This window comes from Streptomyces sp. NPDC088194 (assembly GCF_040702025.1).
Classification (GTDB): domain Bacteria; phylum Actinomycetota; class Actinomycetes; order Streptomycetales; family Streptomycetaceae; genus Actinacidiphila.
Window position 1 is genome coordinate 114,299 of sequence record NZ_JBFBIV010000002.1, and the last position, 57,671, is coordinate 171,969.

The 57,671-nt window shown below is 72.5% G+C and carries 46 protein-coding genes and 1 pseudogene (2 of these 47 running past the window's edge); 21 read left to right on the forward strand and 26 right to left on the reverse strand.

What is annotated here, in order from left to right; all coding sequences use genetic code 11:
* Window positions 1-1,205: the end of a PQQ-binding-like beta-propeller repeat protein gene (locus tag AB0399_RS01420; RefSeq protein ID WP_366409871.1), read on the forward strand. Its footprint begins 1,228 nt before the window's first position; 1,205 of the gene's 2,433 nt are visible here — the last part of the coding sequence; its start codon lies beyond the left edge, outside the window; its stop codon occupies window positions 1,203-1,205.
* A gap of 78 nt (window positions 1,206-1,283) precedes the next feature.
* On the opposite strand, the gene AB0399_RS01425 is transcribed toward AB0399_RS01420, so the two are convergent.
* The 3 genes from AB0399_RS01425 to AB0399_RS01435 form a co-directional block, all read right to left on the reverse strand.
* The gene (locus tag AB0399_RS01425; RefSeq protein ID WP_366409872.1) at window positions 1,284-1,841 is read right to left on the reverse strand and encodes a hypothetical protein; all 558 of its coding nucleotides are present in this window, start codon (window positions 1,839-1,841) and stop codon (window positions 1,284-1,286) included.
* Between the two features lie 528 nt (window positions 1,842-2,369).
* Complete coding sequence (locus AB0399_RS01430; protein WP_328465051.1) at window positions 2,370-2,594, reverse strand: hypothetical protein; 225 nt, start codon at window positions 2,592-2,594, stop codon at window positions 2,370-2,372.
* Between the two features lie 323 nt (window positions 2,595-2,917).
* Window positions 2,918-5,866, reverse strand: a complete 2,949-nt coding sequence (locus AB0399_RS01435) for a BTAD domain-containing putative transcriptional regulator (protein WP_329368337.1) — start codon at window positions 5,864-5,866, stop codon at window positions 2,918-2,920.
* A gap of 477 nt (window positions 5,867-6,343) precedes the next feature.
* On the opposite strand from AB0399_RS01435, the gene AB0399_RS01440 reads away from it, so the two are divergent.
* Window positions 6,344-7,111 (forward strand): AMP-binding protein, encoded by a 768-nt coding sequence (locus tag AB0399_RS01440; protein ID WP_329368338.1) that lies wholly within the window; start codon window positions 6,344-6,346, stop codon window positions 7,109-7,111.
* A gap of 139 nt (window positions 7,112-7,250) precedes the next feature.
* Here the strand turns inward: AB0399_RS01440 and AB0399_RS01445 are convergent, their stop codons facing one another.
* Window positions 7,251-8,813: a CehA/McbA family metallohydrolase gene (locus AB0399_RS01445; protein WP_366409874.1), complete on the reverse strand. Its 1,563-nt coding sequence runs from the start codon at window positions 8,811-8,813 to the stop codon at window positions 7,251-7,253.
* 552 nt (window positions 8,814-9,365) lie between these two features.
* Here AB0399_RS01445 and AB0399_RS01450 point away from each other — a divergent pair.
* The 4 genes from AB0399_RS01450 to AB0399_RS01465 all read left to right on the forward strand — a co-directional run bounded on the left by AB0399_RS01450 (window position 9,366) and on the right by AB0399_RS01465 (window position 15,486).
* Window positions 9,366-10,568: a phosphodiester glycosidase family protein gene (locus tag AB0399_RS01450; protein ID WP_366409875.1), complete on the forward strand. Its 1,203-nt coding sequence runs from the start codon at window positions 9,366-9,368 to the stop codon at window positions 10,566-10,568.
* Window positions 10,569-11,043: 475 nt separating this feature from the next.
* Entirely contained in the window at window positions 11,044-12,147 is a 1,104-nt protein-coding gene (locus AB0399_RS01455) for an ADP-ribosylglycohydrolase family protein (RefSeq protein ID WP_328465042.1), read from the forward strand.
* Between the two features lie 167 nt (window positions 12,148-12,314).
* Window positions 12,315-13,511, forward strand: a complete 1,197-nt coding sequence (locus AB0399_RS01460; RefSeq protein ID WP_329368341.1) for a PLP-dependent aminotransferase family protein — start codon at window positions 12,315-12,317, stop codon at window positions 13,509-13,511.
* Window positions 13,512-13,878: 367 nt separating this feature from the next.
* A complete protein-coding gene (locus AB0399_RS01465; protein WP_366409876.1) occupies window positions 13,879-15,486 on the forward strand; it encodes a sodium:solute symporter family protein in 1,608 nt (535 codons plus the stop codon).
* Window positions 15,487-15,588: 102 nt separating this feature from the next.
* On the opposite strand, the gene AB0399_RS01470 is transcribed toward AB0399_RS01465, so the two are convergent.
* From AB0399_RS01470 to AB0399_RS01480, 3 genes are all read right to left on the reverse strand, one after another.
* Window positions 15,589-15,798: a DUF397 domain-containing protein gene (locus AB0399_RS01470; protein WP_328465036.1), complete on the reverse strand. Its 210-nt coding sequence runs from the start codon at window positions 15,796-15,798 to the stop codon at window positions 15,589-15,591.
* A gap of 200 nt (window positions 15,799-15,998) precedes the next feature.
* Window positions 15,999-16,853 carry a helix-turn-helix transcriptional regulator gene (locus tag AB0399_RS01475; protein WP_328465034.1) on the reverse strand — a complete coding sequence of 285 codons (855 nt, stop codon included), beginning with the start codon at window positions 16,851-16,853 and terminating at the stop codon, window positions 15,999-16,001.
* A gap of 373 nt (window positions 16,854-17,226) precedes the next feature.
* Complete coding sequence (locus tag AB0399_RS01480) at window positions 17,227-17,928, reverse strand: GPP34 family phosphoprotein (RefSeq protein WP_328465032.1); 702 nt, start codon at window positions 17,926-17,928, stop codon at window positions 17,227-17,229.
* 252 nt (window positions 17,929-18,180) lie between these two features.
* Here AB0399_RS01480 and AB0399_RS01485 point away from each other — a divergent pair, with 252 nt between their 5' ends.
* Window positions 18,181-20,763 (forward strand): D-alanyl-D-alanine carboxypeptidase, encoded by a 2,583-nt coding sequence (locus tag AB0399_RS01485; protein ID WP_366409877.1) that lies wholly within the window; start codon window positions 18,181-18,183, stop codon window positions 20,761-20,763.
* A 149-nt stretch (window positions 20,764-20,912) separates the two neighbouring features.
* Here AB0399_RS01485 and AB0399_RS01490 read toward each other — a convergent pair whose 3' ends face one another.
* The 3 genes from AB0399_RS01490 to AB0399_RS01500 all read right to left on the reverse strand — a co-directional run bounded on the left by AB0399_RS01490 (window position 20,913) and on the right by AB0399_RS01500 (window position 24,253).
* The gene (locus AB0399_RS01490; RefSeq protein WP_366409878.1) at window positions 20,913-23,228 is read right to left on the reverse strand and encodes a heavy metal translocating P-type ATPase; all 2,316 of its coding nucleotides are present in this window, start codon (window positions 23,226-23,228) and stop codon (window positions 20,913-20,915) included.
* A gap of 174 nt (window positions 23,229-23,402) precedes the next feature.
* Window positions 23,403-23,633, reverse strand: a complete 231-nt coding sequence (locus tag AB0399_RS01495) for a heavy-metal-associated domain-containing protein (RefSeq protein WP_328465026.1) — start codon at window positions 23,631-23,633, stop codon at window positions 23,403-23,405.
* 179 nt (window positions 23,634-23,812) lie between these two features.
* Window positions 23,813-24,253 carry a MarR family transcriptional regulator gene (locus AB0399_RS01500; protein WP_328465024.1) on the reverse strand — a complete coding sequence of 147 codons (441 nt, stop codon included), beginning with the start codon at window positions 24,251-24,253 and terminating at the stop codon, window positions 23,813-23,815.
* Between the two features lie 184 nt (window positions 24,254-24,437).
* Here AB0399_RS01500 and AB0399_RS01505 point away from each other — a divergent pair, with 184 nt between their 5' ends.
* Together AB0399_RS01505 and panD are read left to right on the forward strand one after the other, a co-directional pair.
* Entirely contained in the window at window positions 24,438-26,603 is a 2,166-nt protein-coding gene (locus tag AB0399_RS01505; protein ID WP_366409879.1) for an FUSC family protein, read from the forward strand.
* A gap of 220 nt (window positions 26,604-26,823) precedes the next feature.
* Window positions 26,824-27,246: an aspartate 1-decarboxylase gene (gene panD / locus AB0399_RS01510; RefSeq protein ID WP_366409880.1), complete on the forward strand. Its 423-nt coding sequence runs from the start codon at window positions 26,824-26,826 to the stop codon at window positions 27,244-27,246.
* Window positions 27,247-27,267: 21 nt separating this feature from the next.
* On the opposite strand, the gene AB0399_RS01515 is transcribed toward panD, so the two are convergent.
* Window positions 27,268-27,471: a hypothetical protein gene (locus AB0399_RS01515; protein ID WP_329368359.1), complete on the reverse strand. Its 204-nt coding sequence runs from the start codon at window positions 27,469-27,471 to the stop codon at window positions 27,268-27,270.
* Window positions 27,472-27,742: 271 nt separating this feature from the next.
* Here AB0399_RS01515 and AB0399_RS01520 point away from each other — a divergent pair, with 271 nt between their 5' ends.
* A complete protein-coding gene (locus tag AB0399_RS01520; RefSeq protein ID WP_366409881.1) occupies window positions 27,743-28,534 on the forward strand; it encodes a VOC family protein in 792 nt (263 codons plus the stop codon).
* Between the two features lie 55 nt (window positions 28,535-28,589).
* Here the strand turns inward: AB0399_RS01520 and AB0399_RS01525 are convergent, their stop codons facing one another.
* Together AB0399_RS01525 and AB0399_RS01530 are read right to left on the reverse strand one after the other, a co-directional pair.
* Complete coding sequence (locus AB0399_RS01525; RefSeq protein WP_366409882.1) at window positions 28,590-29,621, reverse strand: pseudouridine synthase; 1,032 nt, start codon at window positions 29,619-29,621, stop codon at window positions 28,590-28,592.
* Between the two features lie 145 nt (window positions 29,622-29,766).
* A complete protein-coding gene (locus tag AB0399_RS01530; protein WP_329368365.1) occupies window positions 29,767-30,270 on the reverse strand; it encodes a helix-turn-helix domain-containing protein in 504 nt (167 codons plus the stop codon).
* Between the two features lie 234 nt (window positions 30,271-30,504).
* Here AB0399_RS01530 and AB0399_RS01535 point away from each other — a divergent pair, with 234 nt between their 5' ends.
* Window positions 30,505-30,687 carry a helix-turn-helix transcriptional regulator gene (locus AB0399_RS01535; protein WP_366409883.1) on the forward strand — a complete coding sequence of 61 codons (183 nt, stop codon included), beginning with the start codon at window positions 30,505-30,507 and terminating at the stop codon, window positions 30,685-30,687.
* A gap of 81 nt (window positions 30,688-30,768) precedes the next feature.
* Here AB0399_RS01535 and AB0399_RS01540 read toward each other — a convergent pair whose 3' ends face one another.
* On the reverse strand, window positions 30,769-31,440 hold the full coding sequence (locus AB0399_RS01540) for a hypothetical protein (protein ID WP_329368369.1): 672 nt from the start codon (window positions 31,438-31,440) through the stop codon (window positions 30,769-30,771).
* A 173-nt stretch (window positions 31,441-31,613) separates the two neighbouring features.
* On the opposite strand from AB0399_RS01540, the gene AB0399_RS01545 reads away from it, so the two are divergent.
* The 3 genes from AB0399_RS01545 to AB0399_RS01555 all read left to right on the forward strand — a co-directional run bounded on the left by AB0399_RS01545 (window position 31,614) and on the right by AB0399_RS01555 (window position 36,099).
* A complete protein-coding gene (locus tag AB0399_RS01545; protein ID WP_366409884.1) occupies window positions 31,614-32,846 on the forward strand; it encodes a HupE/UreJ family protein in 1,233 nt (410 codons plus the stop codon).
* A gap of 123 nt (window positions 32,847-32,969) precedes the next feature.
* Window positions 32,970-34,946 carry an FN3 domain-containing metallophosphoesterase family protein gene (locus AB0399_RS01550; RefSeq protein ID WP_329368373.1) on the forward strand — a complete coding sequence of 659 codons (1,977 nt, stop codon included), beginning with the start codon at window positions 32,970-32,972 and terminating at the stop codon, window positions 34,944-34,946.
* Window positions 34,947-35,040: 94 nt separating this feature from the next.
* The gene (locus AB0399_RS01555) at window positions 35,041-36,099 is read left to right on the forward strand and encodes a DUF916 domain-containing protein (RefSeq protein WP_366409885.1); all 1,059 of its coding nucleotides are present in this window, start codon (window positions 35,041-35,043) and stop codon (window positions 36,097-36,099) included.
* A gap of 83 nt (window positions 36,100-36,182) precedes the next feature.
* On the opposite strand, the gene AB0399_RS01560 is transcribed toward AB0399_RS01555, so the two are convergent.
* The 7 genes from AB0399_RS01560 to AB0399_RS01590 form a co-directional block, all read right to left on the reverse strand.
* On the reverse strand, window positions 36,183-36,998 hold the full coding sequence (locus tag AB0399_RS01560) for a DeoR/GlpR family DNA-binding transcription regulator (protein WP_328464999.1): 816 nt from the start codon (window positions 36,996-36,998) through the stop codon (window positions 36,183-36,185).
* Entirely contained in the window at window positions 36,995-38,308 is a 1,314-nt protein-coding gene (locus AB0399_RS01565; RefSeq protein WP_329368378.1) for an alpha-glucosidase/alpha-galactosidase, read from the reverse strand. The genes AB0399_RS01560 and AB0399_RS01565 overlap by 4 nt, the downstream gene beginning before the upstream one ends.
* A 245-nt stretch (window positions 38,309-38,553) precedes the next feature.
* Window positions 38,554-40,497: a carbohydrate-binding protein gene (locus tag AB0399_RS01570; RefSeq protein WP_366409887.1), complete on the reverse strand. Its 1,944-nt coding sequence runs from the start codon at window positions 40,495-40,497 to the stop codon at window positions 38,554-38,556.
* A gap of 226 nt (window positions 40,498-40,723) precedes the next feature.
* The gene (locus AB0399_RS01575; RefSeq protein WP_366409888.1) at window positions 40,724-42,199 is read right to left on the reverse strand and encodes a glycoside hydrolase family 36 protein; all 1,476 of its coding nucleotides are present in this window, start codon (window positions 42,197-42,199) and stop codon (window positions 40,724-40,726) included.
* Between the two features lie 150 nt (window positions 42,200-42,349).
* Complete coding sequence (locus AB0399_RS01580; protein ID WP_329368384.1) at window positions 42,350-43,702, reverse strand: sugar ABC transporter substrate-binding protein; 1,353 nt, start codon at window positions 43,700-43,702, stop codon at window positions 42,350-42,352.
* A gap of 200 nt (window positions 43,703-43,902) precedes the next feature.
* Window positions 43,903-44,799 carry a carbohydrate ABC transporter permease gene (locus AB0399_RS01585; protein WP_329368386.1) on the reverse strand — a complete coding sequence of 299 codons (897 nt, stop codon included), beginning with the start codon at window positions 44,797-44,799 and terminating at the stop codon, window positions 43,903-43,905.
* A gap of 11 nt (window positions 44,800-44,810) precedes the next feature.
* Complete coding sequence (locus AB0399_RS01590) at window positions 44,811-45,785, reverse strand: sugar ABC transporter permease (protein WP_328464992.1); 975 nt, start codon at window positions 45,783-45,785, stop codon at window positions 44,811-44,813.
* 466 nt (window positions 45,786-46,251) lie between these two features.
* Here AB0399_RS01590 and AB0399_RS01595 point away from each other — a divergent pair, with 466 nt between their 5' ends.
* The 4 genes from AB0399_RS01595 (at window position 46,252) to AB0399_RS01610 (ending at window position 48,945) form a co-directional block, all read left to right on the forward strand.
* Window positions 46,252-46,512, forward strand: coding sequence for a DeoR family transcriptional regulator (locus AB0399_RS01595; protein ID WP_366409889.1), 261 nt, complete (start codon window positions 46,252-46,254; stop codon window positions 46,510-46,512).
* A gap of 216 nt (window positions 46,513-46,728) precedes the next feature.
* Window positions 46,729-47,139, forward strand: a complete 411-nt coding sequence (locus tag AB0399_RS01600) for a GntR family transcriptional regulator (RefSeq protein ID WP_329374223.1) — start codon at window positions 46,729-46,731, stop codon at window positions 47,137-47,139.
* A complete protein-coding gene (locus tag AB0399_RS01605) occupies window positions 47,117-48,031 on the forward strand; it encodes an ABC transporter ATP-binding protein (protein ID WP_366409890.1) in 915 nt (304 codons plus the stop codon). The genes AB0399_RS01600 and AB0399_RS01605 overlap by 23 nt, the downstream gene beginning before the upstream one ends.
* Entirely contained in the window at window positions 48,028-48,945 is a 918-nt protein-coding gene (locus AB0399_RS01610) for a hypothetical protein (protein WP_366409891.1), read from the forward strand. Before AB0399_RS01605 ends, AB0399_RS01610 begins: the two co-directional genes overlap by 4 nt.
* 72 nt (window positions 48,946-49,017) lie before the next feature.
* On the opposite strand, the gene AB0399_RS01615 is transcribed toward AB0399_RS01610, so the two are convergent.
* Together AB0399_RS01615 and AB0399_RS01620 are read right to left on the reverse strand one after the other, a co-directional pair.
* A complete protein-coding gene (locus AB0399_RS01615) occupies window positions 49,018-49,743 on the reverse strand; it encodes a GPR1/FUN34/YaaH family transporter (RefSeq protein WP_366409893.1) in 726 nt (241 codons plus the stop codon).
* A gap of 330 nt (window positions 49,744-50,073) precedes the next feature.
* Window positions 50,074-51,060, reverse strand: a complete 987-nt coding sequence (locus tag AB0399_RS01620) for a 2-deoxy-5-keto-D-gluconate 6-phosphate aldolase domain-containing protein (protein WP_366409894.1) — start codon at window positions 51,058-51,060, stop codon at window positions 50,074-50,076.
* Window positions 51,061-51,380: 320 nt separating this feature from the next.
* Between AB0399_RS01620 and AB0399_RS01625 the strand changes: the two genes are divergently transcribed.
* From AB0399_RS01625 to AB0399_RS01635, 3 genes are all read left to right on the forward strand, one after another.
* Entirely contained in the window at window positions 51,381-52,664 is a 1,284-nt protein-coding gene (locus AB0399_RS01625) for an MFS transporter (RefSeq protein ID WP_366409895.1), read from the forward strand.
* Between the two features lie 99 nt (window positions 52,665-52,763).
* Window positions 52,764-53,078 (forward strand): hypothetical protein, encoded by a 315-nt coding sequence (locus tag AB0399_RS01630; RefSeq protein WP_366409896.1) that lies wholly within the window; start codon window positions 52,764-52,766, stop codon window positions 53,076-53,078.
* A 136-nt stretch (window positions 53,079-53,214) separates the two neighbouring features.
* The gene (locus AB0399_RS01635) at window positions 53,215-54,366 is read left to right on the forward strand and encodes an oxalate decarboxylase family bicupin (RefSeq protein ID WP_329368401.1); all 1,152 of its coding nucleotides are present in this window, start codon (window positions 53,215-53,217) and stop codon (window positions 54,364-54,366) included.
* A gap of 119 nt (window positions 54,367-54,485) precedes the next feature.
* On the opposite strand, the gene AB0399_RS01640 is transcribed toward AB0399_RS01635, so the two are convergent.
* The 3 genes and pseudogenes from AB0399_RS01640 to AB0399_RS01650 form a co-directional block, all read right to left on the reverse strand.
* Complete coding sequence (locus tag AB0399_RS01640; protein WP_329368403.1) at window positions 54,486-54,824, reverse strand: hypothetical protein; 339 nt, start codon at window positions 54,822-54,824, stop codon at window positions 54,486-54,488.
* Between the two features lie 27 nt (window positions 54,825-54,851).
* Complete coding sequence (gene ctaD, locus AB0399_RS01645; protein ID WP_366409897.1) at window positions 54,852-56,582, reverse strand: cytochrome c oxidase subunit I; 1,731 nt, start codon at window positions 56,580-56,582, stop codon at window positions 54,852-54,854.
* A 570-nt stretch (window positions 56,583-57,152) separates the two neighbouring features.
* Window positions 57,153-57,671, reverse strand: a pseudogene (locus AB0399_RS01650) (PIG-L deacetylase family protein); it runs 223 nt beyond the window's last position.

Sequence of the window (57,671 nt, forward strand, 5' to 3'; positions counted from 1 at the left end):
GGGGCGGCGCCCATCGGGCCGCGGAGGCCCCGCCGCCGTCCGTGGCCGCGGTACCGCGTCCGTCCGGCCCGCCGGGGGAGTGGCGGCCCTGGCGGTTCCGGATGTCGAACGACGTGTGGGGCACACCCGTGGTGGACAGCGGACTGCTGTACGTCACGTCCTTCGAGGTACACGCACTCGATGTGGCCAGCGGGCGGCGGCAGTTCAAGACCAGGGACGTGGCCTGGACGATGGCGGTGGCCGGCGGCCGTATCCACGCGTCGGACGGGCCCAGCCTGTTCGCGTTGGGCGCGACCGACGGCGGCGAGCGGTGGCGTACCCCGATCGACGGCTGGGTGTACGCCGTGCAGGCCGACGCGAGCACCGTCGTCACCGGCACCCGTGGCGGCGTGGTGCAGGCGTGGGATGCCGAGCGGGGGACGCTGCGGTGGGAGCGGGCCGGAGCGCAGACGGAGTTCGAGTCGCCGGACGCCGGACCCGCCATCGAGAACCGGACGGTGTTCTACCAGGGCGGCGGCCTGCTGCACGCGGTGGACGCGCTCAACGGATCGGAGCTGTGGTCGTATCCGGTGGGGGAGCCCGGCGCGGCCGGGTCGGTGGTGACCCGGCCGGTGGTCGCCGACGGCGTCGTCCACCTGACCGCCGGCACCCGGGTGCTGGCCCTCGACGCGCGCACCGGCGCGGAGCGATGGCACTTCGAGGCGCCCGCCGTGATGTTCGCGCCCCCCGCGCATGTACCCGGCCTGGGCGCGTCCGGCGGCGGGATCTACGTCACCGACCACCTCGGCACGGTGTACGCGCTGGACCCGGCGGACGGCCGGGACCGCTGGCGGGTCGCCACCGAGCCGCGGCAGTCGCTGGAGCCGGTGGTGGTCGCCGCCGGCGGGGTCCACCTCGGGGCGGGCAGCGCGCTGTACACGCTGGACGCCGTGAGCGGGACGCCGCGCTGGCGGTTCGCCGCGCAGGGCGAGATCGTCGGGTCGCCCGCGGTGGCGGACGGGCGGGTGCACTTCGGTTCGAAGGACCACTGCCTGTACACGGTGGACGCGCAGGGTGGCCAGTTGCGGTGGCGGCTGGAGACCGGTGGCGAGATCACCGGATCACCGGTCACCGCCGACGGTGTGGTCTACGCCTGCTCCAAGGATCGTTGCGTCTACGCCCTGGACGCGGCGAAGGGCACCGGCTCGACCTCGCGCCGGGCCTGAGCGGGAAGCAGGGAGCGGGGAGCGGGGAGCAGGGCCCTGCGGGGCGGGCCCGGACGGTAGGCCCCGGGCACCGGTGGTTCAGGGCTCCGCCGGACCGTCGGGGGAGAGCGGCTCGGAGCGCTTCGAGTACGGCGGCGGCGACGGCGGGTAGGGCGGAGGAGACTCCTGCGGCGGTTCGTCGACGTCGTCCGACGGCAGGGGTTCGGGTCGGCCGTAGCGCGGGCGGCGCAGCCCCGAGAGCAGGAAAGCCCCCGCGAACAGCAGCAGCCCGCTCGCGACCGCGACACCTACGCCCGTGTCGAGCCCGTCGCCGCCCGCGGTCAGCGACCCGGAGAACTGCGCCTGCCGGACCATCCACAGCACCGTGACGCCCAGCACCAGGCAGCCGGCCAGCGCCACCGCCGCCCATGACCGCGCCAGCACGCCCAGCAGCGTGAGCAGCGCGGCGAAGCCCATCGGCAGGAAGAGGGAGCCGAGCAGAGCCGCGTCATGATCGGTGACGCCGACGCCCGTGAAGAGGTCGTTGACCCGGATGTCGGAGCCGTGACGGCCGCCGTACCAGGCTCGGAAGGGGCACCAGACGGCGGCCGTCGCTCCGGCGAGCGCGAGCAGTGACCCCATGACGTTGCGGACCATCGGGGTGCCACCGCCTCGTGTCGCTCACTCGGCCCCCACGTCGCCGACGCTACGCCGGGCGCCGCGGCACTGCCACGCGAGCGCGGGCGCGGGAGTGACCACCGCGCCGACCAGCACTTTTACCCCACCGGCTCACCTACCGGCTCCCCTACGGGGACCGAGGCTTCACCGGTTCCACGGCCCCACCCGCTCTACCGGTTCCACCCGCTGCACCGGCACTCCGCCGGTGCGGAATCCCCGCGCACCCCGCACCCCGCACCCCGCACCCCGCGCACCCGCGCACATCCCCCACCCTCCGCACCGCACAGGTCGGCCGCAGCGCCCCCTCCGCGCTGCGGCCGACCTGCTGCCCGGACTGTGAGCCGGCCCCCTGAGCCAGCTCGCCGGTCCCCCCTCGGGCGTCCCCCTCTTCTCCAGCGGACCCGGAAACCCCCATCTCCAGGTCCACGGGACCATGCCCGCCGCTGGGCAGTTCGCCCGGCGCCCCGTGCCACACCGTGCCGTGCCGCACGGGCGCCTCGCGGCGGATCAGTTTGCGGGCTCGGACTCGGTGTGCCAGTTGTTCGGCTTGACCTGACCGGGCTTCGTCGTGGGCTTGTCCGCCAGCAGCCCGTCGACCGGGGCCTCCGAGGCGTCCTCCGTGTGCCAGTTGGCCGGCTCGACCTTTCCCGGAGTCGGCTTGGTCGGCGGAGCGGGGTCGGTCGGGTCGGTCGGCGGCTGGTTCTCGGTGGTCTCGGTGGTCTCAGTCGTCATGGTGGTTCTCCTGCACTTCGGGGACCTGCTGTGGTGAAGCCCACCCGGCGACGACCCCCGTGCATCACCGGGCGGGCGGCTCGTGCGGTGATGGAATCGTGGCAGCCGCCGATAATCAACCGATAAACGGTATCGATGAGTTGCCGAATCGGCTGGTAGCAGTCCCGGGCCGCGCGTCCGGTGCCCGTTTCCGCCCCGTCCCGCCGGGCCCGTGCCCGGTTCCGCCCGGTCACGGGACCAGGCCGCAACCCGGTCCCGTCAAATCCGGTACACGGTCCGGCTCGGGCCCGCCGCGTCGCACTCCGTGCCGGGGCGGGCCGTCGTCAGCCGACCATCCGGATCACCGAGGGCGCGGTCTCGTCACCGAGCAGCCGCCGTACCTCCTGTGCCTCCGGAGAGCCGAGCGCCACGTACATGCCCAGCGCGTCGTGCCAGCATGCGTGCGCTCGTACGAGCTGGCCCATGTCGGCGAGCGCGCGGCCGAGCACGGTGAGTACGTTGGCGGTGCGCCACTCACCGCCGACCTCGCGCTGGATGACCAGGGCCTGTTCGGCCGCGGCCGCCGACCGCAGGCTGTGGCCGGCCGCCCGGTGCGCCTCGGCCAGCCGGTAGAGCGCCATGCCCTCCCAGAACTGCTGCCGGGCGTCGCGGAAGATCTCCACCGCCTCGTTCAGGCGGGCCACCGCCTCGTCGATGCGTCCGGCGGCGGTCAGCGCGACGGCGACGGCGTACAGCCCGTTGCCGAGCCGGAAGCCGACGTTCAACTCCCGGTAGACGGCGAGCGCCTGCTGGCTGTTGGCCACCGCCGCGTCGGAGTCGCCGAGGCTCAGCTGGGCGCGGGACAGGTTGCTGAGGGCGGACGCCTCACCGTGCCGGTTGCCGTCGGAGCGGAACGCCTCCAGGGCGGCCTCGTGGTATTCGGTGCAGACGTCGAAGCGTTGCGCCTGGTGCGCGATGATGCCGCGCAGGTTCGGCGCGTAGCTGCAGGTGACGGGGTCCTCGGCGGCCAGCCCGACGACCATCGCGCGCCGCGCTTCCTCGTCGGCGGCGGCGAAACGGGCGGTCATCCGCAGGAGTTGGGCGACCAGCACCCTGGCCCGGCCCTCGACCAGGGCGTCACCGCAGGCGTTCGCGGTGGCCACGACCGCGTGTGCGGCCTGTTCGTACTGCCGGGCGTAGATCCCCGACTCCATCAGGTCCTGGGCGGCCCACAGCAGGTCCGTCGCCTTGCGCATCAGGCCGCCGCAGCCGTCGTCGGCCGACTGCTCGACGGCCGCCAGCAGGACCTGGGCCTCGGCGAACAGCCACTCCAGCCCGGCTTCGCGGGAGTCGAAGGCCATGCCGGGCAGGGAGGTTACGGCGAGGTGGTCCAGCACCCGGTCACCGGGGTTCTCCAGCGCGTAGACGGCCGTGGCCGAGGCGAGGTAGAAGTCCAGCAGCCGGGACAGCGCCGAGCAGCGCTCCTGCTCGGTCTCGTCACGCTCGGCGCACTCGCGCGCGTACAGCCGCAGCAGGTCGTGGAAGCGGTAACGGGCCGGCGCCGCCGACTCGATGAGGCTTATGTCGACCAGTGTCTCCAGCAACTCCTCGGCCGTGTACGGGTCGAGGTCCAGGACGGCGGCGGCCGCGTCCAGCGAGATGTCGGGGCCCTCGGGGAGGGACAGCAGCCGGAAGGCGCGGGCCTGCTGGGGCGACAGGTGGCCGTAGCCGAGCGCGAAGGTGGCCTTGACGGCGAGGTCGCCGGCCCGCAACTCGTCCAACCGGCGGCGCTGGTCGGCGAGTTTGCGGGCCAGCACGGAGACGGTCCAGGTGCGGCGGGCGGCCAGCCGGGCAGCGGCGATCCGGATCGCCAGCGGGAGGAAGCCGCAGGCGCCCACCACGGCGAGCGCGGCCTGCCGTTCACCGGCCACCCGCTCCTCGCCGACGATCCGGCTGAAGAGCTGGAGGGCCTCCTCGGGCGACATCACGTCGAGGTCGACCAGGTGCGCGCCTTCCAGGTCGACCATCCGCATCCGGCTGGTGACCAGAGCGGCGCAGCCGGGCGTGCCGGGCAGCAACTGCCTTATCTGCGCGGCGTCGTAGGCGTTGTCGAGCAGGGTGAGGACGCGGCGGCCGTCGAGGGTGGAGCGGTAGAGCGCGGCGCGCTCGGCGAGCGAGTCGGGGATGGCGGGGTTGGGAACGCCCAACGCCCGCAGGAACGCGCCGAGTACGGCCTCGGGCTCGGCCGGGCGCGGTTCGGTGCCCTGCAGGTCGACGTACAACTGCCCGTCGGGGAAGGCGTCCCGGACCGCGTGCGCGACGTGCACCGCGAGGGTGGTCTTGCCGACGCCGCCGATCCCGGCCACGGCGGAGACCGCCATCACCCCGCCCTCCTTGCCCTGCTCGGTGGCCAGGGCGAGTTGGCGGCCGAGTTCGTCGGCGACGGCGCGGCGGCCGGTGAAGTCGGGCACGCTCGCGGGAAGTTGCGCGGGGCGGACGATCTCGGGGGTGCCGGCGTGCGCGGAGACCGGCGCGGCCAGGTCCGGGTCGGCCTCCAGGATGCGCTGGTGCAGGTCGCTGAGTTCGGCGGAGGGGTCGATGCCGAGCTCGTCGGCGAGCAGGCGGCGGGTGTCGGCGTAGACGCCCAGCGCCTCGGCCTGGCGCCCGCTGCGGTACAGCGCGAGCATCAGCAGGACGCGCAGCCGCTCGCGCAGCGGGTGTTCCGCGGAGACCGCGGTGAGTTCGGAGACCGCCTCGGCGTGCGCGCCCAGTTCCAGGTCGAGTTCGAGGCGTGCCTCGATCAGGCCGACCCGCCACTCGGCCAGCCGGGAGCGCTGCGTCTCCGCGTACGGCCCGGGCAGGCCGGCCAGCGGTTCGCCGTGCCACAGGTCGAGGGCGGCCGCCAGCAGGCGCCGGGCGTGCTCGGGGTCGCTCGCCTTCGCCTTCTCCGCGTCGGCGGCGAGACGTTCGACGACGGTGTAGTCCAGGGCGTCGGGCGCGACGTGCAGGGCGTAGCCGCCGGAGTCGGTGACCAGCGCCTTGGGGCCGAGCGCCTTGCGCAGCCGGAAGGCGTACGAACGCAGCGCGGCGAGCGCGGTGTTGGGCGGGCTCTCGCCCCAGACGGCGTCGAGCAGTTCGGACGCGGAGGCGGTGCGGCCACCGCGCAGCAGCAGCGCGGCGAGCACCGCCCGCTGCTGTGGCGCCCCGGTGCCGATCGGGACGTCGCCGCGCCAGGCACGCACCGGGCCCAGCACCGCGAAGCGCAGGCCGCCCGGGTCCGTGCTGCTTTCCATCGTCTGCCCCCTGGATCGCCCATGTGCACATGCCGGGTGCGTCCCCGAGCCCGGCGCTCCGCGCGTATATCTATCGTTCATCGCTGGACGGAACAGTTCTCTGCATGACATGCGGAGCCGAAAGTTCGGCCCCGTCCGTGCCAGTTTGCCGTGTCGGGCGGCCGAGGTCACCCCGTGCATGGTGCCGATCCGGCCTCGTGCCGAATGTTGGGCCGAATTCGAGGTTCTGTCTGTGCGTGCGCGGAGGTTGTGTTGTGTGGGACAGGTTCACACCTATGTGTGTCCTGCGAACGGGCGGGTGACAGAGACATGCGGGTGTCGGGCAAAAACGATTCGGCGGATTCTTCGGTTTCAGGAGGATTGCGCCGGGAAACAACACTTGTGTCCGGTGCGGTGCTCTCCTGGCCGTCGTTGCACGGGACATCCACGCTCCCGGGGACGGGACCCGTACCGCCCGCACCCACCGGGACGGATACGGTGACCCGCGGCGGCGGGAAGCACAGCCGGCGCCGGCGGGGGCGCGGCGGTGGTTCCCACACCACCCTGGGCGAAGGCGGGCGCCTGCCCGGCCCGTTGCTCCGGCAGCGGGCCGAGCACCGGCCGCAGGGCATACCCGCGCTGCCCTACGGAGACAGCGCGCCGACGACCGGTACCGCCGGGTGCAGCTTCGCCGAGCTGGACCGACGGGCCCGGGCGGTCGCCGCGCGGCTGGGCAGCGTGCTGCAACCGGGCAGCCGCGTCATGCTCGTCTACCCGCAAGGGCCCGACCTCGCGGGCGCGTTCCTCGGCTGCCTGTACGCGGGTATGTCCGCGGTGCCGCTCGTGCTGTCCTCGCCCGGGGCGACGAGTTCGGTGGCCCACGCGGTGCGGCGCTGCGACCCGGCGATGGTGCTCACCGGCACCGACACCTGGACGCCGCTGGCGGTCGACCGGACGCGGGTCGAGGTGGTCGAGGCGGATGGCGTCCATGTCTCCGGCGAACCGGTGTGGCGGCTCGCGCAGAACTGGCGGCCGGTGGGCGTGCTGCGCGGCGCGCCCGCCTACCACCGGTACCACGATGACGGGGCGGTGGGCGGTCGGCTGGAGCCGGCGATGTCGCACGGCGATCTCACCGAGGTGATGGACGAGTTGGCCCAGGCGGTGCGGCTCGGCACCGACGAGGAGAACGTCGGCTGGATCGCCGCGGTGCACGGCGTGGAGGATGCCGTGTGGCGCATCCTGCTGCCGATCCGGATCGCGGTGTAGTGGTCGGCGCGATGCGCGGACGGCAGCAGGAGCGCCCGGACGGATGAGCACGGATCAGAACGGATGAGAAGGGCAGGAGGAACGGAGACGAGGGGGCGGTGCCGCGGGGGGCTGCGCCGCGAAGGGGTGTGCGAAGGGGTTATCGGCGGCCGAGCCAGATCGGGTTGGTGAGCGCGACGGCCGGTCCGGGCAGGCCGGAGGTGTCGCCTGCCGCCGTGGGGTGCCGTACTTCCGCGCGCACATAGGACGCCAGCGACGCGGTGGTGGTCCACTCCACGGCACCGGAGGCGGGCAGGACCTGTCCGACGACCTGGCCCTCGTCGGTGAGCAGCCGCAGCAGGGAGCCGGCCGGCACACCGGCGACCTGGAGGCGGACGGTCACCTCGGCGTCCGCGGCGACCTGCAACCGGTCGCCGATACCGGCGTGTTCGCCGTGCGGGCCGGTGGCGGACAGGGAGAGCCGGACATCGGCGTTCTCGGCGATCCAGGAGTGCCCGGCGCGGATGCCGGCCTGCAGGGAGCGGCGGTCGAGGCCGTCGGCGAGCACCACTGTCTGCGGCAGGCCGACGACGTCGGGGTCGCGGTGGGCGTCGGAGTTGCCCATCGCCGGCAGCCATTGGCCGTCGCCGCGCCGGGCCGCACCGGTGAGCAGGTTGTCCCAGGTGAGCAGGGAGGCTTCGTCGTCGGCGGTCCAGGGGCCGTTCCAGACCTCGATGGCGTCGACGTTGTCGTAGCCGAACTTCCACTGGCTGGCGAGGCTGGTGCCGTACGGGTGGGCGGGCACCACGATGCCGCCGGCCCGGCGGATCTGCCGGGCGAAGCGGTCGAAGGCGTCGTCGCGGGCCCGGTAGCGCCAGTCGATCCACTCGCCGCCGTCCAGGCCGATCGCGAGGTAGTGGCCGTTGCGGGTGGTGATCTCCTCACCGGTGAGGATGAGCAGGTCGTCGCCGGCCAGCGGGCCGAGCAGCGGGTGCGCGGAAGAGGTGTTGTGGTCGCTGGAGTTGATGAAGTCGAGCTTCGCCGCCCGGGCGAGCGCGGCCAGTTGCTCCAGGGTGCGCTTGCCGTCGGAGTGCACGGTGTGCAGGTGGCAGTCGCCGCGGTACCAGCCGCGGCCGCGGCCGCGCACCTGCTCCGGCGGGTAGTCGGGCACGGGGGTGGTGCCGCGGTCGCCGAAGGTGAGGGTGACGGTCACCGAGTAGTCCAGGCCCTGCGGCGCGACCGTGTACGGGCCGAGCACCACATGCCAGGTGCCCGCCTCGACCGGTCCGGGCAGGTAGCCGGGCGTCGCCTGCTCCGCGCTGATCGAGAACTCCGTGCGCGCTCCGCCCGACCAGCCGCGGAAGCCCCGGCCGCCCAGGTCCGTGCCGTGCTGGTCGAAGATGCCGATGTCGCAGGCGTTGCCGAGCAGCCCGGCGGGCACGTCGGGCCGGTCGTAGGTGTACGACACGGCGATCTGCCGTACGCCGCGCGGCACGTTCAGCGGCAGGTACACGAAGTCGGCCACGCCGGTGGGCAGGTGGCCGGTGAGGGTACGGGTCACCTCGGTGCCGTCAGCGGGTGTCGGGGAGCCGGCCGCGGGGTCCTGGCCTGAGCCGGGGCCCGCGCCGGAGTCGGAGGCGGCGGCGAAGTCCACGGGGGCCAGCGTAAGGACGCCGGCCGCACCCGCGCTCGCGGAGAGCTTCAGTACATCTCGTCGGTCCATGGCGTCCACGGTCGGGGGTCCGGGTGAAGGGTGCGTGGCCGGGCCTGGTGCGCCCGGGGGCGGAAGGCGGCGGGATCGGTGTGGCGGTACGGCCGTTCGGGTGAGTGGAGCGCACGTCGGAGCGGGCCCGGCCCGTACGCCGGGACGGCCGTGGGCTTGTGCGCCCGGGTGCGCCTCGGCACGCTCGCCCACGTGCACATGCACATGCCAACCCCTCGCCCCGGGCGCGTGATCGTACGACCCGCACGCGCAGGGCCGTATGCGGTGGGAAAGCGCGGCGCGCCCCTCGTGGGCTGCGTGATCCGTGCCGCGCGCCACCGCGGCAACTGCGCTGCCGTGCGGGCGAATTCGCCGCAGCGCCGCCGTCCCGTCGCCCGCGGTTCACCGTGCGGCCCGCGCCGGGCTGCTGAAGTCCTTCCGGAAGAAGCTGAGTTGCGGGTCGGAGGAGGAGACGTGAGCGGTCGTACGAGAGCCACGGCGGGGCCGACGGACAGCGGGGCACGGGCGCGGGCACGGGTGAGGGCGCGGGTGCGGGCCGGGGGAGCGGCGGTCGTGACGTTCGCGGCGCTGGCCGGCGGTCTGGCGGGGGCATCGGCGGCGGTGGCGCGGGACGCCGGCGGCCTGCCGTACTCCCAAGTGGAGCAGGTGGCACGGGGAGTGACGTACGGGCAGTTCTCGGTGGACGGCGGGAAGGGCGCCGTGACCGGGTACATGCTGACCGTCGACCTGTCCGACCCGCGGGTGCGGGTGGACCTGCTGACGCCCGGTGCGGTGGCCGACCGGGCACCCGTGTCCCAACTCGCCGACTCCGCCCGGGCGGTGGGCGCCGTCAACGGCGACTTCTTCAACATCAGCGAGGAGCACGCCGGCGTCACCCCGACCGGCTCCTCCGACGGCCCGGAGATCGCCGCGGGCCGGGCGCTGAAGGCAGCGGTGCCGGACGCGCAGCGGTTCGGCCCGGCGATGCCGCCCGGCGGGACCACGCGGGACGTGCTCGGCGTCGGCGTGGACCGCAGGGCCCGGCTGGACCGGCTCACCCTCGCCGGCAGCGTCCGTACCCGGCAGGGCAGTCACCCGCTCGGCGGCTTCAACCAGTACGCGCTGCCCGAGGGCGGCATCGGCGCGTACACCGCCGGGTGGGGCACCGTCTCCCGCGAGCGCGCCGTCTGCGGCTCCGACACCTCCCGCGCCGCGGCGTGCAGCACCGACACCTACGAGGTGACCGTGCGCGGCGGCCGGGTCACCGCCGTGGCCGACACCCCCGGGCAGGGCGCGATCGCGCCGGGCAGCACCGTGCTGGTCGGGCGGGACGCGGGCGCGGACACCCTGCGCACGCTGCACGTCGGAGACCGCGCGGACGTCGGCGAGCGCCTCGTCCCGACCGCGTCGCACGTGCCGTACGCCTTCGCGGTGGGCGGCTTCCCGGTGCTGCGCGACGGCGCCCCGCTGCCCGGGCTCGACGCGAAGACGGCCGCGGTGCGGACCGCCGCGGGCTTCGGCGACCACGGCCGCACGCTCTACCTGCTCGCGCTCGACGGGACCGCGGCCGCCGACCCGGGCCTGACCGTCGCCGAGGTCGCCGACGTGATGCGGCAGGCGGGCGCCGACGACGCGGTCAACCTCGACGGCGGCGGCTCCACCACGCTGGTCACCCGCGCCCCGGGGGACCCGGCCGCCACCGTGCGCAACCACCCCTCGGGCGTGGCCGAGCGCCCGGTCGCCAACGCGGTCGGGGTGTTCAGCGCCGGCCACTGAGCCGGCGGGGAGCCGGCCGCCGGTCCGCGGGCCGTGGAGCCGGCTCCCTGGAGGGGCGGCACAGTGCGCTGCGCGTACGCCGGAGCGCATTTGGCACTCCTGTATGGCACCCGGCGTACGCCCCCTGACCCTCTCCTGAGCCCCACCTGACCCACGCCTGCCCCCGCCCGCCCCTGCCTGCTCCTCTCCAACCCCGGCCCAACTCCCGGCCCGCCCCCACCGCCCCGACCGCCCCCCCGGCCCGCCCGACTGACCGAAGCGACCGAAGCGACCGACCGAAGCGACCGGCCCAATCCGCCCCAACCGACTCACCCGCCCCGCCCCGTACCGGGAGAAACCCCGGAAAACGCCGGAAAAGACGGCCCTTCGCGGACAACCCCGCACCTACCCTCGGCCCCCCTTCCGCTCTCGGTTTCGTCGGATATCGTGCGGCGCAGCACGGGATCGGATCGGGTGATGTTCGAAGGGGAGCGCATTGACCGCTGTCTGGGGACGCGCGCAGCAGCAGGACTTCCGCAGCCGGGTGCGCGGCTGCCTGCTCGGCGGTGCGATCGGCGACGCACTCGGCGCCGGCGTGGAATTCGAGTCGCTCGAGGCCGTCCTCAACACCCACGGCCCCGACGGCGTCACCGACTACGTGCCCGCGTACGGCAGACGCGGTGCCATCACCGACGACACCCAGATGACGCTCTTCACGGTCGAGGGCCTGATCCGCGCCCAGGTCCGCCGCGACACCGGCGCCTGGCACCCGCCGACCGACATCCACCGCGCCTACCTGCGGTGGGCCGCCACCCAGAACGAGTGGGGCCCCGACGAGCGCCGCAAGGACACCGGCTGGCTGGCCCGCGAGGAGTGGCTGTACGCGCGCCGCGCGCCCGGCGGCGCCTGCCTCAGCGGCCTGTCCGACGACCGGATGGGCACCCTGGAGGAGCCGAAGAACCCGGGCTCGAAGGGGTGCGGCGGGGTGATGCGGTCCGCGCCGTTCGGCCTGCTGGTCGGGTGGGAGCCGCAACTCGTCTTCCAGCTCGCGGTCGAGTGCGCCGCGCAGACCCACGGCCACCCCACCGGGCAGCTCGCCTCGGGCGCGTTCGCGGTGATCGTGCACGGGCTGGCCCGCGGCGAGGCGCTGGACGGTTCCGTGCAGCACGCCCTCGCCCTGCTGGGCGCCCGCCCGGGCCACCAGGAGACCACCGACGCCCTCCAGAGCGCGCTGGGCGCGGTACGCCAGGGCCTGCCGTCGCCGCAGCGGGTCGAGGCGCTGGGCGAGGGCTGGACCGCCGAGGAGGCGCTGGCGATCGGCGTCTACTGCGCGCTGGTCGCCGAGGACGTCAGGCACGGGCTGCTGCTGGCGGTCAACCACTCCGGCGACAGCGACTCCACCGGGTCGATCTGCGGCAACCTGCTGGGCGTCCAGCACGGCGAGACCGCGCTGCCGCCCGCCTGGATCGCCGAGTTGGAGGGGCGGGCCACCATCCTCCAGCTCGCGGACGACTTCGCGATGGAGATGACCCAGTCCCCGGCGCTGCACGGCCCGTCCGGCGCGAGCCCGGCGTGGCTGGACCGCTACCCGGCGGCCTGACCGCGGCGGTGCGGGGCGGGGCGCGGGCGGCCACGGACCGGCACCCGGTACGGCCGTACCCGTGCGTGGCGGTCGGTACGCCCACTGTGTGCGGCGCCTCGCGGGCCGGATGCCCGCATCGTGGAAAGTAGCTGGACACAGCAACGATTCTTCGTAGGCTGCACGCCATGACGACCAGCCTCCGCGGAGCACCCCCCGAACTCGCCGGCCGCGCCCGCTCGGTGGGTTCCTCGCCGGTACGCGAGATCCTCGCGCTGACCGCGCGGCCGGAGGTGATCTCCTTCGCGGGCGGGCTGCCCGCGCCGGAACTGTTCGACGCCGAGGGGCTGCGCCAGGCGTACGACCGGGTGCTCGCCGAGCGCCCCGGCCAGGTGCTCCAGTACTCCACCACCGAGGGCGACCCGGACCTGCGCGCCGCCATCGCGGCCCGGCTGTCTGGGCGCGGCCTGCCGACCGAGCCGGACGACCTGCTGGTGACCGGCGGCTCGCAGCAGGGGCTGAGCCTGGTCGCCACCGCGCTGCTGGAGCCCGGCGACACCGTGCTGGTGGAGAACCCGACCTACCTCGCCGCGCTGCAGTGCTTCGGCCTCGCCGGCGCCCGGGTGGTCCCGGTGCCCACCGACGCCGACGGGGTGCTGCCCGACGCGCTGGAGGAGCTGGTGCGGCGCGAGCGGCCCAAGCTGCTCTACCTGGTGCCCAACTTCCAGAACCCCACCGGCCGTACGCTCCCGGCCGAGCGGCGCAGCGCGGTCGCCGGGATAGCCGGGCGGCACGGGCTGTGGATCGCCGAGGACGACCCGTACGGGGAGTTGCGCTTCGAGGGGGCGCACCAGCCGCAGATCGCGTCGTACGACGCCGCGGCCGACCGCACCATCCTGCTCGGCAGCTTCTCCAAGGTGATGGCCCCCGGGCTGCGGCTGGGCTGGCTGCGTGCTCCGGCCGGCTTCCGCCGGGCCTGCGTGATCGCCAAGCAGTCCGCCGATCTGCACACATCGACCGTCGACCAGGCCGCCGTCGCCCGCTATCTCGCCGACCGCGACCTGGACGCGCACCTGGACCGGGTCCGGGCGGCCTACCGTATCCGGCGCGACGCGCTGGTGGCCGGGCTGGCGGACGCGCTGCCGGCCGGCTCCGGGTGGAACCGGCCCGAGGGCGGCATGTTCCTGTGGGTGCGACTGCCCGAAGGGCATGACGCCACCGCGCTGCTGTCCGTCGCGGTCGGCCACGACGTCGCCTACGTGCCCGGCGCGCCGTTCTTCGCCGCCGACCCCGATCCGGCGGCGCTGCGGATGTCCTTCACCACGCACACCGCGGCGGAGATCGGCGAGGGGCTGGCGCGCCTCGCCAAGGTGTTCCGGCCGTAGGAGCGCGGCTGCGACCGCTCGTGCCGGTCCTCTCCTTCCTGTACGGCCGCCCGGAACTCCCGCGTCCCGGGCGGCCGTTCCGTCATGCCGCGCGCCAGGGCGCGGGGGTGCGGACGTCCGGCGAAGTGCCCGCTCATCGTCGGTTCGGCGGGCGGGTCGTCACAATGCCAAGCTGAGCAAAGAACGAGTAAAATCGTTCTGCTTTCTGACCTGAGTTCAGGTTCATGAACGACCTAGCCCTTGACCGGTACCCCGGAACAAGGGTTCAATCCCCCAAGTCCCCACTCCCGCAAGGGGGCGACCCCGCCCGAGCGAGCGGCACGGCGAAGCGCCCTCACGTTCACAAGGCGGACCCCCGGGAGGGGACATGAACAGTCTCGACTGGACCGTTCTCATCGCGTACTTCGGCGTGATGGTCGTGATCGGCCTGTGGTCCCACAAACGCGTCGACGACGTCGGGGACTACTTCACGGCCGGCGGACGGATGCCCTGGTGGCTGTCCGGCATCTCGCACCACATGGCCGGCTACAGCGCGGTGATGTTCACCGGATACGCGGGCATCTCCTACCAGTACGGCTTCACGTCCTATGCCACCTGGGCGTTTCCGATCGCGATCGGGGTCGGCATCGGCGCCAAGCTGTTCGCGCCCCGGCTGAACCGGATGCGCTCGCGGCTGCACGTCGCCTCACCGCTGGAGTACCTCAAGGACCGCTACAACCTCACCACCCAGCAGGCGCTGGCCTGGTCCGGGGTGCTGCTCAAGATCGTGGACGTGGGCGCCAAGTGGGCCGCGATCGCCACCCTGCTGTCGGTCTTCACCGGCATCACCATCACCCAGGGCATCGTGATCACCGGCGCGATCACCGCCGTCTACTGCACGGTCGGCGGCCTGTGGGCCGACGCGCTCACCGAACTCGGCCAGTTCGTCATCCAGTTGATCGCCGGCGTCGCGATGCTGGTGGCCACGCTGCGCCACATCGGCGGCATCAGCGGCATCTGGAACGTCTGGGACGAGCCCGCGCTGCGCCACCACGGCCACCCCACCGCCGGCCCGTACACGACCGTCTTCCTGCTGGCGTACCTGTTCATCAAGACCTTCGAGTACAACGGCGGGATGTGGAACCAGGCGCAGCGCTACATGGCGACGCCGTCGGCCCGTGAGGCGTCGCGCTCCGCCGCGCTGTCCTCGGCGCTGTGGTTCGTCTGGCCGCTGGTGCTCTTCTTCCCGATGTGGGTCGCGCCGCTGCTGGTGCACGCGAACAAGCCCGACGCGTCCGACTCCTACGCGCTGCTGAGCGAACGGCTGCTGCCGCACGGGCTGTTGGGCCTGGTGGTGGTCGGCTTCTTCTCGCACACCATGGCGATGTGCTCCTCGGACGCCAACGCGATCTCCGCGGTGATCACCCGGGACATCGCGCCCGCGGTCTCCCGGGGTGCGCGCGGCTGGACCACCCGGGTCGGCCTGTTCGCGGCGCGGATCACCACGCTGGTCTTCCTCGGGCTGTCCATGGCGGTGGCGACGCAGGTCAACTCGCCCACGTTCAAGGACATCATCACGGTGGTGATCAAGTGGGTGGCCGGGCTGGTCGGGCCGATCGCGATCCCGTTCATGCTCGGGCTGATGCGGCGCTTCCGCAGGTCGGGCCCGACCGCGGCGCTGACCAGCTGGGCGCTCGGCCTGCTCGCCTTCTACCTGCTCAACTACCCGGTGAACGACGCCGTGTCGGGCGGGGTGAACCTGGAGTACCAGATCGCCGGTCCGGTGGCGGTCTCACTGGTGCTGTTCATCGTGATCGGCTGGATCAAGCCGGAGGACACCCCCGAGCGGGACGCGATCATCGCGAAGGTGGACGCCGAGGGGGCGGCCGAGGCGGCCGGGGCGCCCGGTACGAAGGGCGCGGAAGGCGTCGAGGGTGCGGGCGGCACGGACGGCGCCGGCGACCCGCTGGGGCACCCGAAGCCCGCCACGGAGTGACGGGGTAGCGGCCGCCCGGAGACGGAGCGAGCCCCCTCGGCCAGGACGGCGGCCAGTCGAGAGGGCTCCTCTGCGGTGTGAGTGACGCTCGCGCGGTCGGTGTCAGCGCAGTTCGAACGCTCCGCCGTCCACGTCGGTGACGAAGGACGCCCACGCCTCGGGGGAAAAGGTGAGGACCGGACCCTGCGGGTCCTTCGAGTCGCGGACCACCACGGCCTCCACGGCGGGTGACTTGACCTCGACGCATGCGCCGTTGCCGGTCGAACGCGAGGACTTGGTCCAGGCGGGGGTGCTGCCCAGCTTGATAGCCATCTGTGCTCCGGTCTGTGCTGGTTGCGGTCGGCGCGGTATACGCCATTGACTGACGCATTCGACGCTACCGGCCAACATCAGGGCACGGAGAGGCCCTTCACCCGACTGGATGGCATATTCCCCTCAGGACTTCCGCATTGACCGGCCAGGGGCGTATGCTGCCCGCTTTCACCCGCCAACGGGGCTTTCCGGGGCGGAAGTTACGCGTAGCGCGCGGCCGCGTCGGTGATGAACGCCCGGGTCTGCTCGGCGCTCAGCGCCTGCGCGCGCAGGTGCTCGTACATCACGCTGTACGCCTGCACGTCGGTGTCCTTCTCCAGGTACAGGTCGCTGTTCACGCCCTCCAGGTACACCACGGTCGCGTCCGTGGTGTCGGTGAACTCCAGCACCGCGAACTGCCCGCTCAGACCCGGGTGCGCGCCCACGTCGAACGGCAGCACCTGCACGGTGACGTGCGGCAGGTGGCTCAACTCCACCAGCCTGGAGAGCTGTTCGCGCATGACCTGGTTGTCGCCGACCCGGCGGCACAGCGCGGCCTCGTCGACCACCGCCCACATCCGCAGCGGCGAGTCGGGGTCGGTGATCCGCTCCTGGCGGCGCATCCGCACGCTCACCCGCTTGTCGACCTGCTCGGTGGTGGCCTCCGGCAGGTTTCCCGCGATCATCGCGGCGGCGTACGCCGGCGTCTGCAACAGGCCCGGCACTACTTGGGGTTCGAAGACCCGCAGGCTCGCCGCCTCGGTCTCCAGCCCGATGTAGACGCTGTACGGGATGTCGCCGAAGGCGTGCCACCAGCCCTGCTGCCGGGACTCCTTGGCCATCTGCATCAGCGACTCGACGATCCGCACGTCCTCGACGCCGTAGACCCCGCACAGATCGCGTACGTCGCGCTGGCTGATGCTGCGGCGCCCGTTCTCCAGGCGGCTGATCTTCGACTGGGAGACCAGCAGCCGGGCCGCGACCTCCTCGGCCGTCATCCCCTTCTGCTCGCGGAGCTTGCGCAGCTCCGACCCCAACCGGCGTCGCCTGACGGTGGGGTTCACGTTCGCGACCACAGGGACTGCACCTCCACGCTGAACCGTACTGATGGTCAGCAGCCTGCCACTACCGGTCATCGCCGCGCTGGCGAATGGACGGACAACCTTGCAACCCCCGGTTGCCGGGGATTCGCTTGCCGGGGGAACCGGTCGCGGGGGAAGACGGCGGCGCGCGGGGCGGCGGCGGTCCGGACGATGTCCGGCACGTCGCCGCCCCGCGCGCCACAGCCGCTCCCGAACGCCCTTGGCCCCGGGCCGGATTCACGGTCGCGGTGCGTACTCCCGCCGAAAGGCCCGGAGAGCACCGCCACCGCCATGTGTACGGGTAGCAACCTGATGTGTACTGTGTGTCGCGTGAACGACATATGCTGTCGGCCTGCCGTCGGTCAGGTCACCGGGCTCCCGCCCGCGCCATCCCGCTGTGCCCCGCGGAGCGCTGCGCCTGGGCCGGCGGACGCTTCGGCTGCGCCGCCACCCCGTTCTGCACATCCATGACGGCGTGCGCCACGAGACCGCCCATCGGGTCGTACCTGATCAGGTCACGCAGGCGCGATCGTGATGACCGGCCCTCGTTGCCCGGGTACAGGTGCTTGCCGAGTCCCACGGCGTGGGCGAGCGCGGCGAGCGCCGCGGTCCGCGGGTCCGGCGGCACGCCGGTGCGGATCGCGCTGTCCAGCCGGGACCTGATCTCCCGGCTGACCGCGCTGTCGGTCGCCTGGTACCGCGTGGTCGGCAGCACCCCGCACATCTGACCCGGCACGGCGTGCACCATGCCGCACCGTTCCAGGTGTGCGAGATACGTCTGGCGCAACCCCAGCCGGGGCCCGCCGATCCAGTGGACGGCACGCACCGGGCTGCCGCGGCGTCGCAGCAGTTCGAGCGCGGAGTCCAGAGTCGGATCTCCTGTCGGCCGTGGGTGCACCACGGCTATACGATCCCCGTCAGGGGCTATCCGTCCGGCCAGGGCCAGCTCGACGAGCTGCGCCCCGGCGAGGCCGAGGTCGAGCGATTGCGGCTGCGCCGTGGTCCCGGTGGTCGGGTCCAGGGCGAGCAGCAACAGCTCTTCCGGAATTGTTCTGCGGCTCTTGCCCATCCATGCCTCCCCGCGTGGATGAATGACAGGGTGACGCCTCTCACACCGGCCTGTCGAGAGCGCCTTCGCCATATCGGCGGGAACCGGCTGGTATGTCGTTCTCGTCTACGGGGTGGATGGGGTGTCGCAGACGGCCTGCGCGCCTCTCGCGGGACACTTGCCAGTGTGGTCGAGGACCGGTAAAGGCGCCGTATCCGGCCGCTTTTGCCCGAGTGTGTGCATGAGTCATCACGATGTGTGGAGGAGGTCTGCGTGGCGGGCGACGCCCCCGGCAGGGAGCAGCAGCACGAGACGTCGGGGGAGCCGGGTATCCGCCCGGCCACAGATCCGAGGCTGGCGGTGTTCCGAGTGCCCATGGAGACGCCGGAGGCGCGGGCGACCGAGGGCGGTCCCGAGGAGCAGACGGCGGGCGACGCGGTGGACGCGCCGCCCTCGCACGCCCAGGACGACATCGAAGATCCCAGTTCAGAGCCCCGATCGCACCCGTCTGACGACGTTTCCGCGGAGCCGTCGGACGCCTCGTCCGCACGGTCCCGGGCGGGCGCGGTCGCTACGTCCGACGACGTAGCGACCGTGGACGCCGTGACCGATTCCGCGCCCCCCGCCGCACCTCCCGCGCCCCGTTCGGCGCAGGAGGAGAGCGGGAAAACGGAACCGAATCGTGACCAGACGGATGAGGCTGAGGAGGCCGCTGGGGCTGGTGGGGCCAGTGGGTCCGACGAGTCCGGGGCGGGTGGCGCCGAGGACGCGGGCGAGGACGCCGACGCGGAGGCGAACGAGGGCTCCGTCGGCTCCGACGGCGACTCCGACGCGGACTCCGCCGAGGACTCCGACGCGGACTCCGCCGAGGAGGAGGACGGTGCTCCGGTCGCCGCGGCGGAGGACGCCGAAGCCGCGGACGAGGCCGGGGCCGACGCTGATTCCGCCACCTTCACCTTCACCTTCAACGCCGCCGCCGCCTCCACCGCGAACACGGACTCCGCTGCCGACGCGGACGACAGCACCGCCACGGACGACGGCACCGCCACGGACGACGGCACCGCCACGGACGACGGCACCAATGCCGATGCCGATTCCGCTTCCCGTTCCGGTTCCGTCGCTGGAACGGGTGCAGAGGCTTCCCGGACGGCCGACGCCCGGGCGGGTGAAATCCCGTCCGCCGGCGCGGACATCAAGGACGGGCGCCCGGCCGACGCCCCAGCGCCCCCCTCCGCGCCCCCGGAGCGCCCTGGGCCGACGGTGAAGCCGCTCGTCTCCGACATCCCCGCGGAGTGGCCGGAAGAGCCGCAGAACGGCCGTCAGGCCCCTTCCAGCGGGTCCTCCGTGGCGTTCGGTGCTCCCGGCCGCCCGACGCGGGCCGAGACCGCGCCGCCGCGCCCGGCTCCGCTGCCCCCCGCGCAGCCCCCCGCCGCGCCCGCCAAGTCCGCTTCCGGACCCGCGGCGCCTTCCACTCCCCCCGCGCCCTCCGCCCCCGGCGGTGCCGACCGCTCCGCCGAGGAGGCCGCCGGCCCCGGGAGCACCCGCTCCATGCCGGTGCCGCCGCCCCCCGACAAGCAGCCGCTGAAGCTGCTCGCCGAGCTGACCAACACCCCGCCGCCGCCGGACACCGCGCTGCGCACCGTCGCACGCCGGTTCAAGATCTGGACGCCGCTGGTCGTGCTGCTCGCGATCGTCTTCGTCGTGGTCCAGGCGCTGCGCCCGCTGCCGTCTCCACACCTGTCGCTGACCGCGGCGCGGACGTACACCTTCGCCGGCACCCCGCTGCCGCAGACGATGCCGTGGCCGAACGAGGGCCAGGCGGTCGCCGAGGTCGAGGGGCTGGGCTCGCTCGGGGTGCACGGCACCCAGTCGCCCGTGCCGATCGCCAGCCTCACCAAGGTCATGACGGCGTACGTGATCCTGCACGACCACCCGCTCACCGGCAGCCAGGGCGGGCCGACGATCAAGGTCGACGCGCAGGCCGCGAAGGAGGCCGGGTCCGACGACCAGTCGACGGCGCCGGTCAAGGAGGGCCAGCGCTTCGACGAGCGGCGGATGCTCCAACTGCTGCTGGTCCCGTCGGGCAACAACATCGCCCGCCTGCTGGCGCGTTGGGACTCCGGCACGCAGGACGCCTTCGTCGCGAAGATGACCAAGGCGGCCGCGCAGCTCGGCATGACGCACACCACCTACACCGGCGCGAGCGGCATCGAGGAGACCACCGTCAGCACCGCGGTGGACCAACTCAAGCTCGCCCGCGAGGTGATGAAGAACGACGTGTTCCGCTCGGTGGTCGCCATGCCGAACGTGGACATCCCCGGCGTCGGCCGGATCTACAACAACAACAACGACCTGGTGAAGGTCGGCGTGGTCGGCATCAAGACCGGCTCCAGCACCCCGGCCGGCGGCGCGTTGATGTGGGCGGCGCACAAGACCGTCGACGGCAAGCAGCAGTTGGTGCTCGGCGTGGTGCTCCAGCAGCACGGCGGCACCACCGTGGACGACAGCCTCCAGACCGCGCTCGCCCGCAGCCAGGCGCTGATCGAGTCCGTGCAGGGCGGGCTCGGCTCGTCGACGATAGTGAAGAAGGGCACGGTCGTCGGCAAGGTCGACGACGGACTCGGCGGCAGCACCCCGGTCGTCACGGGCAAGGACCTCACGGCGATCGGCTGGGCCGGCATGAAGCAGGACCTCACGCTCGCGGCGGACGGCAGCGGCGTGCCGCACCACGCCGCGGCCGGCACGCAGGTGGGCACGCTCAGCTTCGGCAGCGGCTCGGCCCGTACGTCGGTGCCGGTGGTGTTGCAGAGCGACCTGGACGCGCCCGGCTTCGGGGCGAAGCTCACCCGGTTCTGAGCGTTCGTACGTCGTCCCCCGCTCGACCGCGTTCCTGCGGTCGGTCGGGGGACGACGTGTGTCAACGGCCTTGTCGCGAGCGGTGCGTGTCGGGCAGGCCAGGTGCGCGGGTCCGTCGCGCGGGTCCCTCGTACAGGTCCGTTGAGCGGTCAGGCGAGGGGTGAGAACCTGCGCAGGCGCAGGCTGTTGGCGACGACGAAGACCGAGGAGAAGGCCATCGCCGCACCCGCGATCATCGGGTCGAGCAGCCCGGCCGCGGCCAGCGGGATCGCCGCGAGGTTGTACGCGAACGCCCAGAAGAGGTTCACCTTGATGGTGCCGAGGGTGCGCCGCGCCAGCCGGATCGCGTCGGCCGCCACCAGCAAGTCGCCCCGTACGAGGGTGAGGTCGCCCGCCTCGATGGCCGCGTCCGTGCCGGTCCCCATCGCCAGCCCCAGGTCCGCCTGGGCGAGCGCGGCCGCGTCGTTGACGCCGTCGCCGACCATCGCCACCACCCGCCCCTGCTCCTGCAGCCGCCGGACGACGGCCACCTTGTCCTCGGGCAGGACCTCCGCGTGGACGTCCTCCCCGTCGATCCCCACCTGCGCGGCGACGGACCGGGCGACCTGCGTGTTGTCACCGGTGAGCAGGACCGGCCGCAGCCCGAGCGCCCGCAGCCGCCGTACCGCTTCCCGGCTGGTCGGCTTGACCGCGTCGGAGACCACGAGCACGGCCCTGGCCTGCCCGTCCCAGCCGACGGCGACCGCGGTGGCGCCGCGCTCCTCGGCGGCGGACTTGGCCGCGGCGAGCGCGGACGGCAGTTCCTGCGACCACTCGCGCAGCAGGCGCTCGCGGCCCACGAGCACCGCGTGCCCGTCGACGATGCCCTGCACGCCGAGCCCGGGCACGTTGGCGAAGTCCTCGGGCACCGGCAGGGTGCCGAGCCGCTCCGTCGCGCCGGCCGCGATCGCGCGGGCGATCGGGTGCTCGGAGGCGCCCTCCAGGGCGCCGGCCAGCCGCAGCACCGCGGCCTCGTCCTCGCCGTCCGCGAGGTGCACGGCGGTCAGCGTCATCGAACCGCTGGTGACCGTGCCGGTCTTGTCGAGCACCACGGTGTCCACGGCCCGGGTGGACTCCAGCACCTCGGGTCCCTTGATGAGGATGCCGAGTTGGGCGCCGCGCCCGGTGCCGACGAGCAGCGCGGTGGGCGTGGCCAGGCCGAGCGCGCACGGGCAGGCGATGATCAGGACGGCGACCGCCGCGGTGAACGCCGCCGTGGCGCCCTCGCCGAGCGCGAACCACACCACGAGCGTGCCGAGCGCCAGCGCGATCACCGCGGGCACGAACACCCCGGAGATCCGGTCGGCGAGCCGCTGGGCCGCCGCCTTCCCGTTCTGCGCGTCCTCCACCAGGCGGGCCATCCGGGCGAGTTGGGTGTCGGCGCCGACCTTCACGGCCTCGACCACGATCCGGCCGCCCGCGTTGACGGTAGCGCCGGTGACGGGCGAGCCGGGCCCGACCTCGACCGGCACCGACTCGCCGGTCAGCAGTGAGGCGTCGACCGCGGAGCCGCCCTCGCGGACCACCCCGTCGGTGGCGATCTTCTCGCCCGGGCGGACGACGAAGTGGTCGCCGACCGCCAACTCGCCGATGGGCACGCGTACTTCGACGCCGTCGCGGAGCACCGCCACCTCCTTCGCGCCGAGTTCGAGCAGGGCGCGCAGCGCGGCGCCGGCCCGGCGCTTGGCCCGGGCCTCGAAGTACCGCCCGGCGAGGATGAACGCGGTGACACCCGCGGCCGCTTCGAGGTAGATCTCGCTCGCACCGTCGCCACGGGAGATGGTGAACTCGAAGGGGTGGGTCATGCCGGGCATCCCCGCGTCGCCGAAGAACAGCGCCCACAGCGACCATCCGAAGGCCGCGAGGGTGCCGACCGACACCAGGGTGTCCATCGTCGCGGCGCCGTGCCGGGCGTTGGTGTACGCGGCGCGGTGGAAGGGCCAGCCGGCGTAGACCACCACGGGGGAGGCGAGGGTCAGCGCGAGCCACTGCCAGTTGGTGAACTGCAGCGCGGGCACCATGGACAGCAGGATCACCGGCAGGCCGAGGACGACCGCCGTGGTCAGGCGCTGGCGCAGCGTGGTGAGTTCGGGGTCGCCGGCGTCGGCGGGGCCGTTGCCTTCGGCCGCGGAGCCGGACGGTGCGCCCGGGTGCGCGGACGGCGCCGGGGCGGCCGGGGGAGCGGGCACCGCGGCGGTGTACCCGGTGGCCTCGACCGTCGCGATGAGGTCGCCCACCGCCACCTCGCCCGCGTACTCGACCCTGGCCTTCTCGGTCGCGTAGTTGACGCTCGCGGTGACCCCGTCCATCCGGTTGAGCTTCTTCTCGATCCGGGCGGCACAGGACGCGCAGGTCATGCCGCCGATCGCCAATTCGACCCGCTTTCCCGCGGGTTCGCTGTGCGTGTGTGCTGTGCTGGTCGCCACTGCTCACTCCCTGGTCGATCCGTGCGGCGTTCGATGTGCGCCCGGTGCGTGCGGCCCGCAGCCGTGCCCGCGGAGGCGGCCGGTCCGGTCGGGTCCGGCCCGGCCCGGTCAGGTCCGATCCGTCCGTACGTACGGTCCGTCCGGACGCGGTCCGCCGCGGGTGGGGCTGCTCGGTCAGGCCCGGCCGACGAGCTCGTAACCCGCCTCGTCCACGGCCGCGCGCACCGCCTCGTCGTCCAGCGGCTGCTCGGACGCGACGGTCAGCAGGCCGCTGCCGGCCACCGCGGTCGCGGAGGTGACCCCGGGGATCGCGCCGACCTCCTTGCTCACCGCGGACTCGCAGTGCCCGCAGGTCATACCGGACACCGAGTAGACGGCCTCGCTCATGCTGTGCTCCTCATCCACGGGTACGCGCGACGCGTACGGCTGGTGCGGCTGCGGTCGATGTCGCTGGGCCGCGCCGCGGCGAGCGGGCGAATCTCCCGCCCTCACTGATGGCAACCATATACCCCCTAGGGGTATTCCCAAGGGGTGGGTCGATCCCGATCGACCCCCGTTGCCCGCGGTGGCTTCCCGCCCGCCGCTCAGCCGTCGTCGTCGGCGAGCCGGTCGAGCAGCGTGGCGGCCAGCCGCAGCAGCGCCACCTCCGTGTCGTTCAGTTCCGCGGCCATCCGCCGGCGCAGCCACTCGTCGCGGTGGGCGACGTCGCGCGCCATGGCCTCGAAGCCGCTCGCGGTCAGCTCGACCAGGCGCTGCCGGCCGTCGCCCGCGTTGCGCGAGTGCGTCACGTAGCCGTCCTCGCGCAGAGCGGCCAGCGTGCGGGTCAGCGACTGCGGCTGCACGTGGAGTGCCGCGGCCATCGCGCCCGGCGTGCTCGGGCCGCCGCGGTACAGCTGCGCGAGGACGCCGAGCCGGGCACTGGGCAGCCCGTCCGGCAGCCGCTCGGCGCGCATCCGCCGGGCCAGCCGGTTCACCGAGCGGCGGACCACGGCGCTGTCGTCGGACGGCGGGGGAGGGAACGACATCGTGCTGTTTCCTAAGCTAGGCGTATGATTTTTCTACCCCGATACGGGCATGATCTGGCTATCTGAGCGGACGAGCGGTCGGCGTACGGCCGAAAGTCATACGCAAGGCTTATCAATCTGGAGCGCGTGACCGGGTACGGCCCGCCCGAGGAGACGTCATGGCGGGGACGAGGGGGGACGAAGGATGCTGATCCGGCTGCGCCTGCTGGACCCGGGACGGGTACGGCTGCGGATCGCCGTGCGCACCGTGCTCGCCGCCGTCGCGGCACTGCTGGTGTCGGGCGCGGTCGGCCGGGCCGCCGGCCTGCCCGGCGGCATGGTGGTGATCGCGACCGTCGTCGCGGTGATGGTGTCGCGCAGCCTGCACGCGACCAGCCTGCCGCACCGGCTGTCGGCCCTCGCGTACGTCCCCCTGGTCGGCGTCCTCGCCGCCTTCGTCGGGCGGCTGATGGCGCAGAACGCGTGGTTCGGCGCGGGCGTCTTCGTGGCCGCGGTCGGCGGGTCCCGCTACCTGATGCGGTTCGGCGGCAAGGTGCGGCGCTTCGGGCGGCTGGCGCTCACCCCGCTGATCGCCGTGCTGGTCACGCCGGTGCCACCGTCCGCCGCCAAGGCCACCGGGCCGCTGTGGGGTGCGGTGTGCGGGGTCATCGCGGTGGCCTGCGTGCTCGGGTCCCAGCAGCTGCTGCCGTCCCGCCCCACCCGCGAGGCGGCCGCGGCGGCGGGCGACTTCGTACGCGGCGCCGCCCGCCTGCGCGCCCTCGCGCCCGGCAGCGCCCGGCACGCCAAGGCCGCGCTGACCCTGCACCGCACCGCCCTCACCGTCGAGGACTGCCTCGACGCCGCCCGCCTCCCCGCCGGCGCCGACCGCACCCCGCTCGACACCCTCGCCGCGGCCGTCCTCACCGCCGAGGTCACCGCGGGGCAGCCGGCGGACGCCCCGGCCCCCGTCGTACGGCCCGGCCCCGGCGACGAGCCCGCGGGTGCGGGCGGTTCGGCCGGTTCGGCCGGCGACGGCTCCGCGCAGGCCGCGCCGGAGCAGCCGACCACCTCGGACCGGACCGCACCGGAGCGGGGCGTATCGGCGCAGGGCGTTCCCGCGCAGGGCGTACGTGCCCCGGTCGTACGGTCCCCGGTCGTACGGTCCCGGGTCGCCGGGACACCTGCCGCGGTGGGCGGCGCGGGGACGGGCGGACCCGGGGCGGACGGGCCGGGGGGAGGCGGCGCCCTGGACGACGCGCTCGCCGCTGTGCGGGCCGCCGCCGTGGCGGTACGCGGGGTGCGGGCGGTGCAGGGGCCGGCCGCCGAACCCCCGGCGCCCGCGGCGCGGCCGGGCGGCTGGCGGAACCCGCAGCCGCAGGCACGGCTGGCCGCGCAGCTCGCGGTGGCGATGGCGGCCGCGTTCGCCGTCGGCCACCTGGTGTTCCCGCGGCACTGGTCGTGGGTGATGATCACCGCGTTCGTGGTGTGCAGCGCGGCACGGGGGCGCGGCGACGTCGTGCACCGCAGCGGGTTGCGGGTGGCGGGCGCGTTCATCGGCGCGGTCACCGGGACCCTCGTGGCGCACCTGGTCGCGGGCGACGACGCCGCGGCGATCACCGTCATCTTCTGCTACCTGCTGGTCGGCCTGTGGCTGCGCGAAACCACCTACGCGGCCTGGGCGTTCTGCGTCACGAGCCTGCTGGCGGTGCTCTACGGCCTGAACGGCGAGCAGGGCGGCGCCCTCCTCGTGCAGCGCCCCGAGGGCATCCTGCTCGGGTCGGCCTGCGGGATCGCGGCCGCGTACTTCGTGCTGCCGCTGCCGACCGCCACGGTCCTGCGCGGCCGGGCCGCCCGCGCCCTGCGGGTGCTGGCCGACCTGCTGGTCGCGGCCCGCGCGCCGGAGCCGCGGCCCGCGGAGATCCGGCGGCTGGCCCGCCGCTTCGACCGCGCCACCCGTGAACTCGCGGTGGCCGCCGCACCCGCCCGCGCCCACCGCACCCTGATCCGGGGCACCCTCGGCCACCCCGCGTGGGGGTCGCGCCAGGCCGCGCCCGCGCCGCCGCACGCCGCCGACTGGGTGGACGCGCTGACCGCCTGCGCGCACGCCGGCCGTGCGCTCGCGCTCAGCGACGCGGCCGGACTCGCCGCGGCCCGACCCCAACTCGGCCTGGCCGCACGCAACCTCGGCCAGGTGCGCCGCCGCCTCGGCAACCGTCCGGACGCCGCACCCCCGCGGCCGGTCCGCACCGGACCGCCCGCCGTGATCCGCCTCGACACCGCGCTCGTCGAGCTCTACGACCGGTTGCCCGCGCCGCCGGCCCCCGCGCCGCCACCGCCGTCCTCGCAGGCGCCGGCGGCGACGGCCGGCTGACATCTCCGCCCGGGACCGCGGCGGTGTGCCGCCTGCCGAGAACCGCGCTCCTTCGAACTGCCGGGACCCGCGCTCGTTCGAACCCCGAGCCGGCCGCTGAGATCTTCCGCACTCCGCCCCGCACCCCCCACCGCGCCCGGGCCCGGCGGCCCTACCCTGGAGGCGACGGCGCGTATCCCGGCAGGGAACGCGACCCACCCACCCGCCAGGAGGCGACGCCGTGCTGCGCACCATGTTCAAGTCCAAGATCCACCGGGCCACCGTGACCCAGGCGGATCTGCACTACGTGGGTTCGGTGACCGTGGACGCCGAGCTGATGGACGCCGCGGACCTGCTGCCCGGCGAGCTCGTGCACATCGTGGACATCACCAACGGCGCCCGGCTGGAGACCTATGTGATCGAGGGCGAGCGCGGCTCAGGCGTCATCGGCATCAACGGAGCCGCCGCCCACCTGGTGCACCCCGGCGACCTGGTCATCCTGATCAGCTACGCCCAGGTCGAGGACGCCGAGGCCCGCGCGCTGCGGCCGGCCGTGGTCCACGTCGACGCCGGCAACCGGATCGTCAAGCTGGGCGACGACACCGCCGAGCCCGCTCCCGGCACCGATGCCCTGCGACCCCCGCACGCGGTCGTCCACGGCTGAACCCGTGGGCCGCGCGCCCCTTCAAGCGGCGGTGACCACCGAGGCGCCCCGCACCGGCCCGGCCACCGGACGTATCTCCACCCGAACACCGCGCGCCGCCGCCGTCCACTGGGCGCGCAGCCGCGCCAGTTCGGTCAACTCCTCGGCCGTCCAAGGCCGGTCGCCGTGCTCCTGCACATAAGCGCGCAGGGCCGCGTTCGCCTGATCGAGATCTCCCCCGTACATGTGATCCACCCTAGACCGGCCCACTGACAATCCCGAACCGATTGACCACCGCGCGTGCTCGGCCGGACCGGCCCCGGGTCGTTCACCAGGCTGTGACCTGGCACGAACGGCGGTTGTCGGAGTCTGCTGGCATGCTGAGTGTGAGGGAGGACACAGCGGCCGTATCGGCTGCATATCCCACGGAATCCGGCACCTGGCGCATTCCGCTCCGCCCTCCCGCGTTCCGCACGTCGCGCGCGCGTTCGGGCTCACGATCACGGAGGACCGCACCATGCTCACCAACGACTACGTGCCCGGCGCACCGAGCTGGCTCGACCTCGGCAGCCGCGACGTCGAGGGCGCGGCGGCGTTCTACCGCGCGCTGTTCGGCTGGGAGTTCCGCTCGGCGGGCCCCGACGCCGGCGGGTACGGCATGTTCCAGCTCGACGGGCAGACCGTCGCCGGCCTCGGCCCGATCACCGAGGAGGGGGTCAGCCCGGCCTGGACGCTGTACTTCGAGACGGCCGACGCCGACGCCACCACCAAGGACGTCGAGCAGGCCGGCGGCTCGGTCCGGTTCGCGCCGCTCGACATCGGGGACCAGGGCCGGATCGCCGGGTACACCGACCCGTCCGGCGCCCAGTTCGCCGTCTACCAGCCCGGCACCCTCAAGGGGCTGGACCGCACCGGCGTCGGCGCCCTGTGCTGGACCGAGCTGTACACGACGGACGCCGAGCAGGCCAAGCGCTTCTACGGCAGCCTCTTCGGCTGGGACACCGCGGACATGCCGCTGGCCGCCGACGCCGGGGTCTACACGGTGGTCTCCCGCGCCGGCGGCGGCCAGGCCGGCTCGCACGGCGGCATCATGCAACTCGCGCCCGAGCAACTGCCGGACGGGGTCTGCTACTGGCAGCCCTACGTCGGCGTCGCCGATGCCGACGGCGTGGTGACCACCGCCGCCTCGCACGGCGCGACCGTGCTGATGGCCACCACACAGGTGGGCGGCATCGGCCGGGTCGCGCTGCTCAGGGACCCCGAGGGGGCGTTCTTCGCCGTGCTCCAGCCGGACCCGCAGATGGCCTGACCCGCGGCCCCCTGCTGCCGTCAGCCGTCAGCCGTCAGCCGTCAGCCGTCAGCCGTCAGCCGTCAGTCGTCCGCCGTCCGCCTTCGCCGCCCGGCTCGTCGGCGTCGGGCGGCCAGGCGGACAGCCGGCGCGCGCTGGCGAACCGCAGCTCCCGGCCGGTCAGCGGATCGGTGAACTCCAGCGTCCGCGCCAGCAGTTGAAGCGGCCGTGCGTACGGGTCCGCGCCCTCCCCGGCCGCCGCCTCCGCCCACACCTCCGGGTAGATCGGGTCGTTCAACAACGGCAGCCCCAACGCCTGCATGTGCAGCCGCAACTGGTGGGTGCGGCCGGTCAGGGGCCGCAGAAGGTAGCGGCCGAGCCCGCCGCGCCGCGCCAGCAGCTCGACCACGCTCTCCGCGTTGTACGGCCCCGGCACCTCCCGCGCCGCCATCTGCCCGCGTTCCTTCACGATCCGGCTGCGCACCGTCGCCGGCAGCGCGACCGCCGGGTCGTAGGCCGCGACGGCCTCGTACTCCTTGCGTACCAGCCGGTCCCGGAAGAGCGTCTGGTACGCCCCGCGGTCCTCGGGACGTACGACGAACAGCACCACTCCCGCGGTCAACCGGTCCAGCCGGTGCGCGGGGGACAGCAGCGGCAGGTCCAGCTCGCGGCGGAGCCGGGCCAGCGCGGTCTCGGTGACATGGCGGCCGCGCGGGGTGGTGGCCAGGAAGTGCGGCTTGTCGGCGACCACGATCCGCTCGTCCCGGTGGAGCACCTCCACCGGGAACGGCACGGCCGGCTCCGGCGGGAAGTCGCGGTGGAACCAGACCCACGCCCCGGGTGCGTACGGCGTCAGCGCGCCCACCGGCCCGTCCGCGGTGACGAACCGCCCCGCGGCGAGCATCGCCTCGATCCGCTCCCGGCCGACCGCCGCGCCGTACCGCTCCAGCAGGTACCCGCCGATCGTCGTCCATGCCGCGCGCCCCGCCGCACCGTCGGCGTCGCTGTCGCCGTCGGCGGGGTCGGGCAGGCGCACGCGCACCGGATCGACGCCCTGGCGCTGCCCCAACGGGGCGGCAGGCGCCCCGCGCCCCGCTCTGCGCGCCATCGCGTGTCTCCCGGCTCTCCGGCCCCGAGCCGACCCGGTCCGTCCGACCCGGCCGCCGCGACCTGGTCTTTTCCAGGCCGCATACCGCCAGGTTACGACGTATGACGTACGACGTCGCCGGGCCGTCGCCGGGCCGCCGCCGGACTCAGTCCTCGCGGGCGTCCGCGATCTCCCGGAGCCGGTCCAGGTGGCCGCCCCTCTTCTCCCATGCCGCCAGGGCCGCCTCGATCTGGTCGTGCGTGGCGTCCGGCTTGCCCTTGACCACCACCACCATCTCGGTGTTGGGCGACAGCGGCACGACCGCGGTGTCCAGGGTGACGCCCTCGGCGAGCGCGCGGGAGATCCGTACCGGCAGCTCACCGCCGGCATCCGGCCGCGCGTGCCGGGTGTAGTAGCGGTTGCCGGGGGAGTCCGGCGGCAGCGGGTCGCCGCCGTCGAGGATGTGTTCGATCGAGCCCTGGCCCCACTCCAGAATGCGTTCGATGTCCCGCAGGGTCGCCGTGACGCTCTGGAACTCGTGCCCGCGCTCGATCGTCTGGATCACGGTCCGCTTCACGCCGATCGAGTCGCCGAGGCGCACCTGGCTGAGTCCCTTGCGCTTGCGCGCTGCCCGGATGACGCCGCCCAGCCGCAACCAATCTCCGTCCATGGCCCACATCATGCCGGACTGCACGCAACCACGCAGCCATCTTCCGAGCCTTCGACCTGCGGCCGATACGGCCGGAACTCGCCCATTGGTTGCGTGGAATGGCGGTGATGCGGCTCGGGAGAAGGCGATCGAATGACGCCATCGAGCTTGGAAAGCTCACATTTAAGATCTGTTGGACTTGCAAGCGCGGTGGTTGGCGGATACTTTCGAGACGTGAGACCGAACGGCGCGGCAATGAGGGCACTTCGCATTGCTCGGAAGATGAGCCTTCGCGAGACGCAGGTGCTGACGGGGCTGGACCGGGGCCATCTCTCCCGCCTGGAACGCGGCTTGGTCGGCGCGAGCGACGACACGATCCGGCGCTGCGCCCACGCTCTCGACGTCCCCGTCGCCGCCATCACCCACGACGACCGCTGACCGGCGTCACCTGACGCGAAGTCACCCGGCCTCGCGGTCACCGCAGTTGACGCCCTCCCCGCGACGCGGGCGGCGGCCGGTTCAGATCTCGTCGAGCCAGATCACTATCCCCGTCAGGTGGTTGAGAACGGCCGCCGTGCCCGCGCCGATCGCGGCGGTGCAGCGCTCGGCGGTGAACGAGGCGGCGTCGTAGGTCGAGGACATGCCGAGCCCCTCGCCGCGGAACGACGCCCCCGACCAGTCGACCGAGGTGACGTTCTGCGTCGGCTCGGCCAACTCCGCCCCCACCACCAGGAACTGCTGGGACAGGTGGTTCGCGGTGGCGGTCGCGAGGGGGTCGACCAGGCCGTCGCCCGCGCTGACGACGAGGTCCGGTCGTGCGGCGAGGGACCTGGTGATGGCGGGGAGCAGGTCGGAGGGGCCGTCGGCGACCACCGTCCTGAGGCTGACGTGCTCCTTCGCGGCCCAGTCCTTGACGGCGGTGACCAGCGACCTGGTCGGGCGGTCGTCCCCGGCGGTGAGCAGGACCACGCGGTAGCCCTTCGACGGGTGGACTCCGTTCCAGGAACCGGGCCGCGGGGTGATGGTCGCCTCCGGCGCGGGCGGGGCGGAAGGGTCGGCGAACCCCGCCTCCAGCGTGCCGACGGCGCTGGGTGCCGGGTGCGGCCGTGACCAGTCGTCGCCGGAACCGCATCCGGTGACCAGCGCGGCGGCCGCGGCCAGCAGGGCGGCGGCCCGGAGCGGGGGGCGCAAGGCGATCGTCCTCCGAGTGATGGCGGAATGGTGCGTCCCATCCTGCTGATTCCTTTGGCGCCGAATAGGCCCTGAGGCGCCGTTCGCGCGGTTGTTCTTTAATGATTCGGCAAAGGGATGGTCTTTGTTCATCCAAGGCGTGCACCGTGCACGGGCAACCCCGAAGGAGCCCCATGCCAGCACGTGCCCGCCGCACCGCCGTCGCGATCGCCGTAGCGGTGATCGCCTTCCTGAGTCTCGCCCCGCCCGCGTCGGCCCACGGGTTCACGTCGGTCGCCTACGTCCACGTCACCGAGGGCGAAGGCGACGGTGACAGCGACAGTGGCGGGCGCCGGCTGCGGACGACGCTGGAGCTGGAGTACGACCTCTACGTCATCTCCACCGCCGACTACGAGCACGACGACGCCCTCTTCCGGGCCGGGAACGCCGCGTTCGACGCCGGCGACACCAAGGCGCAGGCCGCCGCGCTCGACGCGCACGCCCGGTCGGCCGTCGGCTACGTCACCCGGCGCTTCTCCGTCACCGCCGGCGGCAGACCCTGCACGCCCGCCCGGGCCGGCGACTTCACGATGACCCGGCGGCAGGGCGTGCCGTACGCCGTGCTGCCGCTGGACTGGGACTGCTCCGGGCGGGCCGGCGAACCGGTGCTGCGCAGCGGGCTGTTCCCCGACACCGAGACGTATGTCACCGGCACCAAGACGATCGTCACCTACCACCTCGACGGCCGCTCGGGCAGCGCCGCGCTCGACGCCGCCCACCCGTCGGTCTCGCTCGCGCAGCCGTGGTACGACCAGTTCGGGGAGTTCTTCCGGCTGGGCGCCGAGCACCTGCTGACCGGGATCGACCACATCCTGTTCCTGCTGGCCCTCATCGCCGGGTCGCGGCGGCTGCGCGAGATCGTGCTCGCGGCCACCAGCTTCACCCTGGCCCACTCGGTGACCTTCATGCTCGCCGCCCTGGGCCTGGTCGACGTGCCGGCGCGGGTCGTGGAGCCGGTCATCGCGCTGTCGATCGCGGTGGTGGCCGGCTGGTACCTGTGGCGGCTGTGGCGGCGCGGGGACGAGGCGACCGAGCTGGAGACCTCCGGCGGCGGCCACTTCGCCCTGGACCGGGCCGGCTGGACCCGCCTCGCGGTCGTTTTCTGCTTCGGCCTCGTGCACGGCCTGGGCTTCGCCGGCGCGCTCGGCATCGACAAGGCGTTCTCGTGGACGCTGCTGTGGTCCCTGCTGGTGTTCAACGTCGGCATCGAGGCCGTCCAGTTGACGATCATCGCCGCCGTCTTCCCGCTGCTGGCCCTGCTGCGCCGCCGCGCGCCGGTGGCCGGCCGCTGGGCGACCGGTGCGATCTCCGCCGGTGTGACGGTTATGGGACTCATGTGGTTCATGCAACGGGTGTTCATGTTCTGAGGCATAGGTCTGTGGGAAGTTCAGCCGCTCCAAAGGTCGTATTCGCGAGCGGTTCACCCTCCCGCGACAGCTTGACGATCGCCAAGTTCTGGTTTTCTCTTAGTAAAGGGAACGAAAAAACCCATGAAATCGAGCAGTTCGACGCAGGCCCGCGGGCCCGCGCGGCGCCGCGTGGCCACCGGGGTCACCGCGGCGTTCCTGGGCATGACGATCGCCCTCGGCGGCGCCGCGGCCTCGCCCGCCGGCGCCGCGTCGCCCACCACGCTCAGCGGCGTCATCCTCGGAGTGGGCGCCAACGAGGCGCAGCGCACCGTCTCCTGGTACTCCTCCGCCGACACCGCGCAGCAGATCCAGGTCGCCCCGACCGCGGAGCTGACCGCCGGCGAGTTCCCGGCCGGCGCCGCCACCTTCGACGCCGCCGGCGGGGCGAACATCGCCTCCAGCGGCGGCTACAACCGCCACGCGACGATCACCGACCTCAAGGAGAACACCGCCTACTCCTACCGGGTCGGCTCCGCGGGCGACTGGTCCGCGACGTACGCGTTCACCACGCAGGACTTCGACGGCGACTACGACTTCCTGTTCTACGGCGACCCGCAGATCGGCTCCTCCGGCAACACCGCCAAGGACCAGGCCGGTTGGCAGGACACCCTGGACGTCTCCCTCGCGGCCAACCCGAAGGCCGAACTGCTGGTCTCCGGCGGCGACCAGGTGGAGAGCGCCAACACCGAGTCCCAGTGGAACGCCTTCCTCGCGCCCGACAAGCTGCGCCAGTACCCGTGGGCGGCCACCATCGGCAACCACGACGTCGGCGGCAAGGCGTACGAGCAGCACCTGTACACCCCGAACACCGACCGCACCGCCCCGTACTACTCCAACGGCAAGCCGGAGTCGGACAGTTCGGGCGGCGACTACTGGTACATCTACAAGGACGTGCTGTTCATCGACGTCAACAGCAACAGCTACACCACCTCCCAGGGCGGCGGCGGTGACGAGGCCCACGTCAAGTACGTGACCGACGTCATCAACCAGCACGGCTCCGAGGCCAAGTGGAAGGTGCTCGTCTTCCACCACTCGATCTACTCGCCGGCCTCGCACGCCAAGGACAGCGACAACAAGGTCCGCCGCGTGGACTTCCCGACCGCGGTGTCCAAGCTCGGCGTGGACCTGGTGCTCCAGGGCCACGACCACAGCTACGCCCGCAGCTACCTGATCAAGAACGGCGAGAAGGCGGACGCGGCCGAGCAGCCGGGCGCCTCCGACGTCTACCCCGGCCCCGGCGGCGTGCTCTACGTGACCGCCAACTCGGCCTCGGGCTCGAAGTACTACGACATCACCGCCCCGGACTCCAGCGGCACCAGCGGCGCGGGCAACGGCGCCGACCCGCTGAACCCGGGCAACTACTGGTACAGCTCCGTGCAGAACCAGGAGCACGTGCGCAGCTACGTCAAGGTGCAGGTCCGCAACGACAAGCTGGTCGTCGAGGACGTGCGCAGCGGCACCTGCGCGGCGCCCAACGCGGCCGTCGAGGGCGGCGACTGGTGCAAGAACACCACCGCCGGCCAGCCGGTCGGCTCGCTCGTCGACAAGGTGAGCGTGCACCCGTACCACGGCTCGGGCCAGGACCTGCAGGTCGACGTGCCCGCCGCCGCGCCGGGCGAGTTCGGCTGGACCATCGACGGCTACAACGGCCTGGTGGACCTCGGCACCGCCAAGGACCACGACGGTGACTACTTCGACGCGACCGGCCGGATCAACCCGATCGCCGTCTCCGACAGCCGCCGTTCGCTCGCGCCGTGGTCGATATCGGCGAGCGTGGGCGACTTCAAGGACGCCGGCAAGACGTTCTCCGGCGCCTACCTCGGCTGGACGCCGAAGGTGCTGGAGGGCGGCGCCGGCGCCAAGGCCAGCGGTTCGGTCGCCTCGGCCTACGACGACCACGGTCCCGGCCTGTCCGTCTCGCGCGGCCTCGGCTGGGCCGACCAGGGCCACCCCAAGGGCAAGGCCGAGCTGGGCGCCGACCTGGATCTGAAGATCCCGGGCAGCGCCGACAAGGGCTCCTACCGCGCCACCCTCACGATCACCGCGCTGAGCAGCTGACCGTACCCGTCCCACCCGGCGGGGCGGGCACCCAGCTGCCCGCCCCGCCGGTCTCACCCCACCGACCGCCCGAGGACCCGAGATGCACCCGCCCGTGACGCGCCGGACGACCTCCGCCGCCGCCCTCATCCGTACCGTCGCCCTGGTCCTGCTCACCCTCCTCGCGGTCGCCGGGCTGCCGGCCGGCTCCGCCCTGGCGGCGGACACCGACGCCACCTGGACGGTGCGCACCGGCTCGGGCAGCCACGGCGACGACCGGTCCAGCTACAGCTACACCGTCAACCCCGGCGGCCGGGTCGAGGACACCCTGGTCGTCGCCAACCGCGGCAAGGAGCCGCTCACCCTCGACCTCTACGCCGCCGACGGCTTCACCTCCGACGCCGGCCAACTCGACCTGCTCCCCCGGGCGAAGAAGTCGGTCGCCGTCGGCGCCTGGCTGCACACCGACCGGAAGAGCGTCGAGATCAAGCCCGGGAAGTCCGTGGACGTCCCCTTCACGGTGACCGTTCCGGACCGGGCCACGCCCGGCGACTACGTCGGGGGCGTCCTCACCGCCCTGACCCAGCCCGACGACGCCGCGGGCATCAATGTCGACCGTCGGCTCGGCATCCGGGTCAAGCTGCGGGTCAGCGGCGAACTCACCCCGGGCCTGGCGGTCGAGGACGTCCACGTCGGCTACTCCGGCCCGCTCACCCCTTTCGCGAAGGGCGACACGGTCGTCACCTACCGGGTCCACAACACCGGCAACGCCGTGCTGTCGGCGCGCCAGGCGGTCTCCGTCGCGGGCCCCTTCGGCCTGCTGCGGACCGAGGCGGGCAAGGTCGCCGCGATGCCGGACCTGCTCCCGGGGGAGAGCCGGAAGGTGACGGTGCCGGTGCACGGCGTCGAGCCCGGATTCCGGCTGTCGGCGCGCGTGACCCTCACCCCCGTGGCCGTCGACGCGTCGGGCTCCACCACCGAACTGGAGCCGGTCCGGGCGACCGGCGGCGGCTGGGCCGTCCCGTGGCTGCTGACCCTGCTGGTCGTGGCCCTCGCCGCAGGGATCGCCGCGGCGCTCGTCCTGGCCCGCCGCGCCCGCGCGCGGCGCGAGCTGCGCGAGGACACCCGGGTGCGGGACGCCGTCGAGCAGGCGCTGCGCGACCGCACGCCGTGATCCCCGCCCCGGTCCGCGACCTGCCAGGACCGTACGACCGGTCCGTAAAGCCGGTCCGTAAAGCCGGTCCGTACGACCGGTCCCTACGACTGGTCCGTCAGCACCCCGAGTTCGACGGTCAGGCCGTACTCGCGCAGCTGGGCGACCTGGGTGCCGGTCGCGTTGTCGCCGACGATCAGCAGGTCCAGGTCGCTGAGCGGGCAGACCGGGGCGAGGTCGGTCCTGCCGAGCTTGGTCGAGTCGGCGAGCAGGATGTGCTGCGTGGTGGCGCGCAGCATCCTGATCTTCATCTCGGCTTCCTGGATGTTGATGTTCGTGACGCCGGTGTCGGGGTGGATGCCGCTGCACGACAGGAACGCGGTGTCGGCGTGGATGTTCTCCAGGATGCGCCCGCCCATCGGGTCGACCAGGGACCGCTGCAGCGGGCGGAGCGTCCCCCCGGACAGCACCACGGTGAAGCGCGGGATGGCGGGTTCGAGCTGGTGGGCGACGCTGGTGCTGTTGGTGAACACCATCAGGTCGGTCAGATCCCGGCGCGCGACCAGCTCGCGGGCGAAGAAGGTCGTGGTGGTCCCGGCGTCGATGACGAGGGACTGGCCGCTGCCGACCCGCTGGGCCGCGGTCTTGGCGATGGCGGCCTTCTCCAACGCGGCCGAGCCCAGCGACTGTTCGTAGGAGGGCTCGTTCCGCGTGTCCAGCGGCGCGGCCCGGGCGCCGCCGCGGACCCGGCGGATCAGGCCGTGTTCCTCCAGCACGTCCAGGTCGCCCCGGACGGTGACCACCGAGACGCCGAACGCCTCGGCGAGGGCCGCGATCCGCACGAAGTCCTGCTCCTGGACCAGGGCGAGCATGCGCTCGCGGCGGACCTCGGCCGGCATCGGCTCATGGGTACTGGTCATGCCTGGCCCTTCCGGTCCGCGAGACCGGCGGGCAGCAGGTCGCGGTGTGCTTCGGTCATCTCGTCGCAGAGCTGTTCGATCGCGGCCAGCGAGAGCGTCGCCGCGGTGTTCGGGTCCAGCATCGCAGCGTGCCGCACATGACGCGGTTCGCCGTCCAGCACGGCGCGGACGGTCAGTTCCGCGACGTTGACGTACGCGCGGTTGAGCGCGGCCAGCTGCGCGGGATAGCGGTCGATCGGGGCGGCCGTGACGCCGCCGGCGTCGATGTCGGCGGGCACCTCGACGAAGCACTCGGCCGGCAGCGCGGGGATCAGGCCCTCGTTGGGCAGGGTCAGGTTCACCCGCCGGGCCTCGCCGGTGATCATCGCCCGCAGCACCTCGGAGGCGATCTCGGGTTCCAGCCAGCGCATCAGCATCGGCCGCCCCTGGGCCAGCCCCCGGCGGATCTCCTCGTAGGCGTGCAGGCTCCGGCTGAGCACCCCCAGGTACTCGCCGACGGGGATGCCCAGCCGGGCGATCTCGTCGTCATGGCGCATGAACCAGGGCACGTACTCGGCCGCGTGCTCGCTGGACTCGGTGGGGAAGTAGCCGAACCGGCGCCACATCTCCATCCGCACGTGCCGCCCCAGCTTCGGGTCGGCCCGCACCGCGGCCTCCAGCTCCGGGTACAGCGACCTGCCGTCGGCCTCGAAGCGCAGCACGAACGCCTGATGGGTCAGCCCCGCGGTGAGGAAGGTGAGGTCCTCGGCCTCCCGGCCGACCGCGTCGGCGAGGAACGCGTGGGTGTCGCGGACCGCGTGGCACAGGCCGACCACGCGGCTCATGCCGGTGACCTCGCGCACCGCCCACAGCGTCATCACCAGCGGGTCGGTGTAGCTGAGCAGCCACGCGTCGGGGCACTGCTCGGCCATGTCCCGGGCGAGCCCGACCATCACCGGGATGGTGCGCAGGCCGCGGAAGATGCCGCCGATGCCGATGGTGTCGGCGATGGTCTGGCGCAGCCCGTGCCGGGCCGGGATCTCGAAGTCGCGCAGCGCGGTGTCGTAGCCGCCGACGCCCAGCTGGCAGACCACGTAGTCGGCGCCGTACAGGGCGGCCCTGCGGTCGGTGTACGACTCGATCACCGCTCCGGCGCCGGCCTCCGCGTCCAGGCTCCGGGCCAGGGTGAGGGCGGTGGCCAGCCGGTCCGGGTCGATGTCGTGCAGCCGGATGCGCAGGCGGCCGGCCAGGGCGGGGACGAGGAACAGGTCGGACAGGATGCGCCGGGTCATCTTCACGTTGCCCGCGCCGGTCAGCACGATGTCGGCCATGCCCCCGTCCTCCTCCGGCAGTGTCGTTTCGGTCAGTGTCGTTCCGGTCGTCCTGATGGCGCACCCGGTGGTGCGGCCGGTGCTGAAGCCGGCGGTGCGTCTCGTGGTGCACCTGCGGGTGAATCCGTGGGTGGACCTCGGGGTGAAAGCGGCACTCAGCGTACGCCGAGCCGGGTGCCGGCCACATGATCCGCGCGCGGACCACGTGACCGGCGCCCCGGTCCCGATATGGGCGATGGGCGAGGTCAGCCGACGGTGATGCGGTCGATGTCGGGTGCCCAGTCATCCGGGTTGGCGAGGGTGACGGTGTTGGCGTTCCCCGCCTTCAGGTCGAGCGTCGCGGTGGCGGTGGCGGTGGTCTGCCAGTCGGCGGTCGGGGTGACGGACACGCTCACCGGGGTGCCGCCGTCGGCGCTGATCCGCAGGGTGCGGGCGACGGCGCTGGTGTAGGCGACGGTCACCTGGGTGGCGCCGCCGCTGCCGCCGGCCACGTTGTCGAAGGTGAGCGTCGCGCCGTTGCCCAGGTACCCGACCTTCTGCCCGCCCGAGCAGCCGGTGCAGTCGGCGACGGCCGCGCCGCCGGTCAGGGTGTTGGCGGACGCCTCGGCCTCGTAGGAGGTGGAACCGCCGTCCCCGCCGCCGCTGTTGCCGGAGCCCACGGCGATGGCGCCGAGCCCCAGCCAACCGTCGGCGTTCTGGGTGGCGTTGGCGAAGCGCAGGCTCTTGGCGGCGGCGTTCACCGCCGAGAGCGGGTTCACCACGTCCATCACCAACTGGTAGGAGCCCGACGCCACGGAGGAGGTGTCCACGCTGGTGTCGAAGTACTCCGGGTACCCGTAGGGCAGGTACGTCGGGTCGGTGCCGGCGTTCCAGTCCGGGAACGCCCGGATCTTCAGCGGCATCACCTTGGTCAGGTCCCAGGAGGTGTCCCAGGTCTTGACGACCTTCCCCGAGGAGTCCTTCAGGCCCAGGCGCACCGTCCAGGGGTGGTAGAAGGGCGCCACCCCGTCGTTGGAGATCTTCACGCCGATCTTCGCGGTGCCCGAGACGCTGCTGTCGTAGTACGCGTCCGGCACGGTCAGGTCGTAGCCCATCGCGCGGACCGCCGCCCCCACGTCGGGATCGGTGGGGCTGTAGCCGGTGCTGCCCTGGTCGAGTTTCCAGGTGGTGTGCTCCATCTCGATGCACGCCTTGATGTCGTCGTCGGAGCCGCTCGCGCCGCTGCCCCAGGTGCCGAAGACCGAGCCCTGGATCTCGGGCCGGACCTCACCGCCCATCGAGTCGGTGACCCACTTGTTCTCCACGCCCTCGTCGAGGGCGTACTGGAGCTGGGAGTAGTCGGCGCCGCCCATCGACTGGGGCAGGGTGACGCCCGCGAGCGGGTCGCCTTCGCGGTAGCAGAACGAGTCGTCGTGGTAGCCCACGTCGAGGTCGTTCGCCGCCCCGCCGCCGGACGTGGGGTAGCGGACCTCGATCTTGGTGGTGTGGAAGGCGTTGGCGAAGGCCCTGACGATCAGTGCCGCGTTCGCGTCGGTGGCCATGAAGTCCGGGTAGCCGCCGGTGCCGTTCTCCGGCCAGGTGTGCCACTCGCCCCAGTAGCCGATCAGGCCCATCTGGATGAAGCCGATCCGCGGGTCGCCGTCGTACTTCGCGCCGAACTGCCCGATGAACTGCTGCAGCGAGCTGAGCAGGAACGCGTTGTTGTAGTCGGGGCTCTGGGTGTTCCAGTACGTGTCGTCGTTGGTCGGCACCTTGCCGTTCCAGCAGGCGGGGATGCCGTTGGTCGGGTTCCCGCTGGGGTAGTCCAGATAGAACCGGATCGCGGCGGTGTTGCCGTACGACGCGGTCTCGTCGAGCATCTTCTCCACCGGGGACCAGTCCAGCGCGGTGCAGTCACTCGCGTCGGTCATCACCGCCGAGAGTGGGAAGTAGCTCCAGGTGATGCTGTGCGGGTAGCCGGTGTTCTGGTCGGTGCCCGCGTTGTAGTAGACCGCCAGGCCCTTGTCCGGGTTGTCCAGCGGTCCCGGCGCGTACGTCAGCGGGTGGTCGGTCAGGGACGGGTCCGGGGTGGCGGGCGGTGCGGGGCGGGCCGGGGCGCCGGCGGCGGCCGGCGCGGCCGGGGCCGCGGACGCGCTGTGCGTGCCGGCCATGGTCGCCGCCAGCAGCGCGAAGAGCGCCGCCAGCGCCATCGCAAGGCGCGTCCTGGCGTGCCCGGTTGGTCTCGTGCGTGGTTGCATCGTGTCGACCTCCGTTGGTCGATCGCAGTGAACGGTGCGCGTGGTGCCCTCCGGCCCGACCCCGGAAGAATCGCCCCCCTGAACCCCCCGGTCCCCGGCCCTTGCCCCCGGTCCCGGTCCCTGCCCCTCTTCCCCCCGGTCCCTGAACTCCCTGCGCCCCCAGGTCACATGGCGTCGGTCAGTCGCCCCGGCGCAGCGCGGCCGCGGTGAAGTCCACCTCCTGCGCACCGATCTCGAACCGGTAGCGGTCCAACTGGCGCACCTCGGGGCGGGACTTGAGGAAGTCGGCGAGCGCCGCGCGTTCGGTCGTGGCCAGCCACGCGGGCGGGTCGGAGGTGGCCCGGAAGTCGCAGACATGGGCGAGGTCCACCAGCAACCGCCGCTGCGCCGCCGTCAACAGGCTCTGCCGGTCGCGGAAGTAGGCGGCGTCCGGGTCGAGTTCGACCAGGCCCTTGAGCCAGAGCCGGTTCACCGAGGAGACCAGGGCGTTCTGCGCGGTGGCGTCGGAGGGGTCCTCGGTGGCGTAGTGGGACCAGAACGGGGCGACGTCGGGCCCGACCCGGATGCCGTCGCACACCCCCAGCGACGGCAGCACCGGCGCACCCGAGCCCAGGATGTAGACGTCCTCGCCGGCGGTCTGCCGGATCAGCCGCATCGCGTCGCGGTAGGCGCTCTCACGGCCCACCGTCGGGTCGTGGCGCCGCGCGGTGATGGCGGCGGCGTTGACGAAGTCGAGCTTGAGGTAGCGGAATCCCCAGCCGACCACGGTCTCGATCGTCTGCCGCAGGTGGTCGAGGGCCTCGGGCAGGGTGACGTCCAGGGCGTAGTACGGCCCGCCCCAGTTGTAGCCGGCCGGGACCGGGGTGCCGGCGTCGTCGGTGAGGAACAGGTGCGGCCGCTCCTTGACGATCCGCGCGTCCGGCCGGGCGATGAACGGCGCGATCCACAGGCCCGGGGTCAGTCCGGCGCCGGTGACCCGGGCGGTGAGGTCGGCCATGCCCGAGGGGAACTTGGCGTTCGGCTGCCAGTCGCCGACCATCCGCTCCCAGCCGTCGTCGATCTGGAAGACGTCGAACGGCAGCCCGGCCAGCCCGTCGAGGTTCGCGTGCAGGGTGCGCTCGTCGATGTCCTCGTAGTACGCGTACCAGCTGGACCACACGTTGCCCGCCCGCCGGCCGGCCCGCCCCAGGTGCTCGCCCAGCAGTTCGGCGTAGCGGGCGAAGACCTCCAACTCCGGTCCGTAGCCGCAGAACCAGGGCGCGCCCGCCTGCTCGTACCAGCCGGTGACGGTGTCGCGGTCCACGCTCAGCCGCGGCACGTCCAGGCCGAGCGCGCCCAGCAGCAGGACGTTGCCGTCGCCGGCGGTGAGCGCGGTCACCGCGGAGGAGTGGTGGCGCCCTTCCTCGTCCCAGACGGTGTCGTCGGCGGTGAGGCGGCGGATCGGGTTGGCGATGCGCAGCGGCGGCTCGTCCATGGCCCGCCAGCCCGACGGGCTCCAGGAGTTCCAGCCGTGCCGGTAGACCTGGGCGTCGGGCAGGCCGTGGAGCAGCGCCACCCGGCCCGGCGGCAGCAGCAGGCCCCCTTCCACGGTTTGCGGTGGGCCGCTGAGCTGCGCGGGGAGGTGCAGAGGACCGAGGTCCAGGAGGTGGGGCATGGTGTCCCTTCACTTCGGGGAGGGCCGGGGCGCCGTGGTCGGGACGGCGTCCCCGGCCCGGTCACGGGTGCGTCGTGGCAGCGGGGATCGGTGCCGGCGGGGGTGGTGCCGGCGGGGTGGTGCCGGCGGGGATCGGTGCCGGCGGGTCGGTCAGGGCTGGGCGAAGTACCCGTTCACGGCCTTCTGCGCCTTGGCCAGCGCGTCGGCGCCGTCGGACTGGCCGAGCCAGACCCGTTCCAGGTCGGTCTGGACCTCCTGGGTGACCTGGTCGGCGTGGTCGGTGATGGGGTAGGTGAAGGTGCCGCCGGGGGCGGTGGCCTCGTCCACGAAGACCTTGACGTCCTGGCCGGCGGCCTTGTGGGTGGCCAGCGCCTTGTCGCTGTCGGTCTTGAGCGCGGGGAAGACCACGCCCTTGGCGGCGATGATGTCCTGGCAGCCGGTCGAGCCGAGGAACTTCACCCACTGCCACGCCTGGTCGGGGTGCTTGGTGCCGGCGTAGATGGCGTCGGACAGGCCGTTGAGGAAGGTCTTGCGGCCCTTCGGGCCTACCGGCAGCGCCGCGAAGGCGAACTTCTGGGTGGCGGTCGGGCCCAGGTAGGTGTTGATGTTCCACGAACCGGTCATCGTCATCGCGGCCTTGCCGGCGTTCAGCACCGCGTCAGGGCCGAGGCTGGAGTTCTTGTCGTAGGCCGGCGCGTAGCCCTTCTTGGCCAGGCTCGCCTCCCAGTCGACGGTCTTGGCCAGCGCCGGGTCGTCGTAGTGGTACTTGGTGCCGAACGGGTTCTTGTCCAGGAAGGTGAAGCCGGCCGAGGCGGCGAGGTTGCCCCAGCTGCTCTGCCCGGTCGAGCCGTCGTCGTAGGCGAGTTCGATGCCGTACGTCTTGACGTGCTTCTTGTCGAACTTCGGGTCGAGCCCGTCGCGGCCGCTGGTGTCGACGGTCATCTTGGCGATGAACTGCTCGAAGGTGCCGCCGTCGTCGGGGTTCCAGGTCAGCTTGGCCAGGTCCGCGGCGGAGTAGCCGGCCTTGGCGGCCATGGTGGTGTTGTACGCGATGGCCTCGGTGTCCCAGTCCTTGGGCAGGCCGTACCGCTTGCCGTCCTTGACCCAGGCGTCGGCCAGCCCGCTCTGGTACTGCGACAGGTCGACGTGGTCGGCGGCGACCTGCTGGGAGATGTCCAGGATCTGGTTGTTCTTGACCAGGTTCGGGTAGTAGGCGACGTGGTCGGTGAACACGTCGGGGGCGTTGCCCGCGGTCATCTCGGTGGTCAGGTTGGTCCAGTACTGGCCCCACGCGGTCTGGGTGATCTTGATCTTGATGTCGGGGTTGGCCGCGGTGAAGGCGTCGGCGCAGGCCTGGTAGGCGGGCAGCTGGGCGCTGTCCCACAGCGCGTAGTCGAGGGTGACGGGGCCGCCGGCCTTCGAGGAGTCGCTGGAGCAGGCCGCCAGGGTGACGGGGAGTGCGGCGGCGAAGATGGCGACCGCGACGCGGACGTTGCGTCTCATGGGGGATCGTTCCTTCCTTGGGCCGGGGCGGTCCCGGCGGAGGGGCGCACGAGGGTGCGGGGAGAGGCGTGCGCCGCGAGGGTTCGGGGGCGGCGTCGCGGGCTACGGGCTGCCTGTCGCGGGTTCGCTGCGGGGGCGCTGCGGGATCGGTGCGGGATGGGTCCGGGATCGGTGCGGGATCGGTGCGGGATGTGCGCGGGCTACTTGATGCCGGTGAAGCCCATCGACTCCACCAGCCGCTTGCCGAAGAAGATCAGCAGCAGGGCGACGGGGACCACGGTGAGCACCGACGCGGCCATCAGCCCGGTCCAGTCCGGCGCGGTGTTCGGGGACTGCTGCAGGAAGATCCCGAGTCCGGCGGTCAGCACCCGGGTGCTGGGGTCGGGGCCCACCAGCAGCGGCCACAGGTAGTCCTTCCAGGCCCAGACGGCCGTGATCAGGCCGATGGTGAACAGCGGCCCGCGGCTCATGGGCACGATCACCTGCCAGAACTGGGTCCACTTGCCCGCGCCGTCGATCGTGGCCGCCTCCTCGATCTCGCGCGGGATGGACAGGAAGAACTGGCGCAGGAAGAACACCGCGAACGGCGTCATCAGCAGCGTGGGCGCGACCATGCCGGCGAACGAGCCGAGCCAGCCCAGGTTCTTCATCAGCGCGAAGTTCGGCAGCAGCGTGAAGATCGGCGGGACCATCAGCGACATCACGAACAGGGAGAAGAGCAGGTTCCGGCCCCGGAAGCGCAGCCGGGCGAGCGCGTAGCCGGCCATGGCGCAGCAGAACGTCTGGACGGTGGCGATCAGCGCGCAGTAGATCAGGGAGTTGCGCAGGTAGAGCAGGAAGTTCAGCTGGGCCCCCGACCCGCCGGCGGCCTGGTTCTGGGCCAGGCTGGTCAGTCCGATCACCCGCCTGAAGTTGATCAGCGTCGGGTGGTGCGGCCACAACCCGGAGTTGTCGGCGAGCAGTTGGTGGGCCGGGGTGAGAGCGGTGCGCAGCATCCAGTAGAACGGGAACACCGTGACCAGCAGGGCCAGGATCAGCACGGCCCAGGCGAGGGTACGTCCGGTGGGCAGGCGCGGGGAGAGGGAGCGGCGGGGCATCGTCGGGACTCCTAGGCCAGGTCCGAGCGCGATGCGCGCAGCAGCCGCATCTGCACCATGGTCAGCACGCCGAGGATGAGGACCAGCGTCATCGCGACCGCGCTGGCGTAGCCCATTTCGAAGTGTTTGAAGGCCAGTTCGTAGATGTAGTAGTAGATGACGCGGGTGGAGTTGACCGGGCCGCCGGGACTGGGCGTGATCGCGACCGTGTCGAAGATCTGGAACGAGCCGATCACCGACACGACCAGCACCAGCGCGAGGACCGGCCGGATCAGCGGCAGGGTGAGCCGGAAGAACATCCGGATCTCGCCGGCGCCGTCCAGCAGCGCGGCCTCGTAGATCGGGTCGGGGATCTGGAGCATGCCCGCGTACAGCAGGAGCGCGGTGTAGCCGGTGTAGGCCCAGGTGTTGGTGAGCGCGATGGTCGGCATCGACCATGTGGTCGAGGAGAACCAGCCGTGCGTGCCGACACCGACCGAGCTCAGCACGTGGTTGACCAGTCCGAGGTCGGCGTCGAACAGCCACAGGAAGAGCAGCCCCACGGTGACGTTCGGCACCAGCCAGGGCAGCAGCAGCATCACGCGGATGGCCACCGACCGGGTCAGCCGGAACATCAGCCCTGCCAGCACCACCGCCAGCACCGTCTGCGAGCCGACGTTGAGGACCACGTAGTAGGCGCTGACCTTCAGCGAGTTCCAGAACAGCGGATCGTGCAGCAGCGTCGAGTAGTTGGCCGCGCCCACGCCGTGCGGAGCGGAGAGCAGGTTGTAGTCGGTCGTGGAGAAGTACGCGCCGCGGATCGCCGGGTACACGTAGAACACCGCGAAGCCGAGCAGTACCGGCGCGAGGAACAGCAGCGCGACGGGTCCGTCCCCGCGGCGCCGGGGGCCGGGCCGCGGTCGGTGCCCCGTACGGTCCCGGGCTTCGGCTCGCGCCTCTCGCGCTGTTCCCGCCCGTTCGCGGGTCTGCGACGCACCACCGGCCACGGAGACTCCTTCAGTACGACTTTCCATAACTTTCTCTTCTCATCGCTTGGAGAGAAGTAACGACCTTCGGCCCGGCGTTGTCAAGGCTCTCGTCGGCAACGATCGCCGAAGTTCCGGTGCGGCGGCGGGGTTTGCCGGGATCGGGGCGAACGGTGGGGGAGCGGCGCCGCGGTCGCGGGGGCGGCGCCGGCCGGATCGGTTCTGGCAGGCGTTCGAGCTGGCACTTTGTCGGTGCGTCAGTGACCTTGGCGGTAACGGGAGTTGGCGGGTTCGGCGGACGAACTGCCGGCGGCGGGGTGGGCGCGTGCGCGCGGGCGGGCGTCGCCTTCCAAGGGCCCGGGGGCGGGTCCCGGCGGGGCGGTCTCGGGCCCGCATCGGAAGGCTTCGCCGACCCTTGACTTTCTAAAACTTTCCATCGATGCTCCCTGCGAGGTGTTTGCCCCGTCCCCGGAGGAGAGTCGAGCCGATGCCCGAACAGCGCGCCGCGGCCCTGGCCGGCGGCCGGCCCCACCCCGTCCCCGACGCACCGCCGCACGCCCGCGGCGCGCTGCTGCCGATCCAGCGCAAGCGCGCCATCCTGGCGATCCTGGCCGCCGATCGCGCGGTCGAGACCGCGCGCCTGGCCGCGCGCTTCGGCGTCTCGACCGTCACCATCCGGCGCGACCTCGGGCAACTCCACGAGGAGGGGCGGCTGGAACGGGTCCGCGGCGGGGGCCGGCCGCGCTGACCGTACGCCGCCCCCTCGCCGCCCCCTCTCCGCCGCCCCGCCGTCGCCCGCGCCACCGTCCGGCCGACGCCCGCGCCACCGACCACCGCTGCCCCGCCACCGCCCCGCCACCGCCCCACCACCGCGCTCGCGCACCCGTGAGGTGCCGTTTGACGTGCACGGAAAGCCCGTGCATGATTCCACTACTTGATTAGTGGAATGAGGGGTGCGGTGGCGATGTTCGCCTTCCGGATCGACCGGCAGAGCGGGGTCGCCAGCTACCTGCAGATCGTCCAGCAGGTCCAGCAGGCCCTGCGGTTGGGCCTTCTGGAGCCGGGCGACCGCCTGCCCACCGCCCGCGCGGTGGTCGAGGCGACCGCGCTGAACCCCAACACCGTGCTCAAGGCGTACCGCGCACTCGAGTCCCAGGGCCTGGTCGAAACCCGACGCAGGCACGGGACGTTCGTGGTGGGCACCCTCGGCTCCTCCGGCGCCGACTCACCCTGGCGGGCCGAACTCGCCGAGGTGGCCGCACGTGCCCATGCGGCCGGACTGGAACGCGACGACCTCGCCGCGCTGTTCGCCGCCGTACTCGACGATCTCCATCCACCGAAGGATTCCGGCCTTGTTCCCCACCAGCAGCGCTGACCCGGCGCTCACCGCGCGCGGCGTCACCAAGAGATATCGGCGCAGAGGCCCGGACGCGCTCGGCGGTTGCACCTTCAGCATCCCGGCCGGCGCCGTCTGCGCTCTCGTCGGACCCAACGGTGCGGGCAAGTCGACCCTGCTGGAGATCGCGGCCGGGTTCGAGCAGCCCGGCGCCGGCACCGTCGAGATCTTCGGGAAGCCGCCCAGGGCCGGCCATCCGCGGGTCTCCTACCTGGCCCAGGACCGGCCCCTGTTCCCCCGGCTCACCGCCGCGGACACCCTGCGCTTCGGCGCGCTCGCCAACAGCGCCAACTGGGACCGCGAGCTGGCCGAGCGGGTCGCCGACCTGGCGCGGTACGACCGCGACGAGCGGATACGGGACCTGTCCGGCGGCGCGCGCGCCCGGATCGCGCTGGCCGTCGCCCTCGGCAAGCGCGCCGACCTGCTGCTGCTGGACGAGCCGATGGCGGAGGTGGACGTGCTCTCCCGCCGTGAGCTGATGGGCCTGCTGCTGGCCCACGCCGCCGAGACGGGCAGCACCGTGGTGATGTCCTCGCACATCATCTCCGACCTCGCCGACACCTGCGACCACCTGCTGCTGCTCGACGGCGGCCGGGCCCGCCTCTGCGGCGACATCGACGACCTCACCGCGTCCCACGCGATGGTCACCTACTCCGGGGGCGCCGATCGGCTCGCCGGCCACACCGTCGTCGAGTCCCGCCCGGCCGGCCGCGGCACCAGCGCGCTGATCCGCCCGGGAGCCGCGATCCCCGCCGACTGGCAGGTCCGGCAGCCCACGCTGGAGGAACTGGTGCTGGCCCACCTCGCCGCCCCGGACGCCCCCGACCTCGTACTCGCCCAGCAGCCCCACCCCGAGGAGTCCGCCGCGTGAGCGCCGCCACCGACACCGTGACGTCGACCAAGTCCCGCCCCCGTGGGGAGCGGTGGCCGCTCACCCGGATCGTCTCGCGCCAGATGTGGCCCGTGGCCGCCCTGCTCCTGCTGGTCGCGCTGCGCATCGGCGCCTACCTGGTGTTCCACTACTTCGGCTGGTCCCACGCCGTGGACCTGCGCGCACGCATCGGCAAGCAGGAGTACGACTTCGGGCGGCACCCGGGCGACGCGCACGTCCGGACCGCCCAACTCCTCCAGGACGGCGCGCGCCTCGCCTTCCAGCCGGCCCTGTACGCCGCGGCGCTCACCGGTGTGGTCACCGGCCGCGAGTGGCAGTCCCGCCGGGTCGCTCTCACCCTCGCGCAGTCCGTCTCCGCGCGGCGCTGGTTCGCCGCCCGCTGGGCCGGGCTGGCGGCGGTGGTCCTGGTCCTGGTCCTGCCGCTGGTGGTGCTGTACCGGCACAGCACCGTGCACGCCGTCCACCTCGACCTGCTGACCCACGGAATCGACCGGCACACCGCCTACTTCACCATCGGCCCGGTCACCGTCGCCTACGTGCTGCTCGGCGTCGCCGCCGGCGCCCTGACCGGAACCGTGCTGCGCCGCACCGTGCCCGCGCTGATCGCCGCACCCGCGCTGACCTGGCTGCTGACCGCCCTGCTGGTGCGCTCGCGGGTGGCACTGCTGATCGACTTCCCGGCCTGGTCGCGGGTCAGCGGATGGCACGCCGGCGGTGTGCTCGGCCTGCAGTTCTACGACGTGCTCCCGCAGGACACCTTCCTCGTCGACTCCCTGAAGCCGGGCGACTACTGGCCCTACCAGATCGCCCAGAGCGCGGTCGTGCTCGCGGTGGCGGCCGTGCTGACCTGGGCCGCGCTGCGCGTCCTGCGCCGCCGTACCGCGGGGTCCTGACCGCGCGGCCGCCGGGCCCGGCCGTACGCACGCCGTCGAGTGCCCGGTCCGCCCGCCGCTCGGCGAAGCCGGTCACAGGGTCCGGCGGACTCCTGGCTGCCGCTCGATGTTCTTCAACTGGCTGGCGAGATCGCCCTGGATGGCAAGTGCGGTGCCGCGCCGCCCGATGGGCAGGATCGCACGTCCGCGGGTCTCCTCCAGGAGCAGGGCCCACGCCGCGTACATCGAGACCGCGGCGAGGATGAAGCCGAGGGCCGCCCCGGCATGGGCGGCGTCGACGTTGCCGGTGATGTCGGCCACCCCCGACACGGAGAACCTGGGCACGGCCACCACCAGCACCGCGGCGAGAGCCCGTTTGGACAACGCCGTCAGCATCACGAGGAGGACGAACACGGAGAACGTCACCAGGAAGATGCCGAGCACCTTCTGCGCCTGGGGGGGATGCACGAAGTACAGCAGGGTCTCCACCAGCCAGTTCGCCGCGAAACTCGTCATGGCCGTGGCGGCGGTCGCGTCACGGCAGAACACGGCGAGGACCCCGACGATGATCTGGAGGACGAAGGCGGGCAGCAGGACGAGCGCGACCGCGGCTTCGGCGTTCCTCGGAAGAAGGCCGGCCTGGTACGTGGACACGATGGTCGAGTCGATGGCGACGGTGAAGTACCCCAGCGGCAACGGCGTCGCCATCGGGCGCAGGTTGACCCGGATCATGGACCGGACATCGGGCGGGGGCGGGTCGCCGTCCGGGAAGGGCGGCTCGGGACCTTCCGTCACCGGCCCCGCTGTGGTGCTGTCCACGCCCTCATCCCTCGGTGCCGACCTTCGCCCTGCCCTCGCCCCGCGCTCCGCCCTGCCGTCGTCATGTCGTCGTCGTGCGCTCGGGGCCGTTCGCCCGAAGCGCGGACGGCCGTGCCGCACAGTGGTGTGCCGCGGCCACTCGTCCCTACGACTCGTCCATACAGCCGCATTCCGCAGCTTAATCCGTAAACCGCCGTCTTTCGGGCAACGCGCCCGGTCGTGGCGGTGCCTGCGAGCGAGCGGCGCGAGGAGTACGCCGGGGTCACCGCGTTCGGCGGACTCCGGCCCGCCGTTCGATGTCCGCGCCGACCGGTCGTCGGCCGGCCGCCGTCACCAGAACGGGCTGCTGGCGCCGGGCAGTTCGCCGTCGCGTGCCATCAGGTAGTAGCGGGCGAAGTCGAGGTAGTTGGCGGCGATCCGCCGGCGGGCCTCACGGGCGGTGGAGCGGTGGCGCAGGTGCGCGTGCAGCGGGTCCCACCAGATGCTGCGGCCGATCGCGAACCCGACGAACCCGGCGACGGGTGCCGCGACCTTCAGCCAGTGATCGAGCCGGTCGTGCGGTGCGTGCCGGCCGAGCACGATGCACTCGGCGCTGCGGCCGCCTCGGCGGGCGGCGGCCAGCACGGCCTCGGTGTCCTCGTGGCGTTCGAGCCCTTCGATCTTCCAGATCGCCGGCTGCACGCCGTGGTCCTGCAGGTACTCGATGACGGAGACCGTGAGGCCGGGGCGGACCTCGGCGTCGTACCGGTCGGTGTCCTCGCCCAGGGCCTGCCGGTCGGAGTCGCTCGCCGGGACGAGCAGTTCCAGGATCAGCGGCCGGCCGGCGTCCTCGGCCCAGGAGGAGACCTGGGCCAGGTCGGCGGCCTGCTGGGCGCGGCGGCCCGGGTCGAACCCCGGATTGTCGCGGACCAGGACCTTCGCATGGTCGGCGGGGAAGAACTCCGCGTGCCGCCGCCACTGGTCGCCGTAAGCGAACTCGAACCAGTCGCTCCCGCTGGCCTCGATCGGCACGGACAGGTTGATCGCGCCGCCCGAGCGGCCCGCGAGTTCGATGACCGCCGCGCCGTACTGCTCGTCGATGAGGATTCCGGGCTGCGGGCCGGCCGGGAGTTTGCCCGCGGCGTCCAGCAGGGCCTGGTAGATGAGGAGCTTGTCGGCGCTGATCCGGGCCGCCTGAGCCGGTTCGGGGGGCCCGCTGAGCTGGTAGAGGTCCCGTTCCAGGCTGTTCCTGTGATCCGCCGCGAGGATGAGCAGCGCCTTCCCGTCGGGCGTGGCCGCTGCCGATTTCTCCGGCTCGGCGAGAGGAACGTCGGACATGATGACCTCTTCTCGGCTTATCGGCTTCTCGGCTTCTCGGCGGAAATGTCCACAGGTCGGCGGAAATGATCACAGGAATCCAGCTTGCGGCCGGCGGCCGGGCCTGTCCAACGCTGGCCGGCGTCCATGAGCACCGGGAACGGCCGGAACGCCCTTCCGGGTGCGGAACAGGCGGGGCGCGCGGGCTGTCCGCATGAGGTTGCCGCGCGGGTGTGCTTTGCTGGCCGGGCGGGCCGCGTGCCACCCGGGGAACGGGGTGGGCCGCGTGATGGCGGCGCCCTCGGGACCTGTGGGATTCCGGTCTGAAAGCGACCACACCGATGCCGGCTACCTCCAAGACGTCGAACAGGCTGCACCAGCTCGGGGCCGCGCTGACCGTCCGCAACTTCCGACGCTACGTGAGCGGCCAGTCACTGTCGCTGATCGGTACCTGGGTCGAGACGGTGGCCCAGGGCCTGCTGGTCCTGCACCTGACGCACTCCGGGGCGCTGCTCGGATTGACCACGGCCACCCGTTACGCCCCGGTGCTGCTGCTGTCGCCCTATGCCGGGCTGCTGGTGGACCGGTTCTCCAAGCGGCGGGTGCTGCTGGTCACGCAGTTCGGGCTCGGTGCGGTCTCCCTGCTGCTCGGCGTGGCCGTCCTCACCGACCGGGTCGCGCTGTGGCAGGTGTTCGTGCTCGGCGTCGCCTTCGGCACCTTCAGCGCCCTCGACAACCCGGCCCGGCAGGCGTTCGTCTCCGAGGTCGTGGGCCCCGCCCTGGTCCGCAACGCCGTCACCCTCAACTCCACCCTCGTCAACGTGGCCCGGGTGATCGGTCCGACGATCGCCGCGCTGCTGGTCGGCTCGGCCGGGATCGGCTGGTGCTTCGTCATCAACGCCGCCAGCTTCCTCGCGGTGATCGCGTCGCTCCTCGCCCTGGACACCGGGAAGTTGCACCCGGCGGTGCCCGTTCCGCGGGGGCGCGGGCAGTTGCGGGCCGGGTGGCGCTACGCGGCAGGGGTGCCGGACATCATCCGGCCGGTGGTCATGATGGCGCTTGTCGGGACGTTCGCCTTCGAGTTCGAGGTCAGCTTCCCGTTGCTGGCGCACGACACCTTCGGCGCCGGCGACGACGCCTACGGGTGGCTGCTCGGCTCGTTCGGCCTCGGCGCCGTGGCCGGCGGGATCTACGCCCTGGGCCAGGAGCGGACCGGCGTGCCGCGCCTGCGGCGGATCGCGATCGGCTACGCCACGGCGATGGGGCTGCTCGCCGTCGCCCCGACGCTGGCCGCGGCGTTCGGTGCCTGCTTCCTGGTGGGCGTGGCCACCATCTTCTTCCTGTCCACCGGCAACGCCACCGTCCAACTCGCCTCCAACTCCCGTTACCGGGGGCGGGTGATGGCCCTGTGGTCGATCGCGCTCGTCGGCAGTACCCCGATCGGCGCCCCGATCATCGGCGCCGTCTCCCAGGGGCTCGACCCGCGCGTCGGCGTCGGCCTCGGCGCGCTCTCCTGCCTGGCCGCGGCAGCCGTCGGCCGCACCCCGCGGGCCCAGCGGCCGCCACGGGGCGCCGCGGCGACGATGACGGCTCCCGCACCAACCCGGCGGCCCTGGCGCAGGTGACGGCGCGGTGACGCGTCGGTGATCCGATCGTCCCAGGCTCTTCGTAGTGCCCCGGTACTCCGCTGCCGGGGGACGGTACACGCGACGAGAGGGGAAACCGTGTTCGCCCACCACTCCGCGTCCTCCCGGTCGTCCTGCCGGTATGCGGAACGCATTCCGTCGGATCGATCCGGACACTTCGGCCACTTCAGCCTCTTCGGCTCCTCCGGCCGATTCCGGCGCCCCCTCGTTTCGCGCTGGATCTACGACGCGATCCTGCTGTCCGCCGTCGTGCTGGCGGCAACCCAGCACGTGCTGGCCCGAGGAGCGGTCGTGGCCGCCTTCCTGGTCCTACGCGTCGCCGCCCGCCTGTTCCTCCGTGGCCGGCGCCCGCTGGCCGCGCCCGGCCGCCCAGGCGCGGAGCCGCGTCGATGAGGGCCGGACGTGGGTCCGAACCCACCCCGTCAACCCACCCGTGGACCGTCCACCGCCTGAACCGCCTGAACCGCCTGAACCGCCTGAACCGCCTGAACTGCTTGAACTGCCTGAACTGCCTGAAAGGACTTCCGTCATGACCCAGACCACCCGGCGCAGCACGCCGCAGCCCATCCGTGACGGTCAGGGCGCCACCGACCCCGGCCCCCGCAACACCCTGGTGGACCTGCAGAACCCGGACGTCCTGGTCCCCCCGGAAACCGACGCCGGCACCATGCCCAGCCTGAAGTACCCCTTCGGCCAAGCCCACATGCGCCTGGACGCCGGCGGGTGGGCCCGCGAGGTCACCCAACGCGAACTGCCCATCGCCACCACCCTCGCTGGCGTCAACATGCGCCTCAAGCCCGGCGGCATCAGGGAACTGCACTGGCACCTGCAATCCGAATGGGCCTACGTCCTGGAAGGCAGCTGCCGCATCAGCGCCGTCGACCAGGAAGGCCACGCCTTCCTCGAAGACGTCTCCGCCGGCGAACTGTGGTTCTTCCCCCAGGGCATCCCGCACCACATCCAAGCCCTCGACGACGGCGTTGAGTTCCTCCTCGTCTTCAACGACGGGCAGTTCTCCGAGAACAACACCTTCCAGGTCACCGACTGGTTCAACCACACCCCCCGCTCCGTCCTCGCCAAGAACTTCGGCGTCGCCGAAGAGGACTTCGACGCCATCCCCACCTCCGAGCTCTACATGTTCAACGGCGCCGTCCCGCCCCCGCTGGAATCCGACCGCATCATCAGCCCCACCGGCGACGTCCCCCGCAGCTTCAAGCACAACCTCGACGCCCAGACCCCCACCCGCACCAGTGGCGGCACCGTCCGCGTCGTCGACTCCACCAACTTCGCCGCCTCCACCACCACAGCCGCCGCACTCGTCGAGATCGACCCCGGCGCCATCCGCGAACTGCACTGGCACCCCAACAACGACGAATGGCAGTACTACATCTCCGGCCAGGGCCGCATGGGCGTCTTCGCCAACTCCGGCCACAACCGCACCTACGACTTCCAGTCCGGCGACGTCGGCTACGTCCCCTTCGCCATGGGCCACTACATCGAGAACACCGGCGACACCCCCCTGAAGATGCTCGAGATGTTCCGCGCACCCCGCTTCGAGGACATCAGCCTCGTCCAGTGGATGGCGCTGACCCCCCGCGAACTCGTCCAGCACCACCTCAAAGTCGGCGACAACGTCATGAACTCCCTCCGCCGCGAGAAGCAGCCCATCTTCCGCCCCTGAACGCACCCCGCACACCCCCCGCCCGGCGACCGGACCCACCACCCGGTCGCCGGGCCACCCCCGTGTCGGAACCCTCGAACCCCTGGCTGCCCGAACGGCCCAGCACAGCAAGGTGGTTGTCACCTCAGCCGGAGCGCGAGCGTGCCGACTCCGGCGAGCAGGAACGTGCCGGTGGCCGTCACCGCCACGCAGCGCGCTTTGAGCCGCAGGTAGCGTTCCGTGTACTCGGCCCGGAGTTCGGCGGCGCGTTCGCAGATCCGCTGGAACATCGCGTGCGCGGCGGCGGTGCGCTCGACGACGTAGACCCGCTCGACCTCCTCGCGCTGGGCGGTGGTGAGCCAGGGCAACTGGTCGGTGAAGGAGCGGGCCTGGCTGCGGGCCCGCTCCACCTCCGCGTGGCCCATGAGGTATCCCTCGATCCGCCACAGCCCGTGGTCGTCGTTCTTGTCCGGCTGCATGGGCGTGCCTTCGGTGGTCGGCGCGGGTTATCCGCGGCTGTCGCCGGAGGCGGCGGCTGTCGACGTGTGGGGGCGGTTGGCCTCGTCGTCGGCGGCAGCGATCTCCGGGTGGTGCAGGTCGAACGCGGGGGACTCGGAGCGAATCCGGGGCAGGGTGAGGAAGTTGTGCCGCGGCGGCGGGCAGGAGGTCGCCCACTCCATGGAACGGCCGTATCCCCAGGGGTCGTCGACCTCGACCTTCCTGCCGTACTTCGCGGTCTTCCAGATGTTGTAGAGGAAGGGCAGCATCGACAGGCCGAGCAGGAACGAGCTGATCGTGGAGACCGTGTTCAGCGTGGTGAAGCCGTCGGCCGCGAGGTAGTCCGGGTAGCGGCGCGGCATTCCGATGACGCCCAGCCAGTGCTGGACGAGGAAGGTCCCGTGGAAGCCGACGAACAACGTCCAGAAGGTGATCTTCCCGAGCCGCTCGTCGAGCATCTTGCCGGTCATCTTCGGCCACCAGAAGTGGAATCCGGCGAACATCGCGAACACCACGGTGCCGAAGACCACGTAGTGGAAGTGCGCGACCACGAAGTACGAGTCCGAGACGTGGAAGTCGAGCGGCGGCGCCGCCAGGATGACACCGGTCAGCCCGCCGAAGAGAAACGTGATCAGGAAGCCGATGGACCACAGCATCGGCGTCTCGAAACTCAGCGAGCCCTTCCACATGGTGCCGACCCAGTTGAAGAACTTCACCCCGGTCGGTACCGCGATCAGGAAGGTCATGAACGAGAAGAAGGGCAGCAACACGGCCCCGGTGACGTACATGTGGTGCGCCCACACCGTCACCGAAAGGCCGGCGATCGAGATCGTCGCGGCGACCAGCCCGATGTAGCCGAACATCGGCTTGCGGGCGAACACCGGGATGATCTCGGAGACGATCCCGAAGAACGGCAACGCGATGATGTACACCTCGGGATGGCCGAAGAACCAGAACAGGTGCTGCCACAGGATCGCGCCGCCGTTGGCCGCGTCGAAGACGTGCGCCCCGAACTTCCGGTCGGCCTCCAGGCACAGCAGCGCGGCGGCCAGCACCGGGAAGGCGAGCAGCACGAGCACCGCGGTCAGCAGCACGTTCCAGCAGAAGATCGGCATCCGGAACATCGTCATGCCGGGGGCGCGCATGCAGATGATCGTGGTGATGAAGTTGACCGCACCCACGATCGTGCCGAATCCGGACAGCGCCAGACCCATGATCCACATGTCGGCACCGATACCGGGCGAGTTCACCGCGTTGGAAAGCGGCGAGTACGCGAACCAGCCGAAGTCGGCCGCGCCCTGCGGGGTGAGGAATCCACCCACCGCGATCAGCGAGCCGAAGAGATAGAGCCAGTAGGCGAGCATGTTCAGCCGCGGGAAAGCGACATCGGGCGCGCCGATCTGCAGCGGCATGATCCAGTTGGTGAAGCCCGCGAACAGCGGCGTCGCGAACATCAGCAGCATCACGGTGCCGTGCATCGTGAACGCCTGGTTGTACTGCTCGTTGGACAGGAACTGGTTCCCCGGACGCGCCAACTCCGCCCGCATCAGCAGCGCCATGACGCCGCCGATCAGGAAGAACGCGAACGACGTCACCAGATACAGACTGCCGATCGTCTTGTGGTCGGTGGTGCTCAGCCACGACACCACCGCGGAACCGGCCCGTTTGGGGCGGACGGGTACTTCGTCCTCGTACGAGTCGTCCTGCTCTGCCACATCCGCGGCAGCCCGATCGGTCACCTCAACGCTCCTTCGCCTGGGCCGAAATGGCCACGGGGATCAGGATGGCGACTACCGGTCGGAAGCGCCGCTGGGCCCGCCGGGGCTTCGCCCGAACGGCCCAACGCGCGTCGAGAATCGCGGAAGAGCCTTGCGTCACAGGGCTGTTGCCACGCGACGCCAGCTCCCGCTGCCGGCCGGGGAAGCGGAAGCTCCGGCCGCACGGGGCGGCGACCGGAGCTTCGATCGTCGGCGCAGTCGGGGACTTGGGCCCTGCCGCGGCTGGTCAGGACCGCGCATCACCTCACACGGTGGGTTGCCGGGTTGCCGGGTTGCCGGGTTGCCGGGCTGCCGGTTGCCGGTTACGGCTGCGGGCTGCGGGCTGCCCTGGACGTGGGGCCGGGCCGTCCGTCGAGCTCGCTCCCCGCACCCTGAGCGGCTACTTCCCCTGCCCGTCCGGCAGATCATCGAGCCGGGATCGGGCCCCACCGCCAACTCGGGCGGAAATCCTGGCCGGATGACGGCTCACGCGGGCCCGGCACCGTCGGCCGAGCGGACCTGAGCGATGCGTCGCCCGTGGTCGCCCCGTCGTCAGCTCAGCCGAAGGACCTCGAACGCCGACGCGTAGGTCACACCCAGCCGGCTCCCGGCCGTCCGCCCGGACGACTCCAGGAACCCCTCGGCGTCGGCCATGTCCCCGCCCAACCCGGCAAGGTAGGCCCGGTGCGCCTTGAGTGAGGCGACACCGCTCGCGAAGTGGCCGGTGGTGTCGACCGCGTGCGCTGCCTCCGGCGAGCCCGCCGCGAGGACCATGCGAACGCCGTTCCAGGACGGATGGCCCCTCGTCGGCGAGTTCCCGGAACACCCAGCCGTTGCCCGCGTCCCTGACACCGTCGAGCACCGCCCGGCCGACGGCGATGTGGTCGGCCTGGTTGGGAAACGACCCCCCGTAGGTGTCTCGGAAGTTCGTGGTGACCACGACCTCGGGCCGATGCCGGCGCACGCAGCGGGCGATGTCGCGGCGCAGCGGCAGCCCGTACTCGACCACGCCGTCCGGGTGGCCGAGGAACTCCACCACGTCGACGCCCACCAGCGCCGCGGACGCGATCT

Excerpts from the sequence above, each read along its gene's own strand:
- AB0399_RS01425 (WP_366409872.1), bottom strand. The coding sequence starts at position 1,841 with ATGGTCCGCAACGTCATGGGGTCACTGCTCGCGCTCGCCGGAGCGACG.
- AB0399_RS01430 (WP_328465051.1), bottom strand. The coding sequence starts at position 2,594 with ATGACGACTGAGACCACCGAGACCACCGAGAACCAGCCGCCGACCGAC.
- AB0399_RS01435 (WP_329368337.1), bottom strand. The coding sequence starts at position 5,866 with ATGGAAAGCAGCACGGACCCGGGCGGCCTGCGCTTCGCGGTGCTGGGC.
- AB0399_RS01445 (WP_366409874.1), bottom strand. The coding sequence starts at position 8,813 with ATGGACCGACGAGATGTACTGAAGCTCTCCGCGAGCGCGGGTGCGGCC.
- AB0399_RS01460 (WP_329368341.1), top strand. The coding sequence starts at position 12,315 with ATGACGACCAGCCTCCGCGGAGCACCCCCCGAACTCGCCGGCCGCGCC.
- AB0399_RS01465 (WP_366409876.1), top strand. The coding sequence starts at position 13,879 with ATGAACAGTCTCGACTGGACCGTTCTCATCGCGTACTTCGGCGTGATG.
- AB0399_RS01470 (WP_328465036.1), bottom strand. The coding sequence starts at position 15,798 with ATGGCTATCAAGCTGGGCAGCACCCCCGCCTGGACCAAGTCCTCGCGT.
- AB0399_RS01480 (WP_328465032.1), bottom strand. The coding sequence starts at position 17,928 with ATGGGCAAGAGCCGCAGAACAATTCCGGAAGAGCTGTTGCTGCTCGCC.
- AB0399_RS01500 (WP_328465024.1), bottom strand. The coding sequence starts at position 24,253 with ATGTCGTTCCCTCCCCCGCCGTCCGACGACAGCGCCGTGGTCCGCCGC.
- AB0399_RS01505 (WP_366409879.1), top strand. The coding sequence starts at position 24,438 with ATGCTGATCCGGCTGCGCCTGCTGGACCCGGGACGGGTACGGCTGCGG.
- AB0399_RS01515 (WP_329368359.1), bottom strand. The coding sequence starts at position 27,471 with ATGTACGGGGGAGATCTCGATCAGGCGAACGCGGCCCTGCGCGCTTAT.
- AB0399_RS01520 (WP_366409881.1), top strand. The coding sequence starts at position 27,743 with ATGCTCACCAACGACTACGTGCCCGGCGCACCGAGCTGGCTCGACCTC.
- AB0399_RS01525 (WP_366409882.1), bottom strand. The coding sequence starts at position 29,621 with ATGGCGCGCAGAGCGGGGCGCGGGGCGCCTGCCGCCCCGTTGGGGCAG.
- AB0399_RS01530 (WP_329368365.1), bottom strand. The coding sequence starts at position 30,270 with ATGGACGGAGATTGGTTGCGGCTGGGCGGCGTCATCCGGGCAGCGCGC.
- AB0399_RS01535 (WP_366409883.1), top strand. The coding sequence starts at position 30,505 with ATGAGGGCACTTCGCATTGCTCGGAAGATGAGCCTTCGCGAGACGCAG.
- AB0399_RS01545 (WP_366409884.1), top strand. The coding sequence starts at position 31,614 with ATGCCAGCACGTGCCCGCCGCACCGCCGTCGCGATCGCCGTAGCGGTG.
- AB0399_RS01550 (WP_329368373.1), top strand. The coding sequence starts at position 32,970 with ATGAAATCGAGCAGTTCGACGCAGGCCCGCGGGCCCGCGCGGCGCCGC.
- AB0399_RS01560 (WP_328464999.1), bottom strand. The coding sequence starts at position 36,998 with ATGACCAGTACCCATGAGCCGATGCCGGCCGAGGTCCGCCGCGAGCGC.
- AB0399_RS01565 (WP_329368378.1), bottom strand. The coding sequence starts at position 38,308 with ATGGCCGACATCGTGCTGACCGGCGCGGGCAACGTGAAGATGACCCGG.
- AB0399_RS01570 (WP_366409887.1), bottom strand. The coding sequence starts at position 40,497 with ATGGCGCTGGCGGCGCTCTTCGCGCTGCTGGCGGCGACCATGGCCGGC.
- AB0399_RS01575 (WP_366409888.1), bottom strand. The coding sequence starts at position 42,199 with ATGCCCCACCTCCTGGACCTCGGTCCTCTGCACCTCCCCGCGCAGCTC.
- AB0399_RS01580 (WP_329368384.1), bottom strand. The coding sequence starts at position 43,702 with ATGAGACGCAACGTCCGCGTCGCGGTCGCCATCTTCGCCGCCGCACTC.
- AB0399_RS01585 (WP_329368386.1), bottom strand. The coding sequence starts at position 44,799 with ATGCCCCGCCGCTCCCTCTCCCCGCGCCTGCCCACCGGACGTACCCTC.
- AB0399_RS01595 (WP_366409889.1), top strand. The coding sequence starts at position 46,252 with ATGCCCGAACAGCGCGCCGCGGCCCTGGCCGGCGGCCGGCCCCACCCC.
- AB0399_RS01600 (WP_329374223.1), top strand. The coding sequence starts at position 46,729 with ATGTTCGCCTTCCGGATCGACCGGCAGAGCGGGGTCGCCAGCTACCTG.
- AB0399_RS01620 (WP_366409894.1), bottom strand. The coding sequence starts at position 51,060 with ATGTCCGACGTTCCTCTCGCCGAGCCGGAGAAATCGGCAGCGGCCACG.
- AB0399_RS01625 (WP_366409895.1), top strand. The coding sequence starts at position 51,381 with ATGCCGGCTACCTCCAAGACGTCGAACAGGCTGCACCAGCTCGGGGCC.
- AB0399_RS01635 (WP_329368401.1), top strand. The coding sequence starts at position 53,215 with ATGACCCAGACCACCCGGCGCAGCACGCCGCAGCCCATCCGTGACGGT.
- AB0399_RS01640 (WP_329368403.1), bottom strand. The coding sequence starts at position 54,824 with ATGCAGCCGGACAAGAACGACGACCACGGGCTGTGGCGGATCGAGGGA.